The organism is Desulfosporosinus sp., from assembly GCF_014237355.1.
In the GTDB taxonomy this organism is placed as follows: domain Bacteria; phylum Bacillota; class Desulfitobacteriia; order Desulfitobacteriales; family Desulfitobacteriaceae; genus Desulfosporosinus.
In genome coordinates this window covers 1-57,671 of sequence record NZ_JABZFS010000090.1, presented here as the reverse complement: position 1 = coordinate 57,671, position 57,671 = coordinate 1, and the positions used below count along the sequence as shown (strand labels likewise).

57 protein-coding genes, 1 tRNA gene and 2 pseudogenes (1 of these 60 running past the window's edge) are annotated in these 57,671 nt (G+C 41.7%); 45 read left to right on the top strand and 15 right to left on the bottom strand.

The genetic code is table 11. The annotated features are described in order from the left end of the window. From HGJ98_RS21815 to HGJ98_RS21805, 3 genes are all read right to left on the bottom strand, one after another. Positions 1-601, bottom strand: partial view of an aminotransferase class I/II-fold pyridoxal phosphate-dependent enzyme gene (locus tag HGJ98_RS21815; protein WP_291353965.1) — the 5' portion only. Its footprint begins 569 nt before the window's first position; only the first 601 of its 1,170 coding nucleotides appear in the window; it begins with the start codon at positions 599-601; its stop codon lies off the left edge, out of view. Continuing rightward, positions 598-1,095, bottom strand: a complete 498-nt coding sequence (locus tag HGJ98_RS21810; RefSeq protein WP_291353963.1) for an Lrp/AsnC family transcriptional regulator — start codon at positions 1,093-1,095, stop codon at positions 598-600. Before HGJ98_RS21810 ends, HGJ98_RS21815 begins: the two co-directional genes overlap by 4 nt. A gap of 93 nt (positions 1,096-1,188) precedes the next feature. Then, complete coding sequence (locus HGJ98_RS21805; protein ID WP_291353961.1) at positions 1,189-3,108, bottom strand: aconitate hydratase; 1,920 nt, start codon at positions 3,106-3,108, stop codon at positions 1,189-1,191. Positions 3,109-3,324: 216 nt separating this feature from the next. On the opposite strand from HGJ98_RS21805, the gene HGJ98_RS21800 reads away from it, so the two are divergent. The 18 genes from HGJ98_RS21800 to HGJ98_RS21715 all read left to right on the top strand — a co-directional run bounded on the left by HGJ98_RS21800 (position 3,325) and on the right by HGJ98_RS21715 (position 22,277). After that, positions 3,325-3,534 (top strand): hypothetical protein, encoded by a 210-nt coding sequence (locus tag HGJ98_RS21800; protein ID WP_291353959.1) that lies wholly within the window; start codon positions 3,325-3,327, stop codon positions 3,532-3,534. Between the two features lie 117 nt (positions 3,535-3,651). After that, on the top strand, positions 3,652-3,867 hold the full coding sequence (locus HGJ98_RS21795) for a zinc ribbon domain-containing protein (protein WP_291353957.1): 216 nt from the start codon (positions 3,652-3,654) through the stop codon (positions 3,865-3,867). Positions 3,868-3,883: 16 nt separating this feature from the next. Further along, the gene (locus tag HGJ98_RS21790) at positions 3,884-4,354 is read left to right on the top strand and encodes a tRNA (cytidine(34)-2'-O)-methyltransferase (RefSeq protein ID WP_291353955.1); all 471 of its coding nucleotides are present in this window, start codon (positions 3,884-3,886) and stop codon (positions 4,352-4,354) included. Between the two features lie 43 nt (positions 4,355-4,397). After that, on the top strand, positions 4,398-5,450 hold the full coding sequence (locus HGJ98_RS21785) for a glycosyltransferase family 4 protein (RefSeq protein WP_291353953.1): 1,053 nt from the start codon (positions 4,398-4,400) through the stop codon (positions 5,448-5,450). 95 nt (positions 5,451-5,545) lie between these two features. Next, a complete protein-coding gene (locus tag HGJ98_RS21780; protein WP_291353951.1) occupies positions 5,546-6,502 on the top strand; it encodes a glycosyl hydrolase family 18 protein in 957 nt (318 codons plus the stop codon). A 23-nt stretch (positions 6,503-6,525) separates the two neighbouring features. After that, positions 6,526-7,224: a metal-dependent hydrolase gene (locus HGJ98_RS21775; RefSeq protein ID WP_291353949.1), complete on the top strand. Its 699-nt coding sequence runs from the start codon at positions 6,526-6,528 to the stop codon at positions 7,222-7,224. 111 nt (positions 7,225-7,335) lie between these two features. Continuing rightward, positions 7,336-7,476 carry a cleavage protein gene (locus HGJ98_RS21770; RefSeq protein WP_291353947.1) on the top strand — a complete coding sequence of 47 codons (141 nt, stop codon included), beginning with the start codon at positions 7,336-7,338 and terminating at the stop codon, positions 7,474-7,476. Between the two features lie 2 nt (positions 7,477-7,478). Further along, positions 7,479-7,658 (top strand): small, acid-soluble spore protein, alpha/beta type, encoded by a 180-nt coding sequence (locus HGJ98_RS21765; RefSeq protein WP_291353945.1) that lies wholly within the window; start codon positions 7,479-7,481, stop codon positions 7,656-7,658. A gap of 80 nt (positions 7,659-7,738) precedes the next feature. Next, entirely contained in the window at positions 7,739-9,061 is a 1,323-nt protein-coding gene (locus tag HGJ98_RS21760; RefSeq protein WP_291353943.1) for a DRTGG domain-containing protein, read from the top strand. Positions 9,062-9,134: 73 nt separating this feature from the next. Further along, entirely contained in the window at positions 9,135-12,647 is a 3,513-nt protein-coding gene (locus tag HGJ98_RS21755; RefSeq protein WP_291354024.1) for a DNA polymerase III subunit alpha, read from the top strand. Positions 12,648-12,775: 128 nt separating this feature from the next. Beyond that, entirely contained in the window at positions 12,776-13,282 is a 507-nt protein-coding gene (gene coaD, locus HGJ98_RS21750; RefSeq protein WP_291354022.1) for a pantetheine-phosphate adenylyltransferase, read from the top strand. Positions 13,283-13,349: 67 nt separating this feature from the next. Next, complete coding sequence (locus tag HGJ98_RS21745) at positions 13,350-13,550, top strand: hypothetical protein (protein WP_007784763.1); 201 nt, start codon at positions 13,350-13,352, stop codon at positions 13,548-13,550. 2 nt (positions 13,551-13,552) lie between these two features. Further along, the gene (gene accD, locus HGJ98_RS21740) at positions 13,553-14,473 is read left to right on the top strand and encodes an acetyl-CoA carboxylase, carboxyltransferase subunit beta (RefSeq protein WP_291353941.1); all 921 of its coding nucleotides are present in this window, start codon (positions 13,553-13,555) and stop codon (positions 14,471-14,473) included. Beyond that, complete coding sequence (locus HGJ98_RS21735) at positions 14,457-15,458, top strand: acetyl-CoA carboxylase carboxyltransferase subunit alpha (protein WP_291353939.1); 1,002 nt, start codon at positions 14,457-14,459, stop codon at positions 15,456-15,458. The genes accD and HGJ98_RS21735 overlap by 17 nt, the downstream gene beginning before the upstream one ends. Positions 15,459-15,676: 218 nt before the next feature. After that, positions 15,677-15,762: transfer RNA gene (locus tag HGJ98_RS21730), tRNA-Leu, on the top strand. 412 nt (positions 15,763-16,174) lie between these two features. Beyond that, the gene (locus HGJ98_RS21725) at positions 16,175-20,152 is read left to right on the top strand and encodes a hypothetical protein (protein WP_291353937.1); all 3,978 of its coding nucleotides are present in this window, start codon (positions 16,175-16,177) and stop codon (positions 20,150-20,152) included. Positions 20,153-20,355: 203 nt separating this feature from the next. Then, positions 20,356-20,667, top strand: coding sequence for a hypothetical protein (locus HGJ98_RS21720; protein WP_291353935.1), 312 nt, complete (start codon positions 20,356-20,358; stop codon positions 20,665-20,667). A gap of 500 nt (positions 20,668-21,167) precedes the next feature. Beyond that, on the top strand, positions 21,168-22,277 hold the full coding sequence (locus HGJ98_RS21715; RefSeq protein WP_367142763.1) for a tyrosine-type recombinase/integrase: 1,110 nt from the start codon (positions 21,168-21,170) through the stop codon (positions 22,275-22,277). A 589-nt stretch (positions 22,278-22,866) separates the two neighbouring features. On the opposite strand, the gene HGJ98_RS21710 is transcribed toward HGJ98_RS21715, so the two are convergent. From HGJ98_RS21710 to HGJ98_RS21700, 3 genes are all read right to left on the bottom strand, one after another. After that, entirely contained in the window at positions 22,867-23,301 is a 435-nt protein-coding gene (locus HGJ98_RS21710; protein WP_367142761.1) for a nitrite reductase, read from the bottom strand. Positions 23,302-23,519: 218 nt separating this feature from the next. After that, entirely contained in the window at positions 23,520-24,509 is a 990-nt protein-coding gene (galE, locus tag HGJ98_RS21705; RefSeq protein ID WP_291353934.1) for a UDP-glucose 4-epimerase GalE, read from the bottom strand. 45 nt (positions 24,510-24,554) lie between these two features. Continuing rightward, complete coding sequence (locus HGJ98_RS21700) at positions 24,555-25,481, bottom strand: DMT family transporter (RefSeq protein ID WP_291353932.1); 927 nt, start codon at positions 25,479-25,481, stop codon at positions 24,555-24,557. 212 nt (positions 25,482-25,693) lie between these two features. Here HGJ98_RS21700 and polA point away from each other — a divergent pair, with 212 nt between their 5' ends. Both polA and mutM read left to right on the top strand, forming a co-directional pair. After that, on the top strand, positions 25,694-28,324 hold the full coding sequence (gene polA, locus HGJ98_RS21695; protein WP_291353930.1) for a DNA polymerase I: 2,631 nt from the start codon (positions 25,694-25,696) through the stop codon (positions 28,322-28,324). A 9-nt stretch (positions 28,325-28,333) separates the two neighbouring features. Beyond that, positions 28,334-29,155, top strand: coding sequence for a bifunctional DNA-formamidopyrimidine glycosylase/DNA-(apurinic or apyrimidinic site) lyase (gene mutM / locus HGJ98_RS21690; RefSeq protein WP_291353928.1), 822 nt, complete (start codon positions 28,334-28,336; stop codon positions 29,153-29,155). Between the two features lie 445 nt (positions 29,156-29,600). Here mutM and HGJ98_RS21685 read toward each other — a convergent pair whose 3' ends face one another. Then, positions 29,601-29,825, bottom strand: coding sequence for a hypothetical protein (locus tag HGJ98_RS21685; RefSeq protein WP_291353926.1), 225 nt, complete (start codon positions 29,823-29,825; stop codon positions 29,601-29,603). 3 nt (positions 29,826-29,828) lie between these two features. Further along, positions 29,829-30,254 (bottom strand): exoribonuclease R, encoded by a 426-nt coding sequence (locus HGJ98_RS21680; RefSeq protein ID WP_367142760.1) that lies wholly within the window; start codon positions 30,252-30,254, stop codon positions 29,829-29,831. A gap of 368 nt (positions 30,255-30,622) precedes the next feature. Here HGJ98_RS21680 and HGJ98_RS21675 point away from each other — a divergent pair, with 368 nt between their 5' ends. From HGJ98_RS21675 to HGJ98_RS21665, 3 genes are all read left to right on the top strand, one after another. After that, on the top strand, positions 30,623-31,252 hold the full coding sequence (locus tag HGJ98_RS21675; protein ID WP_291353922.1) for a tRNA-uridine aminocarboxypropyltransferase: 630 nt from the start codon (positions 30,623-30,625) through the stop codon (positions 31,250-31,252). Between the two features lie 107 nt (positions 31,253-31,359). Then, positions 31,360-32,079, top strand: coding sequence for an AAA family ATPase (locus tag HGJ98_RS21670; protein WP_291353921.1), 720 nt, complete (start codon positions 31,360-31,362; stop codon positions 32,077-32,079). 47 nt (positions 32,080-32,126) lie between these two features. Beyond that, positions 32,127-32,765 (top strand): class I SAM-dependent methyltransferase, encoded by a 639-nt coding sequence (locus HGJ98_RS21665; RefSeq protein ID WP_291353919.1) that lies wholly within the window; start codon positions 32,127-32,129, stop codon positions 32,763-32,765. Positions 32,766-32,933: 168 nt separating this feature from the next. Here HGJ98_RS21665 and HGJ98_RS21660 read toward each other — a convergent pair whose 3' ends face one another. After that, a complete protein-coding gene (locus HGJ98_RS21660) occupies positions 32,934-33,149 on the bottom strand; it encodes a DUF378 domain-containing protein (protein ID WP_291353917.1) in 216 nt (71 codons plus the stop codon). Between the two features lie 204 nt (positions 33,150-33,353). On the opposite strand from HGJ98_RS21660, the gene HGJ98_RS21655 reads away from it, so the two are divergent. The 10 genes from HGJ98_RS21655 (at position 33,354) to HGJ98_RS21610 (ending at position 40,850) form a co-directional block, all read left to right on the top strand. Continuing rightward, on the top strand, positions 33,354-33,830 hold the full coding sequence (locus tag HGJ98_RS21655; RefSeq protein WP_291353915.1) for an MGMT family protein: 477 nt from the start codon (positions 33,354-33,356) through the stop codon (positions 33,828-33,830). Between the two features lie 161 nt (positions 33,831-33,991). Next, complete coding sequence (locus tag HGJ98_RS21650) at positions 33,992-34,381, top strand: DUF2809 domain-containing protein (RefSeq protein WP_291353913.1); 390 nt, start codon at positions 33,992-33,994, stop codon at positions 34,379-34,381. Positions 34,382-34,520: 139 nt separating this feature from the next. After that, positions 34,521-36,362: an ABC-F family ATP-binding cassette domain-containing protein gene (locus HGJ98_RS21645; protein WP_291353911.1), complete on the top strand. Its 1,842-nt coding sequence runs from the start codon at positions 34,521-34,523 to the stop codon at positions 36,360-36,362. A gap of 64 nt (positions 36,363-36,426) precedes the next feature. Continuing rightward, complete coding sequence (ytaF, locus tag HGJ98_RS21640) at positions 36,427-37,086, top strand: sporulation membrane protein YtaF (RefSeq protein WP_291353909.1); 660 nt, start codon at positions 36,427-36,429, stop codon at positions 37,084-37,086. Positions 37,087-37,096: 10 nt separating this feature from the next. Next, positions 37,097-37,711: a dephospho-CoA kinase gene (gene coaE / locus HGJ98_RS21635; protein WP_291353907.1), complete on the top strand. Its 615-nt coding sequence runs from the start codon at positions 37,097-37,099 to the stop codon at positions 37,709-37,711. Positions 37,712-37,772: 61 nt separating this feature from the next. Further along, the gene (locus HGJ98_RS21630) at positions 37,773-38,354 is read left to right on the top strand and encodes a lytic transglycosylase domain-containing protein (RefSeq protein WP_291353906.1); all 582 of its coding nucleotides are present in this window, start codon (positions 37,773-37,775) and stop codon (positions 38,352-38,354) included. Between the two features lie 76 nt (positions 38,355-38,430). Continuing rightward, the gene (locus HGJ98_RS21625; protein WP_367142759.1) at positions 38,431-38,727 is read left to right on the top strand and encodes a metal-sensitive transcriptional regulator; all 297 of its coding nucleotides are present in this window, start codon (positions 38,431-38,433) and stop codon (positions 38,725-38,727) included. 214 nt (positions 38,728-38,941) lie between these two features. Further along, positions 38,942-39,403, top strand: coding sequence for a DUF134 domain-containing protein (locus HGJ98_RS21620; RefSeq protein WP_291353903.1), 462 nt, complete (start codon positions 38,942-38,944; stop codon positions 39,401-39,403). Between the two features lie 57 nt (positions 39,404-39,460). Then, positions 39,461-39,835 carry a NifB/NifX family molybdenum-iron cluster-binding protein gene (locus HGJ98_RS21615; RefSeq protein WP_291353901.1) on the top strand — a complete coding sequence of 125 codons (375 nt, stop codon included), beginning with the start codon at positions 39,461-39,463 and terminating at the stop codon, positions 39,833-39,835. A 160-nt stretch (positions 39,836-39,995) separates the two neighbouring features. Then, positions 39,996-40,850 carry an Mrp/NBP35 family ATP-binding protein gene (locus HGJ98_RS21610; protein WP_291353899.1) on the top strand — a complete coding sequence of 285 codons (855 nt, stop codon included), beginning with the start codon at positions 39,996-39,998 and terminating at the stop codon, positions 40,848-40,850. A 115-nt stretch (positions 40,851-40,965) separates the two neighbouring features. Here HGJ98_RS21610 and HGJ98_RS21605 read toward each other — a convergent pair whose 3' ends face one another. Then, on the bottom strand, positions 40,966-41,181 hold the full coding sequence (locus HGJ98_RS21605) for a hypothetical protein (RefSeq protein WP_291353897.1): 216 nt from the start codon (positions 41,179-41,181) through the stop codon (positions 40,966-40,968). 259 nt (positions 41,182-41,440) lie between these two features. Here HGJ98_RS21605 and HGJ98_RS21600 point away from each other — a divergent pair, with 259 nt between their 5' ends. From HGJ98_RS21600 to HGJ98_RS21590, 3 genes are read left to right on the top strand one after another with little or no spacing between them, the layout of a single operon-like run. Further along, positions 41,441-41,641 (top strand): DUF362 domain-containing protein, encoded by a 201-nt coding sequence (locus HGJ98_RS21600; protein ID WP_291353895.1) that lies wholly within the window; start codon positions 41,441-41,443, stop codon positions 41,639-41,641. Next, complete coding sequence (locus tag HGJ98_RS21595; protein ID WP_291353893.1) at positions 41,634-41,816, top strand: hypothetical protein; 183 nt, start codon at positions 41,634-41,636, stop codon at positions 41,814-41,816. The genes HGJ98_RS21600 and HGJ98_RS21595 overlap by 8 nt, the downstream gene beginning before the upstream one ends. Beyond that, positions 41,806-42,249, top strand: coding sequence for a GNAT family N-acetyltransferase (locus tag HGJ98_RS21590; RefSeq protein ID WP_291353891.1), 444 nt, complete (start codon positions 41,806-41,808; stop codon positions 42,247-42,249). Before HGJ98_RS21595 ends, HGJ98_RS21590 begins: the two co-directional genes overlap by 11 nt. Before the next feature lie 79 nt (positions 42,250-42,328). Here HGJ98_RS21590 and ilvD read toward each other — a convergent pair whose 3' ends face one another. Then, a complete protein-coding gene (gene ilvD / locus HGJ98_RS21585; RefSeq protein WP_291353889.1) occupies positions 42,329-43,978 on the bottom strand; it encodes a dihydroxy-acid dehydratase in 1,650 nt (549 codons plus the stop codon). A gap of 91 nt (positions 43,979-44,069) precedes the next feature. Further along, complete coding sequence (locus HGJ98_RS21580; RefSeq protein WP_291353887.1) at positions 44,070-44,756, bottom strand: FadR/GntR family transcriptional regulator; 687 nt, start codon at positions 44,754-44,756, stop codon at positions 44,070-44,072. Positions 44,757-45,221: 465 nt separating this feature from the next. Between HGJ98_RS21580 and HGJ98_RS21575 the strand changes: the two genes are divergently transcribed. The 3 genes from HGJ98_RS21575 to HGJ98_RS21565 all read left to right on the top strand — a co-directional run bounded on the left by HGJ98_RS21575 (position 45,222) and on the right by HGJ98_RS21565 (position 47,324). Beyond that, the gene (locus HGJ98_RS21575) at positions 45,222-45,749 is read left to right on the top strand and encodes a YcxB family protein (protein ID WP_291353885.1); all 528 of its coding nucleotides are present in this window, start codon (positions 45,222-45,224) and stop codon (positions 45,747-45,749) included. A gap of 24 nt (positions 45,750-45,773) precedes the next feature. Then, positions 45,774-46,328: an RNA 2',3'-cyclic phosphodiesterase gene (thpR, locus tag HGJ98_RS21570; RefSeq protein WP_291353883.1), complete on the top strand. Its 555-nt coding sequence runs from the start codon at positions 45,774-45,776 to the stop codon at positions 46,326-46,328. Between the two features lie 114 nt (positions 46,329-46,442). After that, positions 46,443-47,324, top strand: a complete 882-nt coding sequence (locus tag HGJ98_RS21565) for an NAD(P)/FAD-dependent oxidoreductase (protein ID WP_291353881.1) — start codon at positions 46,443-46,445, stop codon at positions 47,322-47,324. A 129-nt stretch (positions 47,325-47,453) separates the two neighbouring features. On the opposite strand, the gene HGJ98_RS21560 is transcribed toward HGJ98_RS21565, so the two are convergent. The 3 genes from HGJ98_RS21560 to HGJ98_RS21550 all read right to left on the bottom strand — a co-directional run bounded on the left by HGJ98_RS21560 (position 47,454) and on the right by HGJ98_RS21550 (position 50,381). Continuing rightward, on the bottom strand, positions 47,454-47,762 hold the full coding sequence (locus HGJ98_RS21560; protein WP_291353879.1) for a hypothetical protein: 309 nt from the start codon (positions 47,760-47,762) through the stop codon (positions 47,454-47,456). Between the two features lie 394 nt (positions 47,763-48,156). Further along, positions 48,157-49,059, bottom strand: a complete 903-nt coding sequence (gene thrB, locus HGJ98_RS21555) for a homoserine kinase (RefSeq protein ID WP_291353877.1) — start codon at positions 49,057-49,059, stop codon at positions 48,157-48,159. A gap of 38 nt (positions 49,060-49,097) precedes the next feature. Next, positions 49,098-50,381, bottom strand: coding sequence for a homoserine dehydrogenase (locus HGJ98_RS21550; RefSeq protein WP_291353875.1), 1,284 nt, complete (start codon positions 50,379-50,381; stop codon positions 49,098-49,100). Between the two features lie 368 nt (positions 50,382-50,749). On the opposite strand from HGJ98_RS21550, the pseudogene HGJ98_RS21545 reads away from it, so the two are divergent. The 6 genes and pseudogenes from HGJ98_RS21545 to leuB form a co-directional block, all read left to right on the top strand. Continuing rightward, a pseudogene (locus tag HGJ98_RS21545) lies at positions 50,750-50,905 on the top strand (aminotransferase class IV); the annotation flags it as partial. 46 nt (positions 50,906-50,951) lie between these two features. Then, positions 50,952-52,640, top strand: a complete 1,689-nt coding sequence (gene ilvB / locus HGJ98_RS21540) for a biosynthetic-type acetolactate synthase large subunit (RefSeq protein ID WP_291353873.1) — start codon at positions 50,952-50,954, stop codon at positions 52,638-52,640. Positions 52,641-52,644: 4 nt separating this feature from the next. Further along, positions 52,645-53,124 (top strand): acetolactate synthase small subunit, encoded by a 480-nt coding sequence (gene ilvN / locus HGJ98_RS21535; protein WP_291353871.1) that lies wholly within the window; start codon positions 52,645-52,647, stop codon positions 53,122-53,124. Positions 53,125-53,199: 75 nt separating this feature from the next. Continuing rightward, positions 53,200-54,198: a ketol-acid reductoisomerase gene (gene ilvC, locus HGJ98_RS21530; RefSeq protein ID WP_291353869.1), complete on the top strand. Its 999-nt coding sequence runs from the start codon at positions 53,200-53,202 to the stop codon at positions 54,196-54,198. A gap of 137 nt (positions 54,199-54,335) precedes the next feature. Beyond that, a pseudogene (locus HGJ98_RS21525) lies at positions 54,336-55,877 on the top strand (2-isopropylmalate synthase); the annotation flags it as partial. A 59-nt stretch (positions 55,878-55,936) separates the two neighbouring features. Then, a complete protein-coding gene (gene leuB, locus HGJ98_RS21520) occupies positions 55,937-56,998 on the top strand; it encodes a 3-isopropylmalate dehydrogenase (RefSeq protein ID WP_291353867.1) in 1,062 nt (353 codons plus the stop codon). Positions 56,999-57,671: the final 673 nt, after the last annotated feature.

The window sequence follows — 57,671 nt, the reverse complement described above, 5'->3', positions numbered from 1 at the left end:
CAGCAAGAACGAGTAGATCATGCTCATTAGCGAAATCGGCAATGGGAAGCAGATCCTCCCGATTCATGATTGCCCCAGTCGGGTTATTCGGATAGGAGAGAACTAAGAGTTTGGCATTGGGAGTATACACTCGTGCTAAGTCTTCTACGCGCAAACGAAAGTCTTCTCTTGCATAGGTAGGAACATAGGTAACGCTTGCTCCTGCCAATATGGCGCAGGGGGCATAGGAAACGTAAGAGGGATCGGGGACTAGGGCAACATCTCCTGGCCCGAGGACTGCTCGCATAACGAGGTCTACGGCTTCGCTCGCTCCAGCGGTAATGAGAATTTCATGATGAGGGTCATAAGAGAGACTAAAGGTCTTGTTCAAATGGTGTGAAAGCTCTTCACGTAACTCGAGGAGACCAGCATTACTGGTATACATGGTCTGGCCTTCTTCTAAGGAGAAAATACCACTTTCCCTTACTGTCCAAGGGGTCACAAAGTCGGGCTCTCCTACTCCTAGGGAAATGACATCTTTCATGGTTGCTACAAGGTCAAAGAATTTGCGGATTCCTGAGGGGGGAAGAGTAGCAACATTGGGGGTGAGATAGTTGTTCATGGTGACACCACCAGTCGTTGTATGGTTTCTTCTTCGCCTAATAGTTCGATACCGTCCTGTTTATAGCGGCGCAGCACAAAGTGGGTCGCTGTACTCTGAACATGTTCAAGAGAGGCTAATTTCTCAGCAACAAAAAGAGCGACATCTTGCATAGTTTTGCCTTCGATAAGCAGGGATAAGTCATATCCGCCGGACATCAAAAAAAGTGCTTTGACTTCGGGATATTTCTGCAAACGTTTGGCAATTTTATCAAAGCCATAGCCCCGTTGGGGTAAGACTTTAACTTCAATCAGAGCTGATACCTTTTCATCACCAGTTCGATCCCAATTGATCATCGGCTGATAGCCGACGATCACTTTATCATTTTCCCAATCAATAATTCGTTTCGTAATATAGTCAGTCGACAATCCCGTTTGAATGGAAAGTTCTTCTGGAGTAAGCCGACAATCTTCAGCGATGAGCTTGAGAAGCCTACGATCCTCTTCATTGAGCATTTTGAATCCACCTCTTCAATAGTTTAGCATATCTTATCATGCTTTTATTTCTCATGAAAGTTAAAAAAGGGTATATTGTGTTCGGGAATTTAATTAAATAGAAGCACTTGTTGAATTTAGGAGGCCTCCAGCAAGAAGGATTTTGGCTTGTCGTTCGGTCAGATCGTGTCTGACTAAGATCGGGGCTGAGTCGTTCTCTAAGGTAATGGCGAAGGACTCAGGGGTTTGAATAGCTTGATGTAGGTTTGTAAGGTGCAAAATCATCCCCTGATTAATGCGGTTTAGGTCATTTTCATTGACAAAGGTCAATGGAAGTATGCCAAAATTGATCAGATTGGCACGGTGAATGCGGGCAAAACTTTGGGCTAATACGACACGAAGACCCAGGTACATAGGAGCAAGGGCAGCATGTTCCCGACTTGAACCTTGACCATAATTATGGCCGGCTATTATGACAGATTGTTTGTGGGCCTTGGCCTTAGCGGCAAACTGAGGATCTATTTTGTGAAAGGTGAATTCAGAGATGGCAGGGATGTTGGACCGGAGAGGGAGGATTTTAGATCCTGCTGGCATAATATCGTCGGTGGTTATATTGTTTCCAAGCTTCAAGATGACTGGCAACTCAAGTGAGTCATCCAATGCTGGAGCAAGGGGGAGCGGTTGGATATTAGGTCCGCGTACAATTGGGGTATCCGGATCACCTGGGGGAAGAATCATGCTGTCATCGATCCGAAACCGCTCTGGGAATTCGACATTCGATGATAATCCTAAGGTTCGAGGATCGGTTACAAAGCCGGTCAGAGCGCAGGCTGCAGCCACTTCAGGGCTTGCCAAAAAGACAGAAGCATCTTGCGTTCCGCTGCGGCCTAAGAAGTTTCGGTTAAAGGTTCGGACAGAGACTCCCTTAGAGACTGGGGATTGCCCCATGCCGATGCACGGACCACAAGTTGATTCCAGTAACCGAGCTCCACTATCAAGGAGATCAGTCAAGGCTCCATTACTAGAAAGCATGCCTAGAACTTGACGCGATCCAGGAGAAATGACTAGGCTGACACCTGGGTGAACATGTTTTCCTTTCAGGATTTGACTAACCCGCATCAGATCTTGATAAGATGAGTTAGTACAGCTGCCAATGGCAACCTGCTGAACAGGAGTTGATGAATGATCACTTACTGGAACGACATTATCTGGGCTATGGGGCTGAGCAACAAGTGGAACAAGAGAGGAAAGATCGATTTCTAATTCTTCGTCATAAGTGGCATCCTCATCAGCAAAAAGAGGAACATAGTCATCGGCTCTTCCTTGTGCTTCTAAAAAGCGCAGAGTTTGTTCGTCACTGGGAAAGATGGAAGAAGAGGCTCCTAATTCGGCACCCATATTGGTGATGGTCGAACGCTCCGGAACTGTGAGAGTTTTTACGCCCGGGCCGGCATACTCGATGATTTTACCTACGCCCCCTTTTACAGTGAGAGTACGGAGAACTTCTAAGATAATATCTTTTGCAGAAACCCATTCCGAAAGTTGTCCAGTCAGCCAGACGCGAAGAACTTTCGGGTTAGGGAGATAGAAAGCTCCGCCACCCATGGCCACAGCAACATCAAGTCCCCCAGCACCCATGGCGAGCATTCCCATTCCACCCGCTGTGGGGGTATGACTATCGGATCCAAGCAGAGTTTTCCCGGGCTTGGCGAAGCGTTCTAGATGAACTTGGTGACAAATGCCGTTTCCAGGTCGTGAAAAATAGGCACCAAATCGTGCAGCGGTACTTTGCAGAAATGCGTGATCATCGGCATTTTCAAACCCTGTTTGAAGGGTATTATGATCTATATAACTAACCGAGCATTCGGTTTGCACTCTCGAAAGATTCATGGCCTCAAACTGTAAATAAGCCATGGTTCCAGTGGCGTCTTGGGTTAAGGTTTGATCAATCCGAAGCGCGATTTCGTTTCCGTTGTCTAGGTCTCCGGAAACTAAGTGAGATGAGAGTATTTTTTGAGTTAAATTTTGTCCCATGATAATTCCTCCTTTGAACTTGGTATTAACTTTACCAAAAACACGAGGAAACATCTATGGTTTTCCTATATGTATACAAAATATCTCATTGCAAGGGCCCTCTTTTGCATAACCATGGTTTATATATTTTGGTTCACAAAAGTGCGTCTGGTAGGGATTCTATTAGTCGAATTAGGGGTAAGCTATTAAGAAGTAAAATCTCATAAAGGTGATGTTATGAAGCTAGCCGTTGGTTTCTTCCTTATTTGCGTTGGGTTAGGAATTGTTTGGTATGCATTTAGACGATATAAGGAAGTTTATAGTGCAGAAAAATCTTGGTTAAAACTTTTAATGTTTATCATTGACGTTTTAGGAGAAGGGCTGGGTGGTTTAGGACTCTTGCTTATACTTGTGGGTTTAATCTTAATAGTGATTCAAGTGGTTTAAACTCCTCAAAGTATGTGACAAGTTTCGATAATATTAGGTTGGGTTTGTCATAATTTCGGGTTATAATAGTCTGGATAGTCTTTTTAGAGTTCTTAAGATAACTGGGAGGAATTAATAATGCCTATGTACGAATTCGGATGTCCGAACTGCGGCGGTGTGACCACAGAATTGTGTAAAATGGGAGAAATAGGTGAGCAACTTATGTGCAGCAAATGCGGGCACACGGGGCTCACGAAACACATCTCTGGATTCGCAAGCCTAGGAATTTCCGGAGGAGCGGGGTCCGGAGGCTGCTCATCGGGATGTAGTGGAAATTGTACAGGGTGTCAATAAAGGGGGAACTTTATACTTGAACAAGCGACTAAATATTGTCCTGGTAGAGCCGGAAATTCCACCGAATACAGGGAACGTTGCCCGGCTTTGTGCTGCGACCGGAGCTACACTGCATTTGGTAAAACCTTTAGGTTTTAGTATTGATGACAAGCACCTTAAACGTGCCGGCTTAGATTACTGGCATCTTCTAGACATTGTTGTTTATGAAAATTTTGCTGAATTTGAGGAAAAAAATCCTGTGGGCCCCCGTTACTTAGCAACCACCAAAGGTGGACGATCATATACAGATATTTCGTATAAGTATGGAGGATACCTTCTATTTGGTAAGGAAACCAAAGGACTGGCTCCTGAAATCCTGGCACGTTATCCGGAAACGGCCTTACGGCTGCCCATGCTTGGGGATGCTCGTTCTTTGAATTTATCGAATTCCGTTGCTGTTGTGGTTTACGAAGTATTACGTCAATGGGGTTTTCCTGACCTTGTATAGTAAGGGGCAAGTAAGGTAATGCAAAGGCGGTTGAAGAACAATCATGATAAATGAGTATGGGTTGACCTTTCTTATGGCTTTAGTGATTGTTGTGGTCGCTACGCCTATTTCTATTAGACTGGCAAAACAATGGGGGGCGATTGCTTATCCGGGTGGAAGGCATATTCATAGTCGGCCGATTCCTCGACTTGGCGGCTTAGGATTGTATGCGGCTTTTTGGATAACTACTTTGGCGACACAAGCTTGGAGTGAGAACATTTGGGGCTTATTTATAGGAAGTTCCATTATTGTTACCGTTGGTATATGGGATGATATCCATGAAATCCGACCTTTGTATAAGCTTTATTGGCAAATTGCCGCTGCGTCGGTACTTATCTTTTTTGATTTTTCCATGAAGTTTATCTCCCTCCCTTTCATTGACGGACTTATTAATTTTGAGCACCTTGGTCTAAGTGCAATCGGAATTATTTTGATGCTCTTTTGGGTGGTCGCGTTAGTGAATACAGTGAATGTTTCGGATGGATTAGATGGTTTAGCAGCAGGAATTTGTTTTATTGTTGCTATTTTGCTGTTTTGGTCTGCCCATCGGATTAATGAAGTACCGGCAGCCCATCTTACATTGGCCTTAGCAGGGGCGCTTCTCGGGTTCCTGTTTTTCAATTTTCCTCCGGCTCGAGTTTTCATGGGAGACTCAGGAAGCATGTTTTTGGGGTATATCATTGGAGGAATATCCATTATGGGTCTCCTCAAAACTGCTACCATTTTAGGATTGGTTTTCCCACTCGTAGTGCTCGGAATGCCAGTCACCGACTTAACCTTTGCCATTATCCGCAGGAAGCTTCGCGGGCAGTCGATTGCAATGGCTGATCGAGGTCATCTGCACCATCGTTTATTAGATGCAGGGTTTACTCAAAGGCAAGCTGTGCTTTTGATGTACGGAATCAGTGCTTGCTTTGGCATGGCTGCGGTACTGGGAGCTAAGGGGTTATGGGTGAGTGCTTTAGTTGTTCTCTTTTTAGTTTTTGCGATACTGATTACAATTCTTATGCGTAGAACGGATAAGCTTGATGTATTCGGTCGACGACATTCCAAGTAAACGTCAGCGAAAGTTCCTTAATAAACGTCTCTAAGTTGTATACTTACACTTCTTTTTCTCGCCATGCATATGATGGTCGGAAAGGGGGTATAAGTATGCCATTAAATGTATTTGCCTTTTATAATGGATTAACGGAGCAGGCAAAGGGTTATCCTTATCTTAAGGAACATGGGTCGATTATTCAGCAATTAGCAATTTTTGAGGTGTCAATTCAGAGTAATGGATCAATCCTTGGGCGTCCAAGTCGTCGGCTTATTGACGAAGCTCATGCTATGGGAATTAAGGTCTTTTTGGTGGTCAGTAATCTGACGCGACAGGGCCAGTTTTCCACTGCTTTGATCGGACGTTTAGTCCGTGACCAAGACTTTGCGAATCTTGTTTGGCGGAACATACGAGATATCTTAGTTGATTATCGTTTTGATGGAATCAATCTTGATTTGGAAAAAGCGGCGCCCACCGATCGGGCTCGTTTTACTCAACTGATACAAACCTGGTCTGCGATGTTTAGACAGGCAAACTTTATTGTTTCCATCGATGTTCCTGCTAAAACTTGGGATGATCCTCAGAACGTTTGGAAGGGAGCCTTTGACTATAGTCCAATTGGCCAGGCCGTCGATGAGGTTATTCTAATGACGTACGAAGAGCATTGGTCGGAAAGTGAACCAGGATCAGTGGCTTCAATCCCCTGGATTACTCAGGTTTTGGACTATACCATAGGCATAATTCCGCGAGAGAAAATCTATATGGGTATCCCAATGTACGGGTATGACTGGCCGGAGGGGGGCACAGGAAGGGTTATTGGCTATCAACGAGCTACCGAGCTTGCGCGGCGATATGGTGCTCCATTACAATGGAATGCATGGCAACGTAGTACGTATTTTCGTTACGAGACAAGAGGAGTTCGTCATACAGTCTATTTCGAAGATCCTAGGAGCTTAAGGGAAAAACTTGCACTTGCAACCCAGAAGGGGATAAAAGGGGTTGCTCTTTGGGAAATGAACCTTAGTTATCCTAGTTTCTGGGAAGTGCTCCAATCCTACGTTCAGCGTTAAAAAATAGGAGGGTATCATAAAGTATGCGTATTCATTTCCATGGACATGCCTGCTTCGAAATTGAAGGAGAAGCAGGCAGGGTTCTTATTGATCCCTTTTTATCAGGTAACCCTAGCGCTACGGCTAAGCCTGAAGACTTTACACATCTTGACGCGATCCTAGTCACTCATGGACATAATGATCATTTGGGTGATGCAATAGAGTTGTCTAAGCAGACCGGTGCTCCGATTATTGGGGTTTTTGAGCTGGCTAATTATTGTCAGAGTATGGGAGCTAAGACCCATGCAATGCATATTGGAGGAAAGCATCTGTTTCCTTTTGGTTGGGTTAAACTTACTCAAGCTTTACATGGTTCGGGGATTGAAAGTCCTGACGGAGGGAACATGATTTATGGGGGGTTAGCCTGCGGATTTTTGCTTCAGATGGAAGGGAAATGGCTTTATCATGCTGGAGACACAGGCTTGTTTGGGGATATGGAACTCATCGGGCGTCGTTATCCCATCGAGGTTGCCATGCTGCCTATCGGTGATAATTTTGTTATGGGTTTTGAGGAAGCGGTTCATGCGTCTTTATTATTACGCCCTAAAGTTGTTATCCCGATGCATTATAATACGTTTCCCGTAATTGCCCAGGATGTTGGAGAGTTTTTACATCTTCTTCAGCGCAGAGTTCCAGAAAGCCGGGGACAGGCGCTTAATCCTGGTGAATTGTATGAGGTTTAAGGATAATCGTGAACATTCATCCCGCTTGATTTTTCAAGTGGGATATTTTTATGCGGAAATGGTCAAACTTAAAGCGAGAGGAGAGTTAATAAGCTTAAGGAGATGAATAGGATGACAACAAAATTATGCGCTCGACGATGCCTCTATGGAATTGAAGGACGATGCCGTTTGGAACATATTTTAGGTGAACGTGGACCAAATTGCCCGCATTATGAAGAGGATCTTAATCTCATGAGCAGGGGGAGGATCTAGAAATGAAGCAAAAAAGACCAAAAGTTAAACGAATTGATCCATTAGAGCCTCTGAAAATGGAAATCGCCGCTGAATTGGGTTTACTCGAACAGATCCACAGTAAAGGGTGGCATTCTTTGAGTGCTAAAGATGCAGGAAAAATCGGGGGGCTCATGACCCAGAGGCGACGAAAAGATAGTTAGAGACATGAAATAATAGTTGAATAGGAAATCATGTGATATAATTATAGTCCGATATAGTAATAGTGGGGGAGCGTATTTAGTTGACAAAGCATCAACAAATTTTAACCTTTATTGAAAATCTCGCCATTGGCAGCAAGGTTTCTGTCCGCTTTATTGCTAAAGAGTTGGACGTCAGTGAAGGGACAGCTTATCGGGCTATAAAAGAAGCAGAAGCTAAAGGATTTGTCCGTTCGATTCCTAAAGTAGGAACTATACGAATTGAAGGGGTTAAGGAGCGGCAAATTGAGGACTTGACATTGCGTGAAGTTTCACAGATTGCCGAAGGTGTCGTTATCTGCGGTTTTGCACATCTTGATCGCTCTCCTAATAAGTTTGTTATAGCTGCCATGGAATTACATTCTATGGCACGGTACTTAGAAGATGGAGCGCTGTGTATTGTAGGAAACCGTCGGGATGCCCAGATTTTTGCGTTAAATCATAACACCTCGCTATTAATTACGGGGGGATTGGAACCCGATGAAGAGGTTGTAGCTCTAGCTCAAAGAAAAGAGTTAGTGATTATCCAGTCTCCCTATGATACCTTTGCAGTAACTTCGATGATTAATAGAGCTCTCTATGATCGATTGATCCAGAAAGAACTCATTTTAGTTGAAGATATTATGGTTAAAGACGTGAGTTATTTAATGGTGGATGCAACGGTTGATGATTGGAGAAAACTTTCTCAGACCACGGACCACAGTCGGTTTCCGGTGGTTGATGAGGAAATGACGTTAGTTGGAATTGTTTCCGCAGTGGATGTCGCTGGGGCTGATCTTAAGACACCTATCAAAGATATTATGAACTCTAATCCCTATCTTGTCGGACGAGATGACCCTGTAACCCATATTTCCCGTATTATGGTCTGGGAAGGTTGGGAGATCGCAATAGTCGCAGATCAGGGGAAATTGATTGGTATTATCAGCTTGCAAGATGTAATTGAAGCTTATCAACAAGTACAGAAGCAGCCTCAGTTTGGTGAAACTGTCGATAATCTTGTCCTAAGCGGGTTCAAATTTGTCGATGATGCGGAGCACCTCACCATCGAAGGGGAAATTACCAATGCCATGAGCGATGACTATGGTTCTGCAAGTTGTGGGGTTATTGTGACGGTTATGAATATGGCAGGTTATATTGGACTGCGTAAGAAGTATCGACTGAATGCAATCACTGAAAACTTTACCCTATATCAACTTCAACCCATTGCCGTTGGAACTGAGATTAAGGTAACTGCTAAGTTATTATTAGTTGCTAAGAAACATTGCAATATTGAAGTTGAAGTGATGGCAAATAATGATCTGGTTGCTAAAGGGTTGATGACAGCTAGAATAGGGGATAAGAAGTTAGTTAATGAAACAGCACATTAAAGAGATTTAATAGCACAAAGCCCTCTCATCCATGTGGATCGAGGGGGCTTTATAGGAAGGAAGGTGAACTATTATTAGAGCAGAATTTAATCAAACTAAATGTGGCTTTGTTCACCTTCATAATCATACGGAGTTCAGTTTGCTTGATGGAGCAGCCCGGATTAAAAATTTAGTTCAGCGGGCGGTAGACTTACAAATGCCAGCCTTAGCTATTACGGATCATGGAGTTATGTATGGGGTTATCGACTTCTATAAGGCTTGCCATCAAGCTGGTATTAAACCAATTATCGGATGCGAAGTTTATGTAGCTCCTAATAAGAGGACAGATAGGATACCTGGAAAGGATGACTCCAATTATCATTTAGTCTTACTTGCTGAGAATGAAGTAGGTTATCGTAACTTAATTCGATTGGTTTCTATGGCTCATATAGAAGGCTTCTACTATAAGCCACGAGTAGATAAAGAAATTCTACGCAAGCATTCGGAGGGAATTATTGCCCTCAGCGCCTGTTTAGCAGGAGAAGTGGCGGATCATTTAGTCCAGGACCAATTAGAAATGGCTGTGCAAAGTGCCCGTGACTATGAAGATATCTTTGGTAAAGGAAATTTTTTCCTGGAGATCCAAGATCATGGTCTAGAAGAGCAGCGTAAAGTCAATATAGGAATGTGGAAAGTACATGAGCGAACGGGGATTCCCATGGTGGCTACGAATGATGTGCATTATGTAAAGCGTGAGGATGCCTTTGTTCAAGACGCTCTCCTTTGCATTCAAACGGGTAAAACCTTAGAGGATACAGCCAGGATGCGTTTTTCCAGTCAAGAGTTTTTTCTCAAATCGGAACAGGAAATGTCAATGCTCTTTGGGGAACACCCGGAAGTTTTGACGAACACGGCCCTAATCGCGGAACGCTGTCAGATGGATTTCCATTTTGGGGAGAACTATCTACCTGTGTTTGAGGTCCCACCTGGATATACTTTAAATGGCTATCTTGAAGCAGAATGCCGCAAGGCCTTTCCCCGTTTCTACCCTCAAATGACGGAGAGAGAACGTGAGCGTTTGGATTATGAATTACAAGTGATTTTCCAAACAGGTTTCGCTGGATATTTCTTGATCGTGGCTGATTTCTGCCGTTTTGCTAGGGAAAATGGTGTGGTCGTCGGACCGGGACGAGGATCGGCGGCTGCGAGTATGGTCGCCTATTTACTTGGGATTACGTCAGTTGAGCCCTTGCGGTTTGATTTACTCTTTGAACGCTTTTTAAATCCAGAACGTATCTCAATGCCGGATATTGATATAGATTTTGACCCGGAAGGCCGTGAACGCGTCATTCGCTATGTTATGGAAAAATACGGTGCTGATAAGGTGTGCCAAATCATCACCTTTGGAACTATGGGAGCTAAAGCGGCAATCAGAGACGGGGGACGAGTGTTGGCAATCCCCTTGTTTCGAGTCGATAAAGTAGCCAAAGCCATCCCTTCGGATTTGGGGATGACCTTGGAGAAAGCCTTAGAGGTATCCTCAGATTTGGCCCGTATGGTGGAAGAGGATGACGAAATTAAAAGGCTTTACACCTTAGCAAAATCCCTGGAAGGAATGACCCGACATGCATCTACTCATGCTGCAGGGGTTGTTATTGCCAAGGATCCCCTTATGAATTATTTACCACTACAGAGAACCTCAGAAGACTTTGTAATGACCCAATTTCCCATGAAAGCGGTGGAGGAAATTGGACTTTTAAAAATGGACTTTCTAGGTTTAAGAAATTTAACCATTCTACAAGAGGCTGTGAGTCGAATTGAAGAGACACATGGACTAAGGCTTAATTTACACACGTTAGCCTTAGATGATCCAAAGACCTACGCCCTCCTGGCATCAGGAAACAGCACAGGAATCTTTCAGCTGGAAAGCGGAGGGATGCGGGCGATTTTAAAGGACCTCAAGCCAACCTGCTTCGAGGATATTATCGCAGTCGTAGCCTTATATCGCCCCGGCCCAATGGAACAGATCCCAGAATTTATCCGACGGAAACGCGGGGGCAATATTACTTATCTTCACCCAAAGCTGGAACCAATTCTTAAATCGACCTACGGTATTATTGTTTATCAGGAACAAGTTATGCAAATTGCCCGGGACTTAGGGGGCTATTCTCTAGGGCGTGCGGATTTGCTCCGCCGGGCAATGGGTAAAAAGAAGAAAGAAATCATGGCAGAGGAACGTCAAAACTTTATCCATGGATTGCAAGATGCGGATGGGACATGGATTATCCCAGGTGCGCTTCGGATTGGCTTGACTCGTGAAGATGCGGAAGAAATCTTTGACTTGATGGCTAAATTTGCGGAATATGGCTTTAATAAAGGGCATGCTACAGCATATGCTGTGATTTCGTACCAGACCGCTTATTTGAAAGCAAACTATCCCTTGGAATTTATGGCAGCTCTTTTAAGCACCGTAATGGGTTCGTCAGATAAAATATCCTTTTATATTCAAGATGCTCGTATGAGTGGAATTGAAGTACTTCCTCCAAATGTTCAATACAGTCAAGCCGGATTTTCCATCGAGGAAAAAGCCATCCGTTTTGGCTTAGGAGCTATTCGTAATGTGGGAGTCAATGTTGTGGAGAAGATTTTGGAGGCTAGAAAAGAGGGACCTTTTAAATCTCTCGATGATTTCTGCCTGCGTGTTGACCAAAAGGTCTTAAATCGACGGGTTCTGGAAAGCTTAGTACGTGCGGGTGCCTTTTCTTCAATTTGTACAAGGGCACAAGCCTTGGCAATCATGGATCAGATCTTAGACTCGACCGGCCGTCGGCAAAAAGATAGACTCTCAGGTCAATTTTCCCTTTTCGATTTAGATGAAGAAATGGATGAAGGGACTAAGCTTCCCCAAGTACCCGATTTTAAAGAACGTGATATCCTAGACATGGAAAAGGAATACCTGGGTCTTTACTTAAGTGGACATCCTCTTTCTTCCGTCTTGCCCCAACTTAAAGACTTTACTTCTTCAGATATCTTAACTTGTCTTGAAGGGGAAGAAGAGAAGAAGGTTGCGCTTGGTGGACTAGTAACTGGGTTTCGTCAGAATGTGACGAAAAAGGGAGAAATGATGGCTAGCTTCGTTCTGGAAGACTTAACGGGAGGAATAGAGATTTTAGTCTTTCCTCGTGTCTATGCTCAAACTAGCACATTTGTGAATGACGATGTTGTGGTGGTTGTTGGTCGTTATAACATCCGAGATGATGAGAAAAAGATTTTTGCTGAAAAAATCACAAGATTAGAGAATTTAAAACCTTCTAATTCACACCATACGCCTGTTCCGATCTCAAAAAGCAACTCCACGCAAGCAGCAGCAAAGAGACTGTTTTTAAGGTTTTCTACAGAAGAATGTGACCTTATGCAAACAGTGTTGAGTATTTTACAACGTTTCCCTGGCAGACAACCAGTTTATTTTTATTTTGAGGATACTCAGAAAGTCCTTGAAGGTAAACAGAAGTTTTGGGTTAATGAGCGAGATGAACTTACGAATGCTTTGCGTGAAGTAATGGATCAACGGAATGTCGTTTGGCAACAAACTAAAAGTTTTGCTTAAAGACGTTTCTTTGCAGGATTCTCAGCTTTTAAGGCGAAACCCATGAAATATCCTTAGTGAGTTGTCCAGCAAGTTACCCCCCCACATGACAAAAGCAGGAGTTTTTAATAATGGAAAAAGGTGATAAAGTGCGTATAGCGATATACCCTGGAACATTTGATCCAGTAACCAAAGGACATCTTGATATATTAGAACGAGCAAAAGAGTTATTTGACGGTTTGATTATTGCAGTTGCTGCGGATAGTAATAAGACCCCATTATTTACCCTGGGGGAGAGAATGGAACTTCTTGTGGAAGCAACTAAAGACATGTCAAATGTCAATGTTCGTGTTTTTGAAGGGTTGACAGTGGAGTTTGCACGCCAATGTGGAGCAATCGCCATCATTCGAGGACTTCGGGCCTTGTCAGATTTTGAATATGAGTTTCAACTGGCTTTAATGAACAAAAAGATCGCTCCGGATATTGAAACAACCTTTCTGATGACCCAGAGCGAATACTCTTTTATAAGCTCAAGTGCCATCAAATGGGCTGCCAGTTTGCATGCTGGGGTTTCAGATTTCGTACCTCCACATGTAGAAAGGGCGCTAATAGAAAAATATGCTCGTCTTCGTTCAGACTCTAATGAGGGGGATTAGGCCCATTTCTTGCAGAATTAGAAGGGCTGTGATATCATAAATCGATTTAATAAGGGGGATTTTACAAATGTGGACGGTCATTTATATTGCTCCCAATAAGTTAATTGCAGAAAAGTATAAGAAAATCCTCACTGATGAAGGAATGCTTGTTCAGCTTCGCCCGATCGGTTCGGCGCATCTCGGTGAGCATGCTTCAGTCGAAATCCTTGTACCGGAATCTGAAGCCGAAGAAGCACATGAAATTATAACTGGCGCGATGGGGAGCTAACTATGTTTAAGGATATATTCAGGAAGACAAAGTATGTAACGATTAAATCTGGTCAGAACCTGGACCGTAGACCATCTGAGGTCGTACCTCAAGAAGAACCTGGGATTGTAACTAAGAAAGAACTTCCTGATGGTCTTTGGGTTAAATGTCCAAAGTGTGGGGAAGTTCTCTTCAATAAAAATCTCGAGGAGAATTCGAGAGTTTGTACAACTTGTGAGCATCATTTTAGAATTTCAGCTACTCTACGACTGAAATTATTAGTAGACGAAGATTCCTTTGAAGAGTGGGATGCCGATTTAAAAACTCAAGATTCCTTAGATTTTCCTGGCTATGATGAAAAAATTTCTGAGGCCCAGGAAAAGTCCGGTATGGCAGAAGGGGTACTGACGGGTCGTGCTAAAATAGAGGGCGTTCCTTTTGTAATTGCCATTAATGAAGCAGGCTTTATGATGGGAAGCATGGGCTCAGTAGTGGGAGAAAAAATTACCCGAGCTATTGAGCGGGCGATTAAATTGAGGTTGCCGGTAGTTATATTTTCAACTTCCGGAGGTGCTAGGATGCAAGAAGGCATTCTTTCCCTTTATCAAATGGCAAAAACGAGTGCGGCTTTAGGAAAATTAGCAGAGAACCATTTATTATATATTTCTGTAGTTACTGATCCCACCTTCGGTGGTGTAACTGCCAGCTATGCTTCACTGGGAGATATTATGATTTCTGAACCTAATGCTTTAATCGGGTTTACGGGACCACGTGTCATCAAGCAGACGATGAGACAAGAGCTTCCAGCCGGAGCTCAAACGGCTGAATTCAACCAAGAACACGGTTCAATTGATCTGATCGTGGCGCGTAATCAAATGCGGCCCGTTTTAGCACGTTTACTGCGGTACCATCAGGAAGGGGCTCGGTATGGCACAACTGTTTGAATTTGAAAAACCAATCGCAGAATTAGAACTTAAAATAGCGGAAATTCAGAAGTTTTCGGCGGACAAGGGAATTGACCTTTCTCAAGAAGTGTCAACCCTTGAAAAGAAAGCGGCTCTTTTGAAAAAGGAAATCTATGGCAACCTTGAACCCTGGCAGAAAGTCCAAATCGCCAGACATTCAGAGCGGCCAAATTTCTATGATTATGCGCCCCTGTTGTTTGAGGATTTCATAGAACTTAAAGGGGACAGACTCTTTGCCGATGACCGTTCCATTGCCGGTGGAATCGCACTTTTTCATGGGATGCCTGTAACCGTCATAGCCCAAGTAAAAGGTAAAGATACGAAAGAAAACATTAAGCGTAATTTTGGCATGCCACATCCGGAAGGGTATCGTAAAGCGGTACGTCTAATGGATCAAGCAGAAAAGTTCGGGCGTCCGATTCTGACGTTCATCGATACACCTGGAGCGGCTTGTGATTTGGGAGCTGAAGAGCGAGGACAGGGTGAAGCTATTGCTCGTTGTCTGCTTGCAACGTCGGGTTATCACGTGCCAGTGATCAGTACAGTTATCGGAGAAGGTGGAAGCGGTGGTGCCCTTGCTCTTGGGGTGGGCAATGTACTTCTAATGCTTGAGAATTCCTTTTACTCAGTAATTGCTCCAGAAAGTTGCGCTTCTATTCTCTGGAAGGATACGACTAAAGCGAAAGAAGCCGCAGCCGCTTTAAAATTTACGGCACAGGATCTATTAAGACTCGGAGTTGCAGATGAGTTGGTACGTGAGCCACAAGGCGGGGCACATAATAACCTTCATCAAACCGCGGAGGAACTCTCCCAGGTGATTTCCAAGTATCTTGTAAGACTGCGTTTAGAAAGTCCAGAGGCGCTCCGCGATCAGCGATACCAGAAGCTGAGGGCTATTGGAGTTTTTCAAGAAACTGCAGATATTAACAATATTCTTGATTCAGATGTCTCAACTGAATCTTAGCCGCTCCTGCCATTCATGGCACCGCGGCCCTAAGCCATCCGTGGCTGTCGGAATATGTTATCCAGGGCCCTAGTGCCACTTATTCCATCGCTTAACGGAAGCGGGGGTATTAAGTGGCAATTAGATATCGGATTAATTTAGCAAAAGGGCTTGACTAAGTCTTTAGATTAGTGTTATTATATCTAAGTCGCCGTTATTCATCAGGCGGAACTAAATATGGGCGAGTGGCGGAATGGCAGACGCGTCGGTCTCAAAATCCGATATATGTGAGTATGTGGGGGTTCAAGTCCCCCCTCGCCCACCACAGTAAATATAAGGCCTTCGGGCCTTTTTTGTTTTTTATTTTTGAAGAATTGAGTTTTGTTTTAGACAGATTTTGGACAGATGCGTAAAAAACATGATTATCTAATTCATGCTTTTTGGTTAAAATCTATTTAAAATCATGTAATCCAACATTCAATAATAATGGTATAGACCTTTTGTGTTTTAAAGACTTGGTGCTAGCAATTTGCCTGTTAATTAAGCCCTAGAAGAGGGGGCTTTTTTGTTTTCTAGACAGTTTTCCCCTTGTTTCGCAAGAAAGTTATGAGATGATACATATTAGTTAATTTAAAAAATAATACAAGCTTATCTAAAATCAGATGTTTTGCCAGCATGAACCAACAAAAAGTATTTGTTAAAGCTCTAATCGTTTTCTTGATAAGGAGTTAAAATAAATGATTGATATATTATCACGTAGGTTACTTGTGAGAGATGATGGCTCTGGCAAGTGCAGAGAAAAACTGGATGGTACGCTAGCGGAATTTGAAAGTGAGGATGCTATAATTCTTCTAGGTGATCCAGGAATGGGAAAAACAACTATTTTTAGAGAATCTGCTAAGGAGCATTACACAACAGTCAGAAAATTTCTGATCGCCCCTAAAGTAACTTTTGGCAGCGCCCTGTTTCTAGATGCCCTAGATGAATATAGAACTGTTGCAAGTGGGCATGATGTTATAGCCGAAGTTGCAAAAGCACTGTGCTCTCTGAAGAAACCAAAATTTCGGTTGTCGTGCAGAGCTGCAGATTGGTTCGGAACCCAAGATCAAGAAGTTCTCAGAGTGGCAAGTGCTTCGGGCCGTATCGTGGTTCTCGAACTCTGTCCGCTCACTCGTAGTGAAATTCTGTCTGCTGTGCAGGGAAAAGTTCCAGATCCAGTTGTATTTCTGCATGAAGTGGAATCAAAGGGACTCGAAAACTTACTTGGTAACCCTCAAACGCTTGAGCTTTTGGCATGTGCTTGGAGTGGCGATAAGAAACCACGTAATAAGTTCGAGGCCTTTGAAATAGGCATTTCGAAACTTATTAAAGAGATTAATGTTCAGCACGTTCCGCGTGGCGTAAACAGATTTGATCATAGTGATTTGTTAAAAGCTGCGGGCACAGCCGCCTCTATTATACTTCTTTCCAATTCAGTTGGTATTTCACGCTCGGAACCGGCAGATGGGAGTGGATATGTTAGTCATACAGTTGTTCCGCAAGAACTAAGACAAAGCCTTGATATCGCTTTGAAGAGGCGAATTTTTATTTCTACAGAGGTAGATCGCTTTGAATTCCCCCACAGAACAATTGCGGAATTCTTGGCGGCTAAGGATATATCTAACCGTATCCAAAATGGTCTTCCGATTAACCGAGTTATGGCATTAATATGTATTGATGGACGACCAGTTTCTTCCCTTCGAGGCCTTTTTGCATGGTTAATGTGCATGCTTGGGCATCTTTCTACAGGTTACGTTAAACTCGACCCTTATGGAGTTGCTACATACGGTGATGCCAGTGTGTTAGCCCCAGACGCCCAGCGACAGATTTGGGAAAGCCTTAGGGATCTTCACGACCCATGGTTTCTTACTAGTGAGGATAATCCTGGCTTGTTCACTGAACTTGCCAATTTAAATACTGCAGAAATAATTAAAAAGCTAATTCAAGACACTACTACAAGTGTTCATCTTAAAATTGCCATACTTGAAGCAATTGCTAACAGCAAAGATGATATAGGTATTACAGAGCTTATAAAGGACATAGTTTTAGATAAAGACAACAACACTTGGCTTAGATCAACGGCGTTAAAAGCTTTTTGTAAATCAGTAAATTACGATAGGGCTTCTTTGGAGACTCTCGATTTTGAACTTGCCAACTCATTAGATGATCTAGACGCACCCGAGGTTCGAGTGGAACTACTCTCTATTAACCCAAAATTGGGAGATTGGACTAAACGATTAATCTCGACTGTGGAGCAGGTTGCTTCAGCGAAAAAGGAACGGCTTATTTTTGGTCGTTTCTATCGACTCGTTACCCTGCCATCTGATACAGATTTGGATGTGGTTCTTGACAGTGCTTCAAAAGTGTTGATGCATAAAAGTCCAAACCGTTTTGAGCTTAGATCAATTTTTGACGGGTGGTTAAAGCGACGTCTCGAGAGTCCTACTCTGATTATGCCGTCACAGCTAGCCAAATGGCTTCGAAATATATGCTTAGGAAGAAGTCGCGGTTCTGAGAAGGCCCTGGCTCTTATGAAGGCAAGATTTGAACAGAAACCGTCGCTCTTTGAAGAGGTTTTTTATCTTCTTTCTAATACTAATACAAACAAAGAACGGTCATTCTGGTTGTTTGTCGTACATGATCTTTGGCAAATGCTCCCCGAGACGGTGTGGCCAGTACCCCACTCCGAATTCTTCTTGACGCTTGCAGAAAAGGAAACAGATCCACAACGTGCAGCTGACCTCTTTCGTATGTATATGAATAGGTTTCCTAGTGAAGGAGCATCTGTCGCATTTGTAGAATCGGGTATTAATTTTTTAGCACGGCGAAAAGACATCGCTAAGATAATCGGAAATTGGAAAAGCTGTAAAATAGAAGAGCATCAAAAAGCTGAGTGGCGTAGGAGTTTGAAAGAGAGTCGTAAACAATCTATTAACCGCGCCCAAAATGTTGCTTCCTTAACACCGCTTCTTATGACTATCAGAGAAGGAAGTGAGGAACATGCACTTGCATGGGCGGCTAGGGTCTATCAGGGTTTTCATACTCAAGTTGAGAATGTTTCGAATCCACTTGAACGTTTAGTTAATGTTACCAATGAAGAGATCGCAAATGCTCTTGTTGAGGGGCTAATAAGGTATGTGGAAAATCCAAGTATCCCAAAAAAGGAAGTAGTCATTGAAAGTTATTTCAGTAATAGTATTCCTTGGACTCATAACTTAATGTGCGTGTCAGTGTATCTATTACTCAATGCGGGAAAGCGTGTCCCAAAAGAAGCACTTCCGCATTGTATTGCAGCGGTTGTAACAGCCTATCAAATTGGTGATAGCGTACCAGGATACAATGAAACACTTTCAAAATGGATTATTCAGGAAGTACATGAGAATTCATTCGTTGTAAGATCTGTATTAACTGAAATGTGGGCTTATAGTGCAAGATTCAAGAAAGGGATTTTACCGAATTTTTATGAGCTTAGTAAAGAGCCCAACTCTCAGAGATTTTTGGTATCCTTATCTATTAATGTTCTAAATACTGGGATCAATGAGGATAATTATACGGTTTGTAAGCTTGTGTCTGTTCTCTTGTTGCAAGATCAAGAGATTGTTCTAGAAATTGGCCAGAAAGAACTTGAAAGAAATGAATTGACATCCGAAGTGAAGGCCATCTGGCTCACCGCTCTTTTTGTGGTTGACCCGAGCAAGTATATTAATCAATGGAAAATATTTATGTCTGGTTCAGATACAAATTTATGGGAAGCGATTAAAGTTATTGGATATGACCGACTTGAAAATAAGAGGGTACCTAGTCTCACATCATCACAACGTGCTGAAGTCATATTACTAGTGGGACAGCGATTTCCTAATGTTGCGCAACCAAATAGTTCAACAGGTAGTCAAAACCCATGGGACGCTTCGCAATTTGTGGCCACACAGATTAAGCTATTAGCTATGGATAGCTCGCTAGATACAGATAACCAGCTTGAAATACTAGAAAATGATGATAAATTAACTAGTTATCGTGACTTGATCAGGCATCAAAGGGCACAGCACCAAAAACAGAGGCGCGAATCTAAATTTATCTTTGCATCACCTGATGATGTCGCAAAAGCTATTGCAAATTGCGCTCCTGCTACCCCAATGGACCTCTTAGCATTTATTGAAGATCATCTAAATGTTCTCTCAGATGAATTAGCACGAACACAAAAAGAGAGATATCGTGCCTACTGGAATGAGAGTGGACGAGATCTCATAAAGCCAAAACGCGAAGAAGTTTGCTCAGGATTATTAGCAGATGATTTGCAGAAAAGGGTGCAAACACAAGGACTAATCGTGACAGTCGAACACCACATGATTTCCGATAAAAGATGTGACTTAGTTGTTTTACAGGGGTCTGAACGACTCTTACCGATAGAGGTCAAGCACCACTATAATAATGAGCTTTGGACGGCATGGAATAACCAGCTTGATTATCTATATACACGGGATGCAAAGGCAGAAGGGCTTGGTATATATCTTGTTATTTGGTCAGGTGAGGTCAAGGGCCGAATGATGCCGAAGATTCCGAATGACTTTAAACGGCCAGCTAGTGCTTTAGAGGTAAAGATGTTTCTTGAAACACTTATTCCAGAAAAAGATAGGTATAGGCTTCGGGTAGTTGTCATTGACATTTCTGGGATTTGACACACATAATTAAAATTGTTGAAAGTAAGCTCGATGATAAGGGAACAACAATGAACATATGACGATAGTCATTCTGAAATAATGCGTTCTTCTAAAAATAAATTACTTATCTATGTAATACAGTTGTTTAAGGAGTTGAAACTTTGGTATTAGAATACTTAAAATGAAATTGGATTAGTTTGTTCGCATTAGTTATTTCAATTGTGGGTATACCAATAGCTGCTAAATTGTCATATGATACTGCAGTAAAAACATTTTATTTTCAGACGGTTGAATCAAAGGTTTCAAAAGCAATAACTTGCAGAGAAGATTTAATTGAGGATTGTATAATTTTGAAAAGATTATTTAAAACTGTTTCTGATAAAGACCTTATCGATTTAACTCAAAACAAAGAGTCTGATATTGAGTACAATGAAAATAATGCGGATATCTATAAAGAAATCTATAACTATGGAATTGTTGATAAGATCTATGCAGACATAAGAAATTCGATGAACTTGGTCTTGATAAATTAATTAGACAAAAAAATATTGAAGCCCATGAGTATTATATTGTGTTCAGATTAAATATGGACAATAATACACTGGATAAAAAGATGAAGACTTTTTCATGTCTTAAGCTTTTTATCACAAAAGATACCGTTACTATTTTAAATAACATTTCAGAAAAAGAAATTCGAGACTTCATTATCCAAGAAGAAGGATATCCCATTTAAAGATTGTATGATAATAAGAATTATTGAGTCAGCTGAAGTTGTTATGATGTTATCCAAAGTATTCTTTTACTTACTAAATGAAAGGCCCCAGCATAACTGCAGGAGCCTTTTTTTATTTGGAAAATACCCGAAAAATTAGATACAAATTCTTAAAGAGAAAAAATGAGGCTAAAGCGGTGTGACTGGCTTGGGGTGAGGGCTTTGAACCCTTACTCACTGTTTTTTAGAGACTGAATTAATTCTTTTATGCGGTTGTATAAGTGGAGGAGATCTCTTAAAAGTTGTTTTGTTTGAGGTAGCATTACTTTCACGCCTTTTGTCAAAGAATCTGTAGCAAAGTTTATTACTGAAGTAGAGAAAGGGAATTTTTCACAGCCCTCTAAGATAACATTTGAAGAGTTTGTGAAAAAATGGCTTAAGAACTATGCTGAAGTAGAATTGGCCCCTAAAACGCTATCTAGATATAAAGACCTTTTGTACGCAAGAATATTACCGGCCTTTGGTGACAAGAGGCTTGAAAAGATTAAGCCAATGGACATATTGGAATTCTATCAATCGCTTAGAAAAGATCATAAATATGTTAGATTATTTAAAGACGGAAGAAGGAAAGAGGGGAAGTCCGGAAAATTATCAGAGCAAACAATCAGGCATCACCACAGGTTAATATCAGCAATCTTTCAAAAAGCAATAAAGTGGAATGTCTTCACAGGGGAAAATCCTGCTCTACATGTGGACGCTCCTAAAGTTGAAAAGAAGAAGGCTGCTTGTTATGATCTCGACCAAATAAAGATGCTGCTTAAGGTTCTCAAAAAGGAAGAATTTAAAAATCAGGCTGCAGTAATGATTGCTTTAACTTGTGGCATGCGCCTGGGTGAAGTGGCCGGCCTGGAATGGCAGGATATAAATTTTGAAGATGGTATAATTGAAATAAGACAATCAGCGCAATATTTATCCGATAGAGGAGTATTTACTAAGACAACAAAGAATGAATCCAGTAAGCGAAAAATAAGCGCAAATAAGGCGCTTCTAGACCTATTAAAAGCATATCAGAAGGATCAACAAAGCAAGGGCTTCTTATGTACAGACAATACCCGTTTATTTGTTTCGTGGAAAGGCGAACCGATTGTACCCAATGAAATATCAAGGTGGTTTACCGGATTTATTAGGGAGAATAAGCTACCGAAACTTACCTTCCATGGGCTAAGGCATACCAGCGCAACATTCTTAATAAGTCAAGGTATGGATATCCAAACTATTGCTGGCCGGCTTGGACATAGTACAAGCGTAACAACTCAAAATATCTACAGTCATTTTCTAAAGAGTAAGGATCAGGAGGCTGCCGATCTCCTGGATAAAGCATTTACGCTAGATAAACCTAAAACGGAGAAAGCGAAAAGAGATGCAAAATGAAGCGTCTCTTTTTTATAGGGGTATAGAAATTGGCCTAGTAATACGGGGTAGGGGTAAAAATCTTGGGCAGATTCTTGGACAGATTTTTATAAAAAAGCAAAAAACCAAAATCAAATAGATCCAAGTGAAATATAAAGAAATTCAGTAATATCAAGGCCTGAGCAACTAGACATAATTAGATGAAAAAGCTACCTGCGCTCTCAAAATCCGATATATGTGAGTATGTGGGGGTTCAAGTCCCCCCTCGCCCACCACAGTAAATATAAGGCCTTCGGGCCTTTTTTGATGTATCAGAAACTATAACTTTAGGGTCCTCTTTCACTCATATCATCCTGAGCGCAGCGAAGGATCTAGATCCTTCAGTCTTACCTCCTTCAGGATGACTTAGCCCTTGAGTTCTCTTTCGTAACAAAGACATGTATAGTAAAAACGTAGCATTTTACTTATTTATGGAACTAATCTTTAAAACTTTAATTTAAATGGTTTAATGATTATATGTAATGCAATTAGATAAAAACAGAACGGGCTTTGACTTTGCCGTTCTGTTTTTGTATTTCTTATTTATGAAAGTCCTTGAAGTCAAAATTTATTAGTTGCTTTTCTTCAATTCGCTAAGACGTTGATTAAAATAGGTTTTGACTTCCTCTACATATTCAGGTTTTAGGGAATATTTTTGAAAGACACAGCTAAAATCTCTATCTAAACCGTAGGTTCCTGATTCAACCCATTCTTCATCAAGAGTGCAAGTCATATTAATCTGATCGTATAAATAGCCGGAGCCTGTGATTTTTTCCAATAAACTATGTAACTCGTCATCTATTTTTTGATGCGGTAGAACAAGATTAAAAGGCTTTTTATAATTCCCATATTGATACGTACCTTCTTCTTCCCAGACAAAAGGCTTATCACATAATTCTAAGATAGCGTGACACGTTTTAATCATCTCTGCCTTATCGTCAGATTCTATGCACATTTTTAACACCTCTAATGTTTTTACGCCTATTATACAACGATCAAGTGCCAAAAATGAACTTAATAGTTTATTATGAAAGTTCTTGAATGAGACTAATTAACCTATGATCAAACTCTATTTTCTCTTCCAGGTAGAACGTCCTTCCTATCCCCAATCACCTTCCAAATTCAAGATTTTCCAAGTCGAATAGTGGATGAATTTAATATTCGAATCAAGTAGAAGAAAAGGTAGCCGTGTAAATTGAATCGGCTACCTTTCAGGGTTTATTATTATTCAAATCCATTGGGATGACCTAAGTGCCAGGCCCAGGCGCTTTTTATTATCTGTTCTAGGGAACTATACTGGGGCGTCCATCCCAGAGAGTGTTGAATCTTTTCAACTTTGGCTACGAGTATATCTGGATCACCCGGTCGGCGAGGGGATTCAAGCACAGGAATCCTTCGGCCTGTGACTTGGCGAGCGGTTTCAATGACCTCTCTGACGCTATACCCTGAACCCGTGCCCACATTATAAACTCCGCTGCCTATCCCTTTCCCTAATGCTTCTAAAGCTAAAATATGAGCCTTTGCCAAGTCAAGGACATGAATATAATCTCTGATACACGTTCCATCCGGTGTGGAATAATCTGTACCAAAGATACTTATAGTCTCTCGTTGTCCCAATGCTGTCTTCAAGATCAGAGGAATTAAGTGAGTTTCAGGAAAATGGTCTTCTCCAAGAGAACTATCTAAAGCTGCACCGGCGGCATTAAAATAGCGTAGAGCAATCCACTCAAGGCCATAGGCCTTCTCTAACCAGGAAAAGGATTGTTCGATCATGAGCTTAGAGAACCCGTAAGGATTAATTGGAGTTGTAGGTGCACTTTCCGGAATAGGTACTTCTTCCGGAATCCCATAAGTTGCTGCTGTAGAGGAAAAAATAATTCGTTTCACCCCGGCCTCAAGGAGCGAACTTACAAAGCGATTTGTTTTAGCAGTATTTTCTTCGAAATAAAGGTCTGGTTTTTCTGCGGATTCCCCAACCAAGCTTCGAGCCGCAAAATGGATAACGGCACTGATTCGCTCTTGTTCTACGACCTTTCGAACTAGACGTGAATCTGCTATGTCTCCCTGGTAAAAGGGAACATCTCTCGGGACCGATTGTCGATGTCCTGTCACTAAGTTATCAAGAACGACTGGTTTATAACTTTGCTCTAACAATGTTTTAACAGTATGACTGCCGATATATCCGGCTCCCCCGGATACCAGAATGGACTCCATAATAAACCCCTCTTTTTCAAAAACTTACTTAAATCGTGATTTCAGTTAACTAAACTGACTTTGGACCTTTATTGGGTTATTGCTTGATTCCGGTCGTGTTGCTAAGTAAACGCCAATAATTACGATGGCAGCACAGATTAATTTTATAAGTGTAATGGTTTCTCCTAAAATTGTCACAGACTGGATAATTGTAAAGATAGGGACTAAATTAATAAAAACCGCAGTGCCAGAAGCACCAATGCGTTGAATAGCAATCGCCTGGAAAAGGTAACCCAATACTGAGGCAAATACGCTCATATACAAGATGGACAGCCATCCTCTTGCTGTGGTTGTCGATAGATAGGAGGATGGGTTTTCCCATATGACGAAAGGAATAGAAATAACTACACAAGTTAAGAATGTATAGGCAATGACCATGAACGGTGTCAGTCGATAGTGTTTCATATACCGACGACTAAGTAGAGAATATAGTGAAAAGCAAAAGACCCCGATAAGCATCAGAAAATCGCCATGATTCATTTGAAATTGAGAGATCAACAGCATATCTCCATTGGTAATAAAGAGAAAAACACCACCGAAGGATAGAAAAATTCCAACGATTCTTAAAGGAGTTAAATGCTCGCTAAAAAAAGCAGCGGCTAGAAGTGCGGTGACCATGGGATTAATAGCACCAATAAGTGATGAATTGATCGCCGTGGTATAGTTCAGGGAAGTAAAAAATAAGGCGTGATAGCAAAAGGTTCCGATGAATCCTAGAAAGAGTAATGGCGGCCATTGCTTACCATGGGGGAAAAGGTTTTTCGGCTCCTTCAGGTACAAGATTGTAAAAATAAAGGGCAGGGCGAAGAGAAAACGGAAGAAGGTCAGGGCAAAGGGTGGAAACTCTTGAATAGAAAATTTTCCCGTTATAAAGGCGCCAGACCAGAGGATACTGGTCAGCACCATGAGCAGACGGACTTGTTTATCGGACACGGATACACATCTCCTATTTACACAAAACTATCCCAACTGCTTAATCGTACCATGTATTAAGCAGTAGTCAATCCATTCAGACAGAGATTTAGTACAAGAATTTATAGGAGAAGGGTTTCCATCCTGATTCGAAGTCCCCCAGGTACCTCTATTATTTGTTAGAAAGTAGTGGGTATGATATAGTTAACTGAGAAAGATTGGGGGTTTTTAGGATGCCGCGGATGGTGATTTTAGACGGAAACAGCCTTGCGAATCGCGCCTTTTATGCTCTCCCACCGTTAACTACAGCCGATGGGAGACCAACAAATGTTCTGCATGGTTTTCTGACCATGCTCTTTAGATTAGAACAAGAGCAACATCCAGATTATTGGGTGGTGGCTTTCGATAAAACAAAGGCAACCGTGCGGATTGAGCAGTATGCCGGTTATAAAGCGCAGCGCAAAGAAACCCCTGAGGGACTGCGCCCACAATTTGATTACCTGAAAGAAATTCTTAAAGAAATGGACGTACCTATGCTCGAGCTGGCTGGTTATGAAGCGGATGATCTAATTGCCGCAATAACGAAACAAGCAGAAGCCCAAGGTATGGAAATTCAGATTTATACAGGGGATAAAGATGCCTTGCAACTTATTTCACCTAGGACGAATATTTTCCTTACTAAGAAAGGGATTAGCGAAGTCGAACGTTATGATGAAACGGCCTTATGGGAACGTTACCAACTGCGTCCTCATCAAATCATTGATCTCAAAGGTTTGATGGGTGACACCTCGGATAATATCCCTGGAGTACCGGGGATCGGCGAAAAGACGGCACTGAAACTACTTTGGGAATTTGAAACCGTCGAAGGGGTTTTAGAGAATGTTGATAAAGTTTCTGGGAAAAAGGTACAAAGCAATCTAAAGGAATATACTGATCAGGCGATTCTCAGCAAAAAGTTAGCAACAATGTTGACTGAGGTTCCTCTAGAATTTTGTAGCGATGATTTTGTTTATCGTCGTTCCACTGCGATTAAAGTACTTCCTGTCTTGCAAAAATATGATCTCAAAAATGTAACTCGTTTGTGGCAAGAACGGCATAAGGATGAGGAAGAGATTCCTAATGGAAGCCCGGACGAGGTATTAGAAAGCTGGCCTGAACGTATATTGACAGAAGAGGGATGGCTTGCCCAGATTGAAGAATGGCAAGGAAAAAACACCCCACTCACCTTAGCCTGCAGATATGAGGGAACCGGGTTACAAGGGGGTCGCTGGTTGGAATGGGGAGTGGCTACCCAAGGCCAGAAGTTTACGCTAACGCGAACAATGATATCTACGAAGGTATTTGAAGCATGGCTCAAATTGATGGGAAGTAATCAGGTTCCTAAAACCTTAGCGGACAGCAAAACCGTGGCCCTATTGCTAGCTAATGAAGGTGCAGCCTTAAAGGGACTTGCTTTAGATCTAAGCTTAGCATCATATTTAATTCAATCTTCACGCCCGAAATTTGCTCCATTAGATCTAGTCAAAGAGTATTTTCCTAATCAAGTGGTTTTCGAGAACATTGCTGAAGAAGCAGCAGCCTTGGCTCAAGTTGCTCCTAAGTTCGAAGAAGAAATAAACGCTCTGGGCCTTTCGGAACTGCTTCATAACATCGAAGAACCCTTAAGCTTAGTGCTCGCAGAAGTGGAAAAGCATGGAATTGGGATTGATTCTGAGCAATTAAAAACGTTTGGTGAAGGAATAAGTCTGACTCTAAGACAGTTAGAGCAGGAGATCTATGCCCTTGCTGAGGAAACTTTCAATATTAATTCTCCTAAACAGTTGGGAACCATTCTTTTTGAGAAGTTAGGCCTGCCGACGGCGAAGAAGACAAAAACGGGTTATTCCACGGATGCGGAGACCTTAGAAGAACTTCGAACAGCTCACCCCGTAGTAGCAAAGATCCTCGACTATCGGCAGTTGAATAAATTGATGTCTACTTATGTAAATGGTCTTCTTGCTCAAGCAAAGGAAGGCCGGATTCACACCACCTTTCAACAAACTGTAACGACAACCGGTCGTTTATCGAGTACGGAACCTAATTTACAGAACATCCCGATTCGGCTTGAGCAGGGACGCCTACTAAGAAAAGTCTTTCATCCAACGGAACCTGAATGGGTGTTGCTATCTGCTGATTATTCACAAATTGAGCTTCGAATATTAGCCCACTATTCTCAAGACCCCCTTTTATGTGAATCATTCGCCTTAGGACAGGATGTCCACACTCGAACCGCAGCAGAAGTCTTTGGTATTTCACTTGATGAAGTGACCTCGGACATGCGAAGAAGTGCCAAAGCGGTTAATTTTGGACTGGTATACGGTTTAACCGAGTTTGGCCTTTCCAGGGACCTAGGAATACCTCGCAAAGAATCGAAGTTCTATATTGAGCAATATTTTAAACGCTATGGTGGAGTCAAACGATATCTGGAAGACGTCGTGACGCAGGCCAAAAAAGAGGGACAAGTTCGAACCTTATTAAATAGACTGCGGCGCATTCCAGAGTTGCTTCACTCCAACCGTGTTAAACGTCAATTTGGAGAACGTATTGCGATGAACACACCGGTGCAGGGTACAGCAGCGGATATTATGAAATTAGCTATGATTAAAGTAGCGGAAGGATTGGCCCCCTATAGAGCGGCAATGCTTCTCCAAGTCCACGACGAACTTTTGCTTCAGGTGGCACCTGAGGATCTGGAGAAGGTTGCCAACATGCTAAAAGATAAAATGGAAAATGCCTATCCACTGTCTGTACCAATGACGGTGGACTGCAAGGTTGGACCAAATTGGTATGATATGCAACCGTTTAAGCCGATGGTTAAGGAATGAGGAAAGAACATGCCAGAACTACCTGAAGTCGAAACGATTCGAAGGACATTAGCCCAGCACGTTACTGGTTTAGAGATTAAAGAAGTTAGACTTATCTGGTCCTCTGCAGTCTGTGGTTGGGAAAACCAGACGTTTGAGGCCTTAGTCACAGGACGGAAAATCAAAACCATAGACCGCCGTGGTAAATACCTTTTAATTCGCTTGGATGAAGATTTAACATTAATAGCGCATATGAGGATGACCGGGCGCTTGAATTACTACACCGAAAGCCAAGAACCAGAGAAGCATACTCACGTAGTATTTCGATTGGAACATGGAGAAGTACATTTCTCAGATGTGCGGAAATTTGGACGTATTCAGGCCATACCCACTCCGCTGTGTATTAGTGGATCATCCTTGTGTAAACTAGGTCCTGAGCCCTTGCAGTCAGAATTCACACCCGAAGTTTTGAAAGAACGTTTTGGGAAGAAAACACTCTCTATAAAAGCAGCCTTGCTCGATCAGCACGTCCTGGCAGGTTTGGGTAACATTTATGTTGATGAATCTCTTTTTCAGGCAGGAATATCTCCTGAACGAAGAGTAGACACCTTAACGGAGGAGGAAATCTTAAGACTCCATGGCGCTATTAAAAATGTGCTTCAAGCAGGAATCGATGCTCAGGGCACTTCTTTTCGGGATTATCGGGATGCCAATGGAGAAAAAGGATCCTTTGAACAGGCCCTACAAGTGTACGGGCGGGGCGGGGAACCCTGCAAGGCCTGTGGACAGACGCTAGAACGCATTCGTCTGGCAGGTCGTACGACGGTATATTGTTTTAGATGTCAGAAGTAGACTGATAAGACAGTTTGCGGTTTTTTGCAATCCATCCAGGTCAGGAGTTGTTTAAGAATGGATTTAAAGCTAGGGGGAAACCCCTAGCTTTTTTGACGAATCAGAAAGTAAAACTTTACAATGAAGTGAAGACTTAAGATTTGAACAGTCAGGCGACGACTAATTAAATTAAAAGCATTTGAGTGAGTTGCCATTACATATAGTTTTGGTGTAAGTTATTTGATGAATATATATATATGTCATTTGATTAAACGGAGTGCCCGAGAACCCTTAAATGCTCGCTGAACTGCAGAGTTACTAGAAAACTGTTACTTTCGAAGTCTTGTATGATCAACTGGAGTCTGGGTCTTAATGTATAACGCGGCGCAAATTCTTAAACGTTAAGTGAAATGTCCCTATCGAATTTGGCTTTCGGGTCATAAAAAAAGACCTTCTTCAAGACTAGTTAAAGTCCTTTCCAAAAGTCTTTCTCACTTTTATGAAGTTGTTTGCGAAGAATTCTATCCCATAGTTTCTTAGGAATCTCTTTACTAACGGCATGGCTTATTTTTGTTCGTAGAAGGGTTCCATCATTCAGGACTTTTTCGTAGTACCAATGATCCGTGTTACGAGCCATAACCCAACCATTCTTCTCGCAATAACGTTTCAAATCTCCAAACTTTGGTGCCATAGCCTACGATCCTATCAAAGTACGGATTTCTTCGTCGTTTTCACATAGCATAATTCTCAATACATATGGGAAATGGTGTGTTCGGTTTGGGGCATTAAGAAATAATTGGGAACGGTTTGAATAATCTTGGGCATATAGTTTAATGTCTTCGACCAAGTCCTTTGCGGCTAACTCTAATGTTGAGTTATTAACATAAATCTCAAGAGCATCAAGAGCAAGTGTTATTGATCCATCGTCTTCTTGAATAATTTCAGGAATTAATTTGTAGTCTTCTAGTACCATCTTGAGCAGATCAACTCGGAGCATTGCAACTTGTTCAGTGTGTTTTCTTTTTACAATTGCAGGGTTAAAAGAGTTGAAGACAGAGTCATACAGGGATGAAAATTGACTCCTTGCCTCAGTAAATTGTAATTCAGTCAACATAGTCATTCCTCCCTCACCTCCAATAATATCATATGCAATAACTTACGTACAGTATGACCAGAATGTACAGAATGTATAAATCGAGAGGTTATACGTTTTGTTTAGACTCAATTTATCATTATAACTTTACTTCTAGCGGTGAAGTAGCGATTACTTACTATCTTGTTGAAATCCCATTTATGGTTTTAACTATCTTATCTACAATTTGGATTTGCATTTTTTACAGAATCAAATACGGAATCGAAATAAGCGACTAATTATTTTACATTGTACTAACTGCAAATGAATATTACTAATTTGTTTAGCATGAATCTAGTAACCAGACTTCTGGAACCCTCAGAACGCGTTAAGCACATAGCAAGGAGTATGCAAGGTTGGCAAATGATTTTAAGGTAAAACAGATTACAAGATTATATGAAAGTTGCAATAAGTGTGGGTTACCCACATTGACTTGTATTTGTAATCAAGTGAGTCCGATAGCAACAAAGTCAAAGTTTTGGATTTTAGCCAGTAAAAGGGAATTTTACCGACCATCTAGTACAGGAAGATTGCTCGAGTTAATAAACCCAGCCTCAACCGAAATTTTTTTATGGGAACGTACCAGCCCACCAATAGGGCTATTAGAAAATATTAATTCTTATAAAGGTAAAATCTTTCTACTATTTCCCGAAGATGAGGAATCTTCAACTAATAGAACTGTAGATTATTTGAATCTAGGAAGCGCATTTATTCTAATAGATGGTACATGGAAGGAAGCTAGAAAGATAATTCGAAAGAGCGAGTATTTAAAGGATATTCCTATAGTCTCAATAACCCCGGATTATCAAACTAAGTTTATTCTACGAAGAGGCAGGGTCGAAGGAACACTTTGTACCCTTGAGGCGGCGATGGAAATTTTAAGAATGGTTGGAGAGATTGAAGAGCAACAAACCTGCGAGAAATACTTTAGTATGTTTTTGAAACATTATCAAGCAGGTGTAAGCTCTCATTTGCCTAAAGAATAGTGCCTTCGAATAAAAGGCATTTCTCATAACTTTGAGTCAGGCTTCCTTGGTTTGTGCGGTAATAACAAGGGCTTAGCCCTTGCGAGTAAAGATGGGAGAGAATGAGAATGTTCTTGCGAAGATTGATTTTTTTAAATGAAAGGATTCCAAGTCACAAGGTCTACCCATTCTCTATAAATGCGTTTCAGAGATTGGAAACGATAGAGTTTAACAAAAGTGTTACTTTTTTTGTAGGTGAGAACGGGTCTGGAAAATCGACGCTCCTTGAAGCTATTGCCTTTAAATGTGATTTCAATACGGCTGGTGGAGGTAAGAATAACTTTTATGAAGTCCATTCCGCTGAATCAGCTTTAGGTGATTTCATAAGGCTTTCCTGGGCACCGAAAATAACGAATGGTTTTTTTCTTAGGGCCGAAAGCCTATACAACTTTGCATCTCATATTGATAGTCTCGGCCCATCTGCATATGAGCCATATGGTGGAAAATCGCTACATAAACAATCACATGGAGAATCCTTCTTATCTCTATTCGCAAATAGGTTTGGAAAACAAGGGATCTATCTATTAGATGAACCAGAGGCTGCTCTTTCTCCAGCTCGTCAACTCACTTTGTTGAGGATCATAAGGGATTTAGAACAAGACAGTCAATCCCAGTTTATTATTGCGACGCATTCTCCAATTATTTTGGCTTACCCAGGTGCACAGATTCTCGATTTCGATACTTCACCGATCTCTCAGACGACTTATGAAGATACTTCGCATTATCAGATTACCAGAGGTTTCTTGGAAAATAGAGGTCGTTATTTGCGGAAACTCTTCGAAGAGTAGGCAAACCTTCGAGAAATTATACACTATGTTGGAAAGGTGTGACATATTTGGATAAAACGAAGAGGACTATAGAGACATACGATAAGCATGCGGATTCATATCAAAACAAGTTCATGAATTTCGAGAGTTACAAGACTAAATTAGAGGGATTCTGCAATATTCTATTGCCCAGAGCAAAGGTTTTAGATGTCGGATGTGGTCCCGGAAATACTGCAAAGCTCCTGGTCGAAGCCAATAAGGGATTTGAGATCGAAGGTATCGACCTTTCTAGACAGATGATTAATCGTGCACGGGCAAATGTACATTCTCCAAAGGTCAACTTCCTTGTTGGAGATATTAGAGACATGAATTTAAAGGGGAAGGTGTATGATGCTGTCATAGCGTCTTTTTGCTTACCCCATTTATCAAATGAGGAAGCTGAGAAACTGGTTGACGATATAGGTCAAGTATTAAGTAAGGGTGGTTTCCTATATTTAAGTTGTATGGAAGGTTCAAAGTCGGGTTTCGAAACAACTAGTTTTAGTCCTAATGACTACATATTCTTCAACTACTACTCGGAAGATTTCATTAGACAAATACTGGTAAAGAATGATTTAGAGATACTGCAAATTCAACGAGATTTATATCCTGAAAGCGACGGCACAACAACAGTAGACATGTTCGTTTATGCCCAAAAGATTAGCTAAAAAGGGCGTCGGTACACCTGAGGGTTTGGACACTTAGCCATAATGAAAACGGTTGGTACGCTAAGCCTATAGTTTAGAACAACTTTAATTGGGCCTAAACGATAAGAAAAGGAACCCTTCCGAAAGTAAGAGTTCCGTCTAAGTTATTATGAACAAATCTTAATAATTTTACTTAACGTCATTATTTGTAAAAAGGAAAGATAAAGAGTAAATGCCTGCTATACCAACTAGTGAATAAATTATCCTGCTTAACCCAGATGAGGCTCTAAATGTATCTCCACCGAAAAGAGAAGTGACAAGGTCCCATTGAAAGACACCGACTAGCAACCAGTTGATAGCTCCGATAATTACAAGTATTAAAGCGGCTTTTGATAACCAATTCATTATAATGCCTCCCTTATTCTATTTTCTTTATTATTGGTATATTTTAGTTTTTTTATACCTCACTCGTTTAATGTACGAAGAATTTTGAGGATTCGTAGGATCGAGTCGCTCCAAAATATGGTATGATATATTCATAGATTCTCTTATGGATGGAGATTAAATTAATGAACTCTTTGAAAATCCGAATTTTTAGGAGGAGTTTCTATGGTCAAAAAAACGTATACCGAGAAACTAAATAATTCAGGAGATTTGCCAAAGACCGAATTCATAGGCTTTGACAATAGCATGGCGAAGCGTTTCGGCTGTGGTAATATGCTAATAGCTGCCCCTATCGAATATGATGAGGTAATGAAGAGAATTCCTAAAGGTAGAATCATTACTTCAAACGAAATTAGAGCATATTTAGCGAAGAAACATGATGCTGACTTCACTTGTCATCTTACAGCCGGAATTTTTATTAACCTTGCTGCAAATGCGTCCCAAGAAAGCCAGAATTCAGAAAGCGGAGAAATCACTCCATATTGGCGAACTTTGAAAAAAGGTGGAGAATTAAATCCAAAGTATCCTGGGGGAATTGAACATCAGAGGATGTTATTGGAGATGGAAGGGCACATAGTGATCAATAAGGGCAAACGTTATTTTGTTAAGGACTATGAAAGAGCTTTATATGAATTGCAATAATACTTAATTTATATTCTATTTTCTCTTGTTATGTTGGGAATTAGTTTGAAAAATCCTAATGTCGGGCGATTCATTCTGGGTATGTTTTTCCTTGTTATGGCCCAATATCAAAAAAAATCTCCAGGAGAGGAAATGACTTGTTTTTGTTACCTAAGAGACATATGATCAATTATTCTTTCCTAGTTATCATTGTTGTGACCCTAGGTTTATGTTCTAGACGTTTTTCAATATACCTTCCGGATTGGATTAACCTATATTTAGGTGATGCTTTATGGGCACTCATGGTTTTTTTCTTGTGTGGCCTTCTATTCAGGAGTCGAGAAACAAGATGGATTGCGGTGGCTGCGTTGCTTTTTTCTTTTGCTATTGAAATTAGTCAATTGTACCATTCTCCATGGGTTGATTCATTAAGGGCAACCAGGCTTGGCGGACTAGTTTTAGGTTACGGATTTTTGTGGAGGGATTTGATTTCTTACGCTATTGGAATCGGGATCGGTGTATTAATTGAGATGCTCTTACTTATTAACTACAAAAATTTAAAAGTGCAATAGAAAATAGATGTAACTTTATGTGTTTGTTTGAGAACAGCGTGTGTGATATTATTAAATTTAGAGGCAACTAAGCGGATATAACATGGAATCAAGAGAACCGCCCTTGCTTCCACTGAAAATAAAGGGGCTATCTAGAGAAATGAGTGTTTTATTTTGCCGGGATTGTGGCGTTGATATATCAGGTGAGCCGCTGTTTCGGCGGATTAGTTTTACTTTGGAAAATGGAGAAAAGGCTGCTTTGGTCGGTCCAAATGGAGCGGGTAAAACAACCCTTATTCGAGCTTGTTTAGGAGATGTGCGCTTAGAAAGTGGAGAAGTTCAAATTTTAGGTTCCTATGGTTATCTTCCTCAGACTCCGGTTGTGGAGGACGAGGGGAGCGTTTTTGAGTGCGTAATCCAGGAACGAGCGGATCTATTGCAAATGCAGGAACAACTGCGTGAGTTAGAGGATAAGATGGCTTCTACGCCTAGTGAGAAAATCATGGAGCAGTATGCAGTCTTAACTGAATCATTTGAGCGCCAGGGGGGTTACGCTTTAGAAGCTTTAGTCCGAAGAATATTAGCAGGGCTAGGTCTTGAAGCGGAGACTAATTCCCAAGTCTCGAAGTTGAGCGGTGGACAGAAGACTCGGTTAGCCTTATGTAAGCTTTTGCTTCGAGGACCTGAACTCTTGATCTTGGATGAACCTACGAATCATTTGGATATTGCAGCCATGGAATGGCTTGAAGGATATTTGCGAGATTATCCTGGGGCCCTGCTGATTGTTTCTCATGACCGATACTTTTTAGATCGTACCGTGTCACGTGTTTTTTGCCTGGAAAATGGCGGACTTAAAGGTTATACCGGGAACTATTCGGAATTTGAATTGCTGAAAGTTCTTGAAGTTAAAACATTAGGTCGGGAAGCTGAGCGGTTAGCCAATAAGATCGCTAAACTTGAGGAATATGTCCGCAGAAATAAGGCTGGAGTCAATTCTAAGCAAGCCCGAGGACGTGAAAGCCAGTTACAAAAACTAAATCCGATTCAGGTTACAAAGGTAGACCACGGACTTTCAATTTCACTTGGAAATGGAGGGCGAAGCGGCAACCGAGTCCTCTTAATTGAAAACCTCTCGATTTCTTTTGGTTCTCGAACACTTTTCAAGAACGTTGAATTAGATTTGAGGCGCGGAGATAAAGTAGCCTTATTAGGCAAAAATGGTATTGGCAAAACTACTGTACTTAAGGCGATTCTGCAACAGGTTCCTTTTAAGGGAACGATTCGTTTAGGTGCAAATGTAAAAATTGCTTATTATTCACAGGAACACGAGAATCTAGGTACTACTGGAAACGTTATGGATGAAATCCGCGATGTCTCGAAATTAAAGGACCCTGAGATACGAAATTTACTAGCACGATATGGTTTTAGAAAAGATGATGTGTTTAAACTAATTTCTGTTCTAAGCGGCGGCGAAAAGAGCCGGTTAGCTTTATGTAAACTTTTCCTAGAGCAAGGAAATTTGCTCTTGCTTGATGAACCGACGAATCACTTGGATGCGGAAACCCGTGGTGTACTGGAAGAAGCTCTTCAGGAGTACGAGGGGACCGTACTTGTGGTTTCACATGATCGTTACTTTCTAGATAAAGTTGTTAATAAAATTGCGGAACTCAAATCTGAAGGGCTATTGCTGTTTGAGGGAGATTATACTGGGTTTAAGGAATATAAACAACAAGAGGAAATGAGAGTTACTCCCATCGAAGGTAGTTCAAAGCCAAGTAGTTTAGATCAGCAAGAAAGCCGTAATCTTGCACGCGAAAAAAAGAGAATGAAGCAGCTTGAATTGGAAATAGAACAGTTAGAAGAAGTTCTCCAAACCCTAGAAGAGGAACTTGCAAGCGCGGATACTAATTATGAGCTGGCGATGAAGCTTCATGAAGAGTGTGAAAAGATCAGGCACAGGAGAGATAGTGTATTAGAAGAATGGATCGCTGGCAATGATTGATTTCACCAAATAGCCTTTGATTCCATATATTATCCTGAAGTCGCAAGATGGAGGGATACATATTATGGGGGTAGCTCTACTTATGGCAGTGGCTTTAAGTCTGGATGGATTTGGGGTCGGATTGGCGTATGGACTACGCCGTATTCGGATACCAGTCAATTCACTTATCGCTATTGCAATGTGTACAGTTTTGGCAATGGGAATATCCATGCTCTTTGGCGGTTGGGTAACGTTATGGCTTGAATTAATTCCAGCACGTTTGTTGGGAGCGTTAATTTTGTTGACCCTAGGGGTTTTTCAGCTTGGGAAAGCAATCTGGAACCGTAAACAGGAGGGTTTTCCGGAAGCGGTACCTGCGATGGCTATGGCCCAACCCAATCCTGCCTTAGAGCCTATATTTCGATTCCAATTACGTTTTTTTGGTTTAGTTATTCAGGTACTTAAGACACCAGATATTGCAGATGTTGATGGTTCTGGAGTTATTAGTTTACGGGAGAGTATCTTGCTGGGGAGTGCACTGGCAGTCGATGCTTTTGCTAGTGGAATCGGTGCGGCAATGGCTGGAATGACGATATCGGTTATCGGGATCGTAGCTTTGACCCAGATTATGATGTTGCGTTTAGGACAACAAATGGCTGGCAAAATACCAGTCAATTGGACAGATAAAGCGGAATATTTGCCTGGAGCAGTATTAATTTTGATCGGACTTGGAAAATTGATCTGAGGTGATACACATGTTTAATATCGGACTGACTGGTGGAATCGGGAGCGGTAAATCTACAGTGGCCCAATGGTTTATTAAGCAAGAGGTTCCAGTGCTTGATGCTGACAAAACGGTTCACCGTTTGTTGCAATCGGATCAGAGAACGATTACAAGACTGATCGAAGAATTCGGCTCGGATATTCAAACTGACAATGGGCAAATCAATCGTTCACGATTAGGAGTAAGGGTTTTCAATGATGATGATGCACGAAAGCGCTTAGAGCGCATCGTGCACCCTCGCGTGAAGGAATGCATGAACGAGGAGAAAGACGCTCTAAGGAAGTCCGGGGCTATGGTTTGTGTATGGGATGTACCGTTGCTTTTCGAAGCAGGGCTTGAAACCTCTGTGGATGAAGTTTGGGTTGTGTGGGTACCTAAGGACGTGCAGATTTCTCGCGTTCTCACAAGGGACAAGCTGAGTCTTGACGAGATTGAAGCCCGTATAGCTGCCCAAGGATCGCTAGATGAAAAACGTCAACGAGCAGATGTTGTCATCGATAATTCTGGAAATGAACGTCAAACAGTAAGACAACTTGAACATGCGTGGGAAAAATTACTACAAAGACTTAATGTTAATCATTCATAATTATCAGAGCCAAGTTAATAAACTTACGATAATGACCTTTATATTGAGAAGAGGAGATGGGATGGCTAAAAAGAGATTTAAGCGTTGGATAAATGGACAAAAGATTACTTTGCTTGTTATTCTTGCCGTCCTACTAGGGTATAGTATATGGCAACAATCAGACTTGCAGAAGATTATTTATCCCTACCCACATAGGATTATTATAGAGAAATACTCAGCTCTTTACGGCGTTGATCCTTTATTCGTGCTTGCAGTAATACGAGAAGAAAGCAAGTTCCTTCCTCAATCTGAATCAAATAAGGGTGCTAAAGGGTTAATGCAATTGATGCCTAAGACGGCACAGTCAATTGCTGAGAGTATTGGAGATAAAGAATACAGTGACAAGGATTTGCTAAATCCTGAGAAGAATATTCAATATGGTACATGGTATCTGGCTAGTCTCCAAAAGTTATTTTCTAATAATCAAACCCTAGTAATTGCTGCCTATAATGGTGGACAAGGACATGTAAAAGAATGGATTAAATCGGGCCAGATTGACCCCGGAAATATTCGCAAACAAGATATTCCATTTAAAGAGACGCGAGACTATGTAGGGCGTGTCTTAAATAGTTATCAGAAGTATATTAAACTTTACCGTACATAAGTGTATGAGGAAAAGAAGCAGTGCCCAAGGTTTGTGATTTGCATAACAAAAATTTAGGGATAACAGTAAACTAACTATGAAAGGAATGTGTTTTTTGAAAGAAGTTAATACTGAAGAAGTACATAACATTCTAACGCGATTAAAGACTGTGCGTGGTCATATTTCAGGGGTAGAACGTATGATAGAGGAAGAGAAGAGCTGTGAAGAAATTTTATTACAACTTGTAGCTATTCGTTCAGCTGTACATAAAACATCTGTTATAATCGCACAACGTTATGCAAGTTCCTGCCTTCTAGAGGCCATCGACTCAGGGGAGGATCGTCAAGAGGTGCTGAATAACGCTATTGAAACCCTTATGAAACTAAATCAATAACTCTTTTAGTCTACCGTCAACCTTTCTTGGTGGCGGTTTTTTTATTATAGGTATAGGTGACAGTGAAATCATGGATAAGAGTAAAAACTCGTGAAACAATAAATAAGATAATTGGTAAGTTCTTAAATATTTACATTTTATCAAAGTTTTAATTGCATTATTAAATAAATTTGATATACTTTATTTGAGCATATGCCCAAAAGGAGCTGGTTCAATGCCAAGGCAACGTTGTTGTGGCCTGATCGACGATGCAATAGTCTGCCAAACGTTTATTCCTCTTGGACAAACATATTTAGAAGAAATAAATATTAAGCTGGAGGAATTGGAGGCCATTCGCCTTAAAGACAAAATAGGTTTGGATCAAGTCGATTGTGCAGCGTCAATGGGGATTTCCAGAGCTACGTTTCAGCGAATTTTAGGTGCTGCTAGGTCAAAAATTGCTTCTGCTTTAGTAGAAGGACGACCTATAATCATTCGAGGTGGTCACTATTTAATGAAAAACCGAGTGTTTGAGTGTGTTGGATGCGGACATGTCTGGGAGGTTGTACCATGTGCCGCAGGGGGGAAACATGGATATGAAATCCCTTGTCCAATGTGTGGGAGCATGAAAAAGATGAGGATTAATAAAGGGTCTAAACGTTTCTGTAACCACGGTCATCACGAGGAGACTAAATGAAGATTATAGGTAGAAGCTGTCGGGTCTGAAAAAATTAGTTTTAGGAGGTTTAATACTATGTCAAAAAAAATAGCAATTCCAACAAATGGTGAGGACTTAGATCCGCATTTCGGACGCGCCGCAGGATTCTCAGTGTTTGAGATTGAAGGAAATGAGGCTCGTTTTGTTGAATTACTAAGTTCAACGGGTCTTCAGCATCAGCATGCAGGACTAGCTAATATGTTTAAAAGTAAAGGCATCGAAGTTCTTGTTTGCGGCGGTATCGGTGGAGGAATGATTAATGGTCTTCATGCTGTAGGCCTTGAGGTAGTATCGGGTGCATCGGGGAACGTGGTTGATGTAGCCAATCGCTATGCCTTGGGTAAGATCGTAAGTACAGGTTCAGTTTGCTCCCATGATCATGGTCATGAGCACGGTCACCATCATCACTAAGTAAGGATAATAGAATACTAGGTTAATTCTTTACCAATTAAGTAAAACAACCCTTAAGTACCGACAAACCTTGACAAACAAAGAATTTGAGGAGTAAGATTAATCTTGTACTCGTTAGTACAAGGGTACTTATTTTATTTGAAAATGGGAGGCAGAAAAGTTGAGCGAGTCATGTAATAGCTGTGCTGCAGCAGGTTCATGTAACACAGAGAGCTGTTCGAGTGCGCCTCAGTTAACCAAGGCGCAGAAAGCCAGTAATGTTAAAAAGGTCATTGCTGTTATGAGTGGAAAAGGTGGAGTTGGAAAATCTTCTGTAACAGGTATGTTAGCCGTAAGTCTCATGCGCCAAGGATTTAAAGTAGGTATTCTAGATTCGGACATAACTGGACCAAGTATTCCTAAAATCTTTGGAATTAAGGAAAGGGCAGGAGCAAGCCAAGGTGGTATTATTGCTCCAACAAGTCGCGGCGGAATAAAGATTATGTCTCTTAATTTGATGATTGAAAATGAAGATGACCCTGTTATCTTACGTGGACCATTGATCACTCAAGTCGTAAACCAGTTCTGGAAGGATGTCATTTGGGGAGAATTGGATTATCTTTTGATTGATATGCCTCCAGGGACTGGGGATGTAGCGATTACCATCTTCCAATCCTTGCCGATTAATGGTGTCGTGATGGTAACAAGCCCGCAGGCCTTGGCGAATATGGTGGTACGAAAAGCAATTAAAATGGTACGTAATTATGAACCGCCAATTTATGGGCTGATTGAAAACATGGCCTATGTCCAATGCCCGGATTGCAGTAAGAAAATAGAAGTCTTTGGGAAACCACAGGGAGAAGAAGAAGCGAAACGTACTTCGATTCCTTTCTTAGGGGCTCTTCCCCTTGATCCTAATCTAGCGACACTATCCGATGCAGGTAAAATTGAGGATTATCGATCATCTGACTTTGATCAAATTGCGCGTAACCTAGCGGATCAGATTAAGTTGAGCAGTGACAAGAATCTTGCGTAAGTAAGCCTACTAAATAGTTAAAAGAGCCTACTTATCTCTCGTCGACCAGAGCCATTGATTTATAAAGTGGGTGTAAGGAACTATTAGTTTCCTTACACCCACTTATATTGAAAAACTATTTGCGAAGATCTAGTTCTGCGGTTAAGGCTGCGATGGATTCTTTTAAGGCCTGAGTCTCAGCTTCATATCGCTTAACCGTATGACCAGGAAGATGCAGACCAGTCTGCTTAAGTACATAGTCTCGTTCCTCTTCTAACTCTTCTAATTCCTCTGACAATGTTTGTAGTCGTCTTTTCAAATCTTCGTTACGCAATACGGATATATCCTCCATGTCTAATCTCTCCTTTGCTTACAATAGAATCATTATAATACAAGGGGAATAAATTTGAGTGTCCTGATTATGACTTTATAGTACGTTTTGGGTGAAATAATTGTGACCTCTCAAAAGATAGTACTCAGAAGGGTTGACAAATGAACGAGAGGCGAATATATTAAGAATGCAATACCATGCCGGGGTATATGGGGGGATATTGGTTGCTAAGAGATAAACCGAGTTTTTCTCTTGATGATGAGGGGAGTTGGAGCTGGATATGGCTGCGTTCATCTTAGAAAAGCTATGCCGGGGGTGCAAACGATGTGTAAATGCATGCCCCGTTCAGGCAATAACTATGCTTTCACATCTTCCGGTCGTGGACCTCACAATTTGTGTCGAGTGTGAAACCTGTATGGAACAGTGTATGCATGGCGCTATTACATTTGTTGTGCCAGAGGAGGGAAATCTGGATGGATAAAAAAGAACTGTTACTTCAACTTAATATTGTAGAGCAAAAGTTGGCCGACGTAAAAGCGCGCTGGCCCTTCCATTCCGTTCAACCAAGAATGGTGGCAGAACGTGAGGATTTAGAAGAGGAACGAGAGCGTTTGCGCAGGTTGCTTTTTCCAGAAGGTGGTACTAATGATTATTAGGCATTTTCAGGATACCGATACAGAGGAACTGGTAGAGATATGGTACAATGCAAGTGTCATCGCGCATTCCTTTATTGCCAAGGAAATGTGGGAATCTCATAAAGATGAGTTAAGAAACAAGTATTTGCCACAGGCAGAAACGTGGATAGCCGAGGAAAATGGTAATTTATTTGGTTTTATATCTTTAGTAGGAAACTACATTGGAGGTTTATTTGTTTCACCAGGCAAGCAAGGTGTGGGAATCGGTACTCATTTGCTTGAGCAAGCCAAAAAAGTAAAAAAGCAATTGCTCGTAGGGGTGTATAGCAAGAATAATGCTGCCAGAAGATTCTATATCAAGAATGGGTTTACATATGTTAGTCAGGAAGTTCAACCAGAAACAGGCGAAATAGTCATTAATATGGCGTGGAGTAAGATGGACATGCCCCTATAACCTTGAATAGACACAACAAAAAGCAACCAGCTAAATGCCTAAGTGCTTTGCTGGTTGCTTTTGTAATTTTATTGTTCACTTATTCTAAAATAGCGCCTTTATTTCCTGACGTTACGGCAGCGGCATATCTTGCAAGATACCCAGTTGTAATACGAGGCTTTCTGGGTTTCCAAGCCGCTCTTCGTTTTTCTAGTTCGGAGTCACTAAGTTTAATATTAATTTCATTAGTCATAATATCAATTTGGATAATATCTCCGCTTTCTATCAAAGCGATATTACCTCCTACTGCTGCTTCAGGAGAAACATGACCAATTGCTGCGCCCCTTGTAGCACCGCTGAACCGCCCATCTGTAATGAGTGCAACGCTTTCTCCAAGTCCCCGTCCCATAATAGCAGAGGTAGGATTCAGCATTTCTCTCATGCCAGGCCCGCCCTTTGGACCTTCATATCGAATGACTACAACATCCCCCGGGGTGATTTGGCCGCTATTAATCGCTTGCATAGCGTCTTCTTCGCAATCAAATACTTTTGCAGGTCCTTCATGTTTTAACATTTCTGGTGCAACTGCAGAGCGTTTGACAACACAGGAGTCAGGAGCGAGATTCCCTTTCAATACGGCGATTCCGCCTGTTTTGCTGTAAGGGTTTTCGACAGGTCTAATGACCTCAGTATTTTTATTTATACAACCTGCGATGTTTTCGCCTACAGTTCTACCTGAACAGGTGATTAAATCCGTTTTGATTAAACCTAATTTGTTGACTTCATTCATGACCGCGTAGATGCCGCCAGCTTCATCAAGTTCTTCTACAAAGTTATGCCCAGCAGGTGCAAGGTGGCAGAGATTTGGAGTTTTGTCACTAATTGCATTAGCGATATCCAGATCTAATTCAATGCCGCATTCATGAGCAATCGCAGGAAGATGCAGCATACTGTTTGTACTGCAGCCTAAGGCCATATCTAAGGTCAAAGCATTTTCAAAGGCATCCTTCGTCATAATATCTCTTGGCCGGATATCCTTTTTCAGCAACTCCATAATTTGCATACCCGCGTGCTTTGCTAGCTGAATACGAGCCGAATAAACAGCAGGGATCGTTCCGTTGCCTTTCAATCCCATTCCCAATACTTCCGTTAGGCAGTTCATACTGTTGGCGGTATACATGCCAGAACAGGAACCACAGGTTGGGCAGCCTTTATTTTCATATTCCTGTAGTTTTTCTTTAGTGATCTTACCTGCTTGGTATTCGCTGACTGCTTCTGAAACATTGGAAAAACTAATTTTCTGCCCATCCACTTTACCAGCAAGCATTGGACCGCCGCTGACGAATATGGTTGGAATGTTTAACCTTGCTGCAGCCATTAACAATCCAGGAACGTTTTTATCACAATTTGGAACCATAACCAGTGCATCGAAAGCATGGGCAAGTGTCATAGCCTCAGTAGAGTCAGCTATCAATTCTCTAGTGACAAGGGAATACTTCATTCCTTGATGTCCCATTGCTAGGCCGTCACATACAGCAATAGCAGGGAAAACAAGAGGAGTTCCTCCAGCCATGGCGACACCTAACTTTACAGCATCGACAATTTTATCTAGATTCATGTGCCCCGGGACAATATCGTTTTTCGAGCTTACAATGCCGATTAAGGGACGTTCAATTTCCTCATTAGTCAATCCTAGAGCATGAAATAAGGCGCGGTGTGGTGAAGTTTTGGTTACTGCATCACTATTCATTGTACAAACACCCCTTTTATAGTAGTTGTATACCTACATTATAAATTGTATGATGTCTAATGTCTATGTGAAAATTATACTAATGGCTCGTTCAACTTTCGATGATTCCAAAACCTCTCATGGCATGGATGATATGAAGTTTCATGGCAGTTTTAGCACCTTCGGCATCTCGTTTTGCTAAAAACTCCATAATCATTCGATGATCATTTAAGGTATTCTGCACCATTTCTTCATTTGAGTCAGACAAAAGGACTCCTTTATCAATGGCCTGATAAAGAATAGGCATCAACCGATTCATAAACTCGTTGTGAGTTGCCTTGGCGATGGATTTGTGAAAGGCCTGCTCAACCTCCGTTCGATCTTGCTTGTTCAATATCATTTCTTCCTCTAACCTGCCATAATACAAAATGCGCTCAAGTTCTTTATCGGTTGCTCGTTTTGCGGCATAATAGGCTGATTGGGGCTCAAAGATTAGACGCATTTCATATAAATCTTTGACACCTAACTGAAGGGTTGAAAGTTCTTTTAAACCAAACTCTTCGTTTAACTCTTGGTTATTCTTAACATAGGTTCCCTTTCCACGTTGGATTTCCAGAACATTGTGAGCGACTAGAATGCGTATAGCTTCTCTTAACGTCGTGCGGCTTACGTGTAGATCTGCAGAAAGCTCATTTTCATTGGGGAGTTTATCTCCTATTGCGAACTTTTTATCTATGGTAATCATAGCGAGAATATCATCTGCTATATTTTCTGCCAGACTTCTTCCTTCTCGTTTCATAAAAAGATCCTCCCTAAAAGTTTAGTCATTATATTCTATCAGACATCTTATTTAAAGCAAGATGTCTGATGTCCAAAGAAAATTTACGATTGTCTATAAAAGAATTCTTAAAGACTTGTTAGACAGGCCATTTCACTGTATTATACTCTTAGAATTGATTATGGCACTGCTCTTTTAGGGCAGTGTTTTCTTGTACTGTCATAAGTATAACTTTAGGGTCCTCTTTCACTCATATCATCCTGAGCGCAGCGAAGGATCTTAACTTGTGTGAAATAGTGCAGAAGTCAAGATTCTTCGGCTACGCCTCAGAAAGTATAGATAAAAAGACGCGTAGCGTTTTTCTTAATGGAAGGATTTAGACAATTAACTATTTAGTGGGGTTTGGAAAATTAATCATAGTTGCATTGTTTGGGCTATACCATTTTTGGGCATACACAAATAATAAACAAAGGAGTGAGTATTTATATGAATTTTGAGTACAAACTAAATGAACAGGATTTAATTGCTTTCAATCTTTTCCATATTACCTATTCTAAGCTGACTAGGCGTTCGTTTTTTTTACAACGGTATATCTTTTCTTTATCCTTTTTAATCTTACCCTTCTTTCTTAGACAATTTACGAGTATGCCGTTAGGGTATTGGTTCGTGGCTTTCATACTCCTTTACTTGTATTGGGTTGCATATTATCCGAAACGCTTAAAGAAAATCGTATCAAGAAAAATTTCCAAGATGCTTGCTGAAGGGAAACACAATAGTGTGGTAGGAACTCATAACTTAGCGATCTCAGAACATGAAATTGTTGATAGAAGTGAGCACACTGAAGCAAGGACTCATTTCAGTGGAATAGAAAATATTGTTGAAGACAAAGAGCATATTTTCATCTATGTCAATGCAAATTCGGCACATATAATACCGCTTAGAATCTTTGAGAATGAAGAGCAAAAGAACAAGCTATTGACATCGTTACGTCAGAAGCTTGTTCGAAAGAACTAAATCATTCTATAAGGGGTATCGTCGATGAGATTATTTATTGGCATAGATTTGCCGGTTGAGATTAAACATGCTCTAGTTAATTTTCAGTCCGAACTAAGAGCTCTTGGGGTCAATGGATCGTTTAAATCACAGGATAATTTTCATATAACCTTGGAATTTTTAGGGGAATTGGGCAAAGATAAGATTCCAGTACTCAACGAGACAATATCGAAAGTAGCAAGCAACTATAAATCCTTTGATCTAAACATCTCTGGAGTGGGAGCATTTCCCTCTTTTAAAAGGCCTCATACTTTATGGACAGCGGTCCAAGGATGTTTAAATGAACTTAATAGTCTAAGGAATGAACTACATCGTGAACTCCAAACCAAAGGTTTTAAGTTGGACGAGCGACAATTTAAGCCCCATATTACCTTAGCTTCTCGTCCTAGCCTAGGAACTATTGATTTTTCTATGGTTTATACTAAGAAGATTGGTAAGTTCATGGTTGCAGAGGTTGTTTTATTCGAGAGCAGGCCTGTAAGTGGAAAAAGAGTCTACGTGAGTTTGTTTAAAGCTGGCCTAATAACTGCCCCACATTGATTGGGTTTACCGTCATCGAGACCGCAAAGGTCTCGATTTGTTTTATTGCATTTACTTTTCTCTAATTCGGGAACACTAACAGCAGATAATAAACAATAAAAGGAGGATTAATTGATGTCGGAAGATCTTAATATGCTAAAAGATCACTATGAACTGGCGATTATCGGTTGTGGACCCGCGGGCATGTCTGCGGCCCTTAATGCGAAGATACGTAATCGTGATTTCGTATTACTGGGTTCCGAATTTTGTAGTCCTAAACTTTCGAAAGCCCCACAAGTTGACAATTGGCTTGGTTTCCCTGAAATTGGTGGAGAAGAATTACGTCAACGCTTTTTGGATCATGTTAAGCAAAAGGAAATACCAATTACACAATTTAAAGTGACAAATATCTATCCTGGACCGCCATATACGCTTATTGGTAAAGATCAATCCTTTGAAGCGGATACGGTTATTATCGCTACTGGCGTAACAACGGGTAAATTATTTCCTGGTGAAGCTGAATTACTGGGTAAGGGGGTAGGATATTGCGCTACCTGTGATGGACCTTTATATAAAAATAAGCAAGTTGCCATCATTTCGTACAATCAAGAAGGGGAAGAAGAAGCAAATTATATGGCTGATATCTGTTCTAAAGTCTATTATATCCCCTATTATAGTGGCATTTCGAAGCTTGATCCACGAATTGAAGTTAAAAAAGGGAGGGTGCAGAAAATCCTTGGTGTTCAAATGGTCGAACAACTTGACCTTGGAGAGGAACAGTTATCCGTTGCTGGAGTATTCATCTTGAGAGATACTCTACCTGCTGAGCAGCTTGTGTCAGGTTTAGAAATGGAAGAGTCTTCAATTAAAGTCAACCATAAATTAGAGACAAACTTACCCGGCTTATTTGCTGCAGGAGATTGTACAGGTCAACCTTATCAGTTGATAAAAGCTGCAGGAGAGGGCGGGACTGCGGCTTTACAGGCTGTCAAATACTTAGATAATTTAAAATCATAGTCAGACTAGTCGTCCTCTTTAATGAATCCAAACGTCCGCTGTCGCTGAAATATAGTTCGGCAACAGCGGACGTTTTCGTACTAGTCAGTCCTGACATCTGGCGCTATTTTAGTTCTAATTAGACCAACATCACTTGGGTTTTTTAAAGATAGTTCTTATTAGAAAATTCATAAATAGGTCACTAGTTTTTTTGCTGTCAATACCCAGACTAGTTAATGCTTTTTGGATGACATTTGAGATGCCATCAGGAGAGAGGAGGGATTGCATAGAATTTGTTTGTGGGGAAGTTCTCTTATCTTTAATTTCAAATGGTGTAATAATGAGTTCAGATAATGGTTGTTCCGAATTTGGCAAATCATCCTTCGGTATTAGTTCTTGGATTTCATTGTCGGTTTCCCTGCTTTTCTTAAATAAGCGAATAGAGTCATAACTTTTCATCATATGAACCTCTTCTTCCTTTCTAAGCGATCAGAATACTTAGAAACCTTGTTTCTATAGGATATGCCGGACTAGGTTCATTTGCTTATAATAACCGATCACAAGGCTTGTCACCCGTTTGTCCAATTTTCCATATGCTGTAAAAATGGCAAACGGGGGGAATGGAAAAATAACAGATGTTACTGAAGTTGGGGGCTTAACAACCTAAAACAAAAAGGAGGGCTTGCGCCCTCCTTTTTGCACTTTAAATTGTATTTCCCATACCGTAGTGAGGCCTTACTGATGAGTTTTATAATACATTTCTTAAAAAAAAATGTAACTCCAATTAGGAAAAGGATAAAGCCGACAATCGCAGTGACTGGACCGGAAGTTGGGGAAGAAGATGTACAAGTTGTTATCTTGTTACTGACGATGAAGCTCCATTGACATCAATTTCTAGAACCATAGATTCAGCATTGATACCATGGTTCCTTAACGTTGTTACCATGCTTTGGGGAACATCGGACTTAGAGCTATTGGGGATGAGAGCCAAGAGCGTGGGTCCGGAACCGCTTAGAGCGGCACCGTAAGCTCCAGTTTGAAGAGCGGCTTCTAGTGTTTCGAGTAAGCCCGGAATGAGCGAAGCTCGTTGATTTTGATGGAGTGCATCGCGCATTCCTTCTTTTAAGAGGGAATACTCTTCGCGGATAAAGGCTTCGGTAAGTAGTGAGGCATGGGAGATATTAAAAACGGCATCTTTACGATGAACTTCTGGAGCTAAGATACCTCGCGCACGTTTGGTGTTTAGATGAGTATCTGGAATAGTAACAACTGCTTTTAGGTTGGGGGATTGAACCAAGATTCTTGGAAGAACGCCTCTCTCTGTAGGTACTGATAAGGTTACTCCCCCATATAGAGCAGGGGTTACATTGTCTGGGTGCCCTTCTAAGGCATCGGCCACTTGAAGTAATTCTAGCTTAGTATAGGGTGATCCAGCAATTAGATTCGCTGCTACAAGCCCACCGACAATGGCTGCAGAACTGCTTCCTAAGCCTCGAGCAGGAGGAATGCAGTTTTCAAAGGTTAAATCGAGTGTGGGAGTAGGGTAATGGATAAGGTCCCAGAAATGGCACATGGTGCGCCAGACGAGATTGCTTTCATCTGCTGGGATCCCGTCTCTGTAAGACCCAGCTAATGAGATGCGAAACGGTCGGTTTTTTTCAATTGTAATTGTATTATATAGTTGAAGGGCCATGCCCATACAATCAAATCCAGGTCCGAGATTGGCGGAGGTTGCGGGTATCTTAATGCGAAACATCATATTCCTCCCTAAAATTGATGGGGATGTAATGATTTCTAGTTTTCTTTTTCAAATCGGATGACATTGTCAATACTAAGGACCTTGCTGTAGGCTCTGACGGAATCGAGGGCTTCTTGAAGTGCTCCTTCGCGGCAAGGATGGGTTAAGAGGACAATTTCTGCCTGATTCTCGCCACGTTGCTTTTGAATGATCGAGGCAAAGCTGATATTTGCTTCTGCAAATAGTAAGGCAAGAGTTGCAAGGACACGGGGTTCGTCTTTAACAAGCAGACGAATATAGAAGGCTGTATAGAAGTCTGAGGCAGCTTTAATGGGCAAGTCAAGATAGCAAGTACAGTTAATGCCAGAAGTTGAGTTGGACTGTATATTGCGAACAATACGCATAATATCCGATACAATCGCACTTCCCGTGGGGAGAGAGCCTGCACCTCGACCGTAAAACATAGTTTCTCCAACGGCATCTCCTACGACATAAATGGCGTTGAAAACACCGCTTACAGAAGCAAGAGGATGAGTTTGAGGCAATATAGCTGGATGAACCCGAACTTCGATTCCTTCAGCATGGTGCTTAGCAATAGCTAAGAGTTTGATGGTGCAGCCAAGTTCAGTAGCATAGGCCAGATCTTCCCGCGTAATTTTCGAAATACCTTCTACAAAAACGTCCTTGAGTTCAACTCTTGAATTAAAGGCAATGGAAGCCAGAATAGCAAGTTTACGTGCAGCATCAAGGCCATCAACATCAGAGGAAGGATTTGCTTCAGCATACCCTAATTGTTGTGCTTCTGCCAGGACTTCAGCATACTCCCGTCCTTGTTCAGCCATGGCTGTGAGAATATAGTTTGTCGTTCCGTTAATAATACCGAGCACCTCGGTAATATGATTGGCGGCCAATGATTCTTTTAGAGCTGCAATAATCGGAATCCCACCTCCGACACTTGCTTCGAAGTAGAGATCTTTTCCCGCTGCATTGGCGGCGTCTAGAAGTTCATGACCGTGAAGTGCTATTAAATCCTTATTAGCAGTAACGACATTTTTTCCATGTTGCAATGCCTCTAAGATAAACGTACGGGCGGGTTCAATTCCTCCCATGACTTCAACGATGATATCAATTTCAGGATCATGAAGAACTTCCTCAGATTGATCTGTGAGGAGAAAGTTTCCGCTAATATCCCGTTCTCTGTGAAGATCACGGTCAAGGATTGCCTTAATCTGTAGTTCACAGTGGGTACGAGTTTGTATGTCCTTAGCATTTTGCTGCAGTACCTTCACAACCCCACACCCAACGGTACCTAAACCCAGTATGCCTATGTTAATTGGCATGATAGTCAACTCCTCTCAAAAAAACAAATGTACCTGCATAGAGGACATTATACCTTGTAGTATCTTGCTTTGACAAGGAAATTCTAAAGGAATTTCCCCCATTTGTAGAAAATTGGGGTTGACACTGAGGAAGGTATTCTGTATCATATACACAACGTTCTCAATATAAATGTAATATAACACAAGCAAAGGAAGTGTACCTAGGGTTCCGAGGATACGCTCCCCGAGATCGGGGAGAGCCTGTCTGGTCCGAGCGGTACAGAATCCAGAATGGGTTTACACCGTGGGTAGAAAAAACCCAAGCGGAAAGTTCCACGTTACTAGGGGACTGCGCTTGGGGTTTTAATTTGTTCACTATTATGAGAGGTGATTCGATGACATTTACCCAAGATGGATATGTAACAGAGGGAACAGTCGATAACATTTTTATCCATTGTAATGATATTCTAATGACACCTCCTCTTTCAGCAGGTATACTTGAAGGTGTCGCCCGAAATTCAGTGATACATTCGGCTAGTCAACTTTCTCGCCAGTTCTGCGTAAAGCAAAAGCATAAGGAGGGCAATGAATATGAGTGAAGAAAAAACAGGATTAAAGGGAGCGACTATCCTATTGAATGCTTTACAGCAGGAAGGGGTAGACGTCATCTTTGGTTATCCAGGCGGGGTGTTGCTTCCATTATATGATGCCCTTCTAGATAGTCCGATCCGACATGTTTTAGGACGTCATGAACAAGGGGTTGTGTTTGCAGCAGATGGCTATTCGCGAGTTACCGGAAAAGTTGGAGTTTGTTTAGGCACCTCCGGCCCGGGGGCTACGAATTTGGTGACGGGTATAGCTAATGCTTTTTTAGACTCTATCCCACTTGTTGTTTTAACTGGGCAGGTTCCAACTAGCTCTATAGGTTCCGATTCCTTTCAAGAAGTAGATATTATTGGGATTACAATGCCTATCACTAAACACTCATATTTAGTTAAGGATCCACGTGATCTTCCAAGGATTATCAAGGAGGCTTTTTATATAGCCCGGACTGGTCGTCCTGGGCCTGTCCTCATTGATCTTCCCAAAGATGTATTAGCTGAGGAAAATGTTGTACCTTTTTCTAATGAAATGAAATTGAAGGGATACAAGATTTTTGGTCGAGATAACAATGGTAAGATTGAAGAAGTAGCAAGAGCACTTTCGGAAGCACACAGACCAGTTCTATATGCAGGAGGAGGTGTGGTGACTGCTGGAGCTGAAAGTGTCTTAAAACAATTTGCTGAAAAAACAGGAGCACCGGTAGTTACGACTTTGATGGGAATTGGGAGCCTGCCTCTGGGACATCCTAACCTATTAGGTATGGTGGGATTGCATGGAACGGTAACAGCTAATTATGCAGTTAATGATTGTGATTTGCTTATCGCAGTCGGCGTGCGTTTTGATGACCGTGTAACGAATGGTCCTGGGGATCGATTTGCGACCAATGCTAAAGTTATTCATATTGATATTGACCCTGTCGAGATCAGTAAAGTTGTTAGAACGGATATTCAAATTGTTGGGGATGCACGTCAAGTCTTAGAAGAGATTCTCGAGGCCTTGCCAGGATTTGTTTTGCCCGACGTGGCAGATTGGTGGGATCAGTTACGTGAATGGAAGGAAAATCATACTTTAAATTATGATAAGGACAGGCTTAACCCTCAGATGGTGATGGAATGTCTAGGAGAGATTGCGGGAGGAGAAACCATCATCACTACGGATGTAGGTCAACATCAAATGTGGGTAGCTCAGCATTATCCCACAGTAAATCCACGCAATTACGCGAGCAGCTGTGGGCTGGGAGCCATGGGCTATGGACTTCCTGCCGCAATAGGTGCGCAAATAGCTCGTCCCGAGGATAGGGTTGTATTGGTGACAGGGGATGGATCGTTTCAAATGTCGATTCAAGAGTTGGGGACAATTGCCCAGAATAATCTGCCCATAAAAATTGTACTGCTTAATAATGGGGTTCTAGGAATGGTTCGGCAAATGCAAAAATTGTTCTATGGAGAGCGGTATAGTCAAATTCAACTTCAAGGTAACCCGGATTTCGTTAAAGTGGCAGAGGCCTATGGTATTCGGGGGATCCATGTAAATTCTCTAGAGAATGTGCGCAGCGCCTTTGAGGAAGCCTTTAAACATCCTGGGGCAGTGCTGGTAGATATTAAAATCTCGGAGCATGAAAATGTTTTACCAATGGTCTCACCGGGTAAGGTTATTACTGAAATGATTGTGAGGTAATAATATGTTGCATACACTTGCAGTTCTAGTGGAAAATAACCCTGGCGTTTTGATTCGGGTGGCGGGATTATTCACGCGTAGGGGTTACAACATCGATAGTCTTACAGTTTGTCAGACTGAAGATCCTGAACTTTCTCGTATGACAATTGTCGTTAATGGGGATGATCAAATCATTCAGCAAGTTAGGAATCAACTGAGCAAACTAGTGGTTGTACATTCAGTCTCAGACTTGACCGGAGAAAGTGTAGTCGATCGAGAGCTAGCGTTAATTCGTGTCCAGGTAAGCACTGAAACACGTTCAGCGGTTCTTCAGACCGTTGATATTTTCCGAGGACGGGTAGTCGATATGGGACGAACAAATATTACTGTAGAGTTAACGGGTGATATCCCTAAAATAGACGCCTTTGTTCGTGCAATTCGACCTTATGGATTACTTGAGTTAGTACGCACTGGAAAGGTTGCAATTTTGCGATCCGAAACATAGAAAAGATTTTGTCAGATGTTGTATAATAAATAGGACCTGCTAGACAGGCTAAAGTTGAAAGGGAGTTATGGAAAAATGGCGAAAATGTATTATGAAGTAGATGCTAATTTAGAGTTGTTAAAAGGTAAGGTCATCGCAGTTATGGGTTATGGCAGCCAAGGTCATGCTCAGGCCCAAAACCTAAAAGATTCAGGACTAAACGTGGTAATCGGACTTCGTCCGGGTAGTGCTCGTACAGAACGAGCGCAAGCAGCTGGATTTGAAGTCATGACGGTAGAAGAAGCAGCTAAGCGCGCGGATGTAATTCAGATTCTGCTTCCAGATGAAACCCAAAGTAAGGTTTATAATGAAGAAATAAAAAAACATCTCACATCAGGAAAGGCCTTAGTCTTTTCTCATGGATTCAATATTCACTTCGGACAAATCGTTCCTCCAAGTGATGTAGATGTCTTTATGGTGGCTCCAAAAAGCCCAGGTCATTTAGTGCGTCGTACCTATACTGAAGGCGCAGGAGTACCAGCCTTGATTGCAGTTCATCAAGATGCTACCGGAAAAGCTAAAGAATTAGCCTTAGCTTACGCAAAAGGAATTGGATCTACAAAAGCCGGTGTATTGGAAACAACCTTTGGTGAGGAAACTGAAACTGACTTATTTGGAGAACAGGCAGTCCTTTGCGGAGGAGCTTCCGAACTCGTAAAGGCTGGTTTTGATACCTTAGTCGAAGCAGGCTATCAGCCGGAAATTGCTTACTTTGAATGCTTACATGAGCTAAAACTCATTGTTGACTTAATGTATGAAGGCGGCATGAGTTGGATGAGATATTCTGTATCTGATACTGCTCAATATGGAGATATGACCATTGGTAAACGTATTGTTAACCAAGAAACCCGTAAAGAAATGAAACGTGTGCTCGAAGAAATCCAAGATGGTCGTTTTGCAAAAGCCTGGTTACTGGAAAACCAAGCCAATCGCCCGACCTTTAACGCAATGACTCGTATCGAAGCTAATCACCCTATTGAAAAGGTTGGGGAACAATTAAGAGGCATGATGAGCTGGCTGAAAAAACACGAGTAATCTTCCGTTTTTATGTGGATGAGCTTTTGATGACAATAGTCTTCATTGGAGACTATTGTCATCTTCCATAGATAAAGAAAGATCTCAAGCCTCTTTGCAATAATGATAATTTATTTCAGTAATGTTATCGGAAGGAAGTTAGAGTAATGCGCCGGATCGAGATCTTTGATACAACCCTAAGAGATGGTGAGCAATCTCCTGGAGTAGCTCTTAATGCAGATGAAAAATTACAAATCGCTCATCAGTTAAGTAAGCTTGGAGTTAATGTTCTCGAAGCAGGATTTCCGATTGCCTCCCTTGGAGACTTTGAAGGAGTTCGTAAGATTGCCCAGGAAGTTAGAAACGTAAGTGTGGCCGCCTTGGCTAGGGCGAATACCAATGATATTGAACGTGCATGGGAAGCGATTTCTGGTGGAGAGTCCCCGCGTATTCATACCTTTATCGCCACCTCTCCCATTCATATGCGATATAAATTGCAGAAATCTCCTGAAGATGTTTTGGATCAAGCCATTCATGCTGTACGCTTGGCAAAGTCTAAAGTATCTGACATTGAGTTCAGTGCTGAAGACGCCTCTCGCAGCGAGGTGGATTTTTTAGCTAAGGTTTTTTCTGGAGTGATCCAAGCTGGCGCAACCGTACTCAACATTCCAGATACTGTGGGATATGCAACACCCGAAGAGTATTCTGCCTTTTTGCGTGCAATTATGGAGCGCACAATAGGGATAGAGAAGGTCAAAGTCAGTGTCCACTGTCATAACGATTTGGGTCTGGCGGTGGCGAATTCCCTTGCCGCTGTTGGGGTAGGGGTACATCAGTTGGAGTGCACAGTGAATGGGATTGGAGAACGGGCTGGAAATGCAGCTTTAGAAGAGCTTGTTATGGCTTTGCATACCCGTAAGGATCAATTTGATGTGGAGACAAGTATTGTAACCTCGGAAATAGCCAGAACAAGTCAATTAGTGAGCCGGTTAACAGGAATGATGATTCAGCATAACAAGGCCATCGTGGGTAAGAACGCTTTTGCTCATGAATCAGGTATACACCAAGATGGTATGCTTAAAGAACGATCCACGTATGAAATTATGTCACCAAGCGTTATCGGGGTGGATGTGGAATCTATTGTCCTAGGTAAACATTCGGGGCGACATGCTGTTCAGCAACGTCTAAAGGACCTAGGGCTGGATCTAGAAGAGAGTCAATTTGAAGAGCTGTTTTCTCGCTTTAAATTACTGGCTGATCGTAAACGAGAAGTAACGACAGCTGATTTATTCTCCTTAGTAGATGAGCAAAGGGAGAAAGCAGATCAGATAACCTTAGATTATTTACAAGTCTCAAGTGGAACCCATTTAGTTCCCACGTCAACAGTGGGTCTACTTTATCAAGGGCAGCGATTAGCAGATGCTGCATGTGGGGATGGACCGGTTGATGCGGCGTTTAAAGCCATTGATAAGGTCTTGGGGACCCAGGGTAAACTAAGTCACTATTCCTTGCAAGCTCTTGATGGTGGAGAAGATGCACAAGGGGAAGTTACGGTAACTGTAAAATTTGGAGAAAATTTGGTTGCTGGACGCGGGGTAAGTACGGATATTATTGAAGCTAGTGTACGAGGTTATCTTCAAGCCGTAAATCGCGCCTTTTCACGAGGATGGATCCAAATTAGAGCGAATGACGAGAGCTGAATGCAGGAATTGATTCGTGGTGGTGGACTTATCCCACTAGGTTTAGAGGAGGAAAAATAATGCCAAACGTTCTAGTTCTCCCTGGAGATGGAATTGGGTTAGAGATAACCCCTGAAGCGGTAAAGGTATTACAAGCAGTGTTACAAGGTCATTCAACCAGTCTGAATTTTGAATATGGGCTGATTGGTGGAGCTGCAATTGATGAAGTCGGCAAGGCTTTACCTGATGCAACATTAGCGGCAGCGCAGGCAGCAGATGCAATTTTATTAGGTTCTGTGGGAGGTCCTAAGTGGGACACTCTTCCAGCTCCACAACGTCCAGAGTTGGGGGGACTATTGGCGATTCGTAAGGCCCTAGGTTTGTTTGCCAATATCCGCCCCGTTAAAATGCTCCCGATGTTAGTAGAGGCTTCTACTCTTCGTACAGAAGTAGTTAAGAATGTAGATCTAGTCGTTCTGCGCGAACTGACAGGTGGACTATACTTCGGTGAGAAAGGAAGAGGGTCAAATCCTAAAAGTGCCTTTGATACGTTAGTTTATACTGAGGAGGAAATCCAGCGCATTGTAGACCTCGGTTTCCAGATGGCGGCTAAACGACGTGGTAAACTTTGTTCCGTGGATAAAGCAAATGTCCTAGAATCCTCACGTTTTTGGAGAGAGATCACACTTGATATTGCTAAGAAATATCCAGAGGTCGAATTAACCCATATGTATGTGGATAATGCAGCAATGCAACTGGTGCGTTGGCCCGAACAGTTTGATGTAATCGTTACAGAAAATATGTTTGGGGATATCCTTACGGATTTGGCCTCTATGCTAATGGGGTCCATCGGAATGATCTCCTCGGCAAGCTTAAATGGAAGTAAGGGACTCTACGAACCAGCTCATGGATCGGCACCGGATATTGCTGGTAAGAATGTTGCAAACCCCTTAGCAACTATTCTCTCAGGAGCCCTAATGCTACGTTATTCCTTTGGATTAGAAGATGAGGCTCAGATGATCGAGCGAGCGGTAGAACAGGTCTTGCAAGAGGGATATCGGACACCTGATTTAGCTAAACCAGGGGATAAAATACTGGGAACTAGAGAAATGGGTAATGCTGTAGTAGAGGCACTTAAATAGAGGGTTTAGGGCAATTCATGAATTGCCCGTATGGATTATTAATTCACTAATTCAAAAGGTTTCCAAAGATAGTACTTGAAATTTATGGATAAGTGAGATAGAGTATAGTAAATCAATAATGGAGAAAGCATGGGATCGACCCAGTATGATAGATGTTGGTGTTCAGAGAGAAAAGCAATCGCTGAGAGTTTTTCCACCTGCTGTATCAGAAACCCAGTCGTGATGCGCTGATGAAGAATCGGACGGTTTCCACCGTTATTGGAAGTTTGTTGGATCAATCTGGCAGCATTAAGTTGGCATTGGCAATAAAGGTGGTACCGCGGAAGGCTTCTTTCGTCCTTGATAAGGATGAAAGGGGTCTTTTTTTAATCTGAAAGTAAGGGGACATTGCACGTTCACACACGTTCCCGTTCCGCACCGCCCTATGCCATCCTTGCTCGACACATCCCTATTTCTGCGACCGGGGCTGGCAACGGGGGGGAACGATGGGACTTGCTGCAGTTCATCTTTTAAAGTAGGGCGACATTGTTTGTTCATAAAGCACACAAGTAGGGTTTACTGGCTCGTTGGATAGGCATGCTATTAATGTAAAGTTAATACAGATTTAAGGGTATGAAAGGATGTAAAGAATGACTCAGTCTATTGGCTTTATAGGTGGGGGAAATATTGCGGA

What these genes read in the sequence shown, in the direction of transcription:
- thrB (WP_291353877.1), bottom strand. Translation starts at nt 49,059, where the DNA reads ATGTTTCGCATTAAGATACCCGCAACCTCCGCCAATCTCGGACCTGGA.
- HGJ98_RS21620 (WP_291353903.1), top strand. Translation starts at nt 38,942, where the DNA reads ATGCCAAGGCAACGTTGTTGTGGCCTGATCGACGATGCAATAGTCTGC.
- HGJ98_RS21590 (WP_291353891.1), top strand. Translation starts at nt 41,806, where the DNA reads ATGATTATTAGGCATTTTCAGGATACCGATACAGAGGAACTGGTAGAG.
- HGJ98_RS21810 (WP_291353963.1), bottom strand. Translation starts at nt 1,095, where the DNA reads ATGCTCAATGAAGAGGATCGTAGGCTTCTCAAGCTCATCGCTGAAGAT.
- HGJ98_RS21550 (WP_291353875.1), bottom strand. Translation starts at nt 50,381, where the DNA reads ATGCCAATTAACATAGGCATACTGGGTTTAGGTACCGTTGGGTGTGGG.
- HGJ98_RS21560 (WP_291353879.1), bottom strand. Translation starts at nt 47,762, where the DNA reads ATGAAAAGTTATGACTCTATTCGCTTATTTAAGAAAAGCAGGGAAACC.
- ilvC (WP_291353869.1), top strand. Translation starts at nt 53,200, where the DNA reads ATGGCGAAAATGTATTATGAAGTAGATGCTAATTTAGAGTTGTTAAAA.
- HGJ98_RS21745 (WP_007784763.1), top strand. Translation starts at nt 13,350, where the DNA reads ATGTGGACGGTCATTTATATTGCTCCCAATAAGTTAATTGCAGAAAAG.
- ytaF (WP_291353909.1), top strand. Translation starts at nt 36,427, where the DNA reads ATGGGGGTAGCTCTACTTATGGCAGTGGCTTTAAGTCTGGATGGATTT.
- HGJ98_RS21775 (WP_291353949.1), top strand. Translation starts at nt 6,526, where the DNA reads ATGCGTATTCATTTCCATGGACATGCCTGCTTCGAAATTGAAGGAGAA.
- ilvD (WP_291353889.1), bottom strand. Translation starts at nt 43,978, where the DNA reads ATGAATAGTGATGCAGTAACCAAAACTTCACCACACCGCGCCTTATTT.
- HGJ98_RS21580 (WP_291353887.1), bottom strand. Translation starts at nt 44,756, where the DNA reads ATGAAACGAGAAGGAAGAAGTCTGGCAGAAAATATAGCAGATGATATT.
- thpR (WP_291353883.1), top strand. Translation starts at nt 45,774, where the DNA reads ATGAGATTATTTATTGGCATAGATTTGCCGGTTGAGATTAAACATGCT.
- HGJ98_RS21565 (WP_291353881.1), top strand. Translation starts at nt 46,443, where the DNA reads ATGTCGGAAGATCTTAATATGCTAAAAGATCACTATGAACTGGCGATT.
- polA (WP_291353930.1), top strand. Translation starts at nt 25,694, where the DNA reads ATGCCGCGGATGGTGATTTTAGACGGAAACAGCCTTGCGAATCGCGCC.
- HGJ98_RS21770 (WP_291353947.1), top strand. Translation starts at nt 7,336, where the DNA reads ATGACAACAAAATTATGCGCTCGACGATGCCTCTATGGAATTGAAGGA.
- HGJ98_RS21735 (WP_291353939.1), top strand. Translation starts at nt 14,457, where the DNA reads ATGGCACAACTGTTTGAATTTGAAAAACCAATCGCAGAATTAGAACTT.
- HGJ98_RS21800 (WP_291353959.1), top strand. Translation starts at nt 3,325, where the DNA reads ATGAAGCTAGCCGTTGGTTTCTTCCTTATTTGCGTTGGGTTAGGAATT.
- HGJ98_RS21600 (WP_291353895.1), top strand. Translation starts at nt 41,441, where the DNA reads ATGGCTGCGTTCATCTTAGAAAAGCTATGCCGGGGGTGCAAACGATGT.
- HGJ98_RS21630 (WP_291353906.1), top strand. Translation starts at nt 37,773, where the DNA reads ATGGCTAAAAAGAGATTTAAGCGTTGGATAAATGGACAAAAGATTACT.
- HGJ98_RS21615 (WP_291353901.1), top strand. Translation starts at nt 39,461, where the DNA reads ATGTCAAAAAAAATAGCAATTCCAACAAATGGTGAGGACTTAGATCCG.
- HGJ98_RS21655 (WP_291353915.1), top strand. Translation starts at nt 33,354, where the DNA reads ATGGTCAAAAAAACGTATACCGAGAAACTAAATAATTCAGGAGATTTG.
- galE (WP_291353934.1), bottom strand. Translation starts at nt 24,509, where the DNA reads ATGGAGTCCATTCTGGTATCCGGGGGAGCCGGATATATCGGCAGTCAT.
- HGJ98_RS21680 (WP_367142760.1), bottom strand. Translation starts at nt 30,254, where the DNA reads ATGACTATGTTGACTGAATTACAATTTACTGAGGCAAGGAGTCAATTT.
- HGJ98_RS21595 (WP_291353893.1), top strand. Translation starts at nt 41,634, where the DNA reads ATGGATAAAAAAGAACTGTTACTTCAACTTAATATTGTAGAGCAAAAG.
- coaE (WP_291353907.1), top strand. Translation starts at nt 37,097, where the DNA reads ATGTTTAATATCGGACTGACTGGTGGAATCGGGAGCGGTAAATCTACA.
- HGJ98_RS21725 (WP_291353937.1), top strand. Translation starts at nt 16,175, where the DNA reads ATGATTGATATATTATCACGTAGGTTACTTGTGAGAGATGATGGCTCT.
- HGJ98_RS21785 (WP_291353953.1), top strand. Translation starts at nt 4,398, where the DNA reads ATGATAAATGAGTATGGGTTGACCTTTCTTATGGCTTTAGTGATTGTT.
- HGJ98_RS21780 (WP_291353951.1), top strand. Translation starts at nt 5,546, where the DNA reads ATGCCATTAAATGTATTTGCCTTTTATAATGGATTAACGGAGCAGGCA.
- HGJ98_RS21605 (WP_291353897.1), bottom strand. Translation starts at nt 41,181, where the DNA reads ATGGAGGATATATCCGTATTGCGTAACGAAGATTTGAAAAGACGACTA.
- HGJ98_RS21670 (WP_291353921.1), top strand. Translation starts at nt 31,360, where the DNA reads ATGTTCTTGCGAAGATTGATTTTTTTAAATGAAAGGATTCCAAGTCAC.
- HGJ98_RS21685 (WP_291353926.1), bottom strand. Translation starts at nt 29,825, where the DNA reads ATGGCACCAAAGTTTGGAGATTTGAAACGTTATTGCGAGAAGAATGGT.
- HGJ98_RS21575 (WP_291353885.1), top strand. Translation starts at nt 45,222, where the DNA reads ATGAATTTTGAGTACAAACTAAATGAACAGGATTTAATTGCTTTCAAT.
- HGJ98_RS21625 (WP_367142759.1), top strand. Translation starts at nt 38,431, where the DNA reads ATGAAAGGAATGTGTTTTTTGAAAGAAGTTAATACTGAAGAAGTACAT.
- HGJ98_RS21650 (WP_291353913.1), top strand. Translation starts at nt 33,992, where the DNA reads ATGATCAATTATTCTTTCCTAGTTATCATTGTTGTGACCCTAGGTTTA.
- ilvB (WP_291353873.1), top strand. Translation starts at nt 50,952, where the DNA reads ATGAGTGAAGAAAAAACAGGATTAAAGGGAGCGACTATCCTATTGAAT.
- HGJ98_RS21805 (WP_291353961.1), bottom strand. Translation starts at nt 3,108, where the DNA reads ATGGGACAAAATTTAACTCAAAAAATACTCTCATCTCACTTAGTTTCC.
- accD (WP_291353941.1), top strand. Translation starts at nt 13,553, where the DNA reads ATGTTTAAGGATATATTCAGGAAGACAAAGTATGTAACGATTAAATCT.
- ilvN (WP_291353871.1), top strand. Translation starts at nt 52,645, where the DNA reads ATGTTGCATACACTTGCAGTTCTAGTGGAAAATAACCCTGGCGTTTTG.
- leuB (WP_291353867.1), top strand. Translation starts at nt 55,937, where the DNA reads ATGCCAAACGTTCTAGTTCTCCCTGGAGATGGAATTGGGTTAGAGATA.
- mutM (WP_291353928.1), top strand. Translation starts at nt 28,334, where the DNA reads ATGCCAGAACTACCTGAAGTCGAAACGATTCGAAGGACATTAGCCCAG.
- HGJ98_RS21765 (WP_291353945.1), top strand. Translation starts at nt 7,479, where the DNA reads ATGAAGCAAAAAAGACCAAAAGTTAAACGAATTGATCCATTAGAGCCT.
- HGJ98_RS21645 (WP_291353911.1), top strand. Translation starts at nt 34,521, where the DNA reads ATGAGTGTTTTATTTTGCCGGGATTGTGGCGTTGATATATCAGGTGAG.
- HGJ98_RS21660 (WP_291353917.1), bottom strand. Translation starts at nt 33,149, where the DNA reads ATGAATTGGTTATCAAAAGCCGCTTTAATACTTGTAATTATCGGAGCT.
- HGJ98_RS21795 (WP_291353957.1), top strand. Translation starts at nt 3,652, where the DNA reads ATGCCTATGTACGAATTCGGATGTCCGAACTGCGGCGGTGTGACCACA.